At 70.5% G+C, this 57,152-nt stretch carries 51 protein-coding genes and 3 pseudogenes (2 of these 54 running past the window's edge); 20 read left to right on the top strand and 34 right to left on the bottom strand.

Features of this window, described 5'->3' with window-relative positions:
• From argS to QRX60_RS50180, 3 genes and pseudogenes are all read left to right on the top strand, one after another.
• Positions 1 to 1,221 (top strand): annotated as a pseudogene (gene argS / locus QRX60_RS50170) (arginine--tRNA ligase) (it extends 502 nt beyond the left edge of the window).
• Between the two features lie 12 nt (positions 1,222 to 1,233).
• Positions 1,234 to 1,623, top strand: a complete 390-nt coding sequence (locus QRX60_RS50175) for a PPOX class F420-dependent oxidoreductase (RefSeq protein WP_285998511.1) — start codon at positions 1,234 to 1,236, stop codon at positions 1,621 to 1,623.
• Positions 1,620 to 1,904, top strand: coding sequence for a putative quinol monooxygenase (locus QRX60_RS50180; RefSeq protein WP_285998512.1), 285 nt, complete (start codon positions 1,620 to 1,622; stop codon positions 1,902 to 1,904). Before QRX60_RS50175 ends, QRX60_RS50180 begins: the two co-directional genes overlap by 4 nt.
• On the opposite strand, the gene QRX60_RS50185 is transcribed toward QRX60_RS50180, so the two are convergent.
• Positions 1,874 to 2,473, bottom strand: coding sequence for a TetR/AcrR family transcriptional regulator (locus QRX60_RS50185; protein WP_285998513.1), 600 nt, complete (start codon positions 2,471 to 2,473; stop codon positions 1,874 to 1,876). The genes QRX60_RS50180 and QRX60_RS50185 overlap by 31 nt on opposite strands.
• A 61-nt stretch (positions 2,474 to 2,534) precedes the next feature.
• On the opposite strand from QRX60_RS50185, the gene QRX60_RS50190 reads away from it, so the two are divergent.
• Positions 2,535 to 3,248, top strand: a complete 714-nt coding sequence (locus QRX60_RS50190; RefSeq protein WP_285998514.1) for an SDR family NAD(P)-dependent oxidoreductase — start codon at positions 2,535 to 2,537, stop codon at positions 3,246 to 3,248.
• A 162-nt stretch (positions 3,249 to 3,410) separates the two neighbouring features.
• On the opposite strand, the gene proB is transcribed toward QRX60_RS50190, so the two are convergent.
• The 5 genes from proB to QRX60_RS50215 form a co-directional block, all read right to left on the bottom strand.
• A complete protein-coding gene (proB, locus tag QRX60_RS50195) occupies positions 3,411 to 4,520 on the bottom strand; it encodes a glutamate 5-kinase (RefSeq protein ID WP_285998515.1) in 1,110 nt (369 codons plus the stop codon).
• Positions 4,517 to 5,977, bottom strand: a complete 1,461-nt coding sequence (gene obgE / locus QRX60_RS50200) for a GTPase ObgE (RefSeq protein ID WP_285998516.1) — start codon at positions 5,975 to 5,977, stop codon at positions 4,517 to 4,519. The genes proB and obgE overlap by 4 nt, the downstream gene beginning before the upstream one ends.
• Before the next feature lie 107 nt (positions 5,978 to 6,084).
• Positions 6,085 to 6,342, bottom strand: coding sequence for a 50S ribosomal protein L27 (rpmA, locus tag QRX60_RS50205; protein WP_285998517.1), 258 nt, complete (start codon positions 6,340 to 6,342; stop codon positions 6,085 to 6,087).
• A 38-nt stretch (positions 6,343 to 6,380) separates the two neighbouring features.
• Entirely contained in the window at positions 6,381 to 6,695 is a 315-nt protein-coding gene (rplU, locus tag QRX60_RS50210) for a 50S ribosomal protein L21 (protein WP_086678418.1), read from the bottom strand.
• Between the two features lie 164 nt (positions 6,696 to 6,859).
• Positions 6,860 to 9,796 carry a translation initiation factor IF-2 N-terminal domain-containing protein gene (locus QRX60_RS50215; RefSeq protein ID WP_285998518.1) on the bottom strand — a complete coding sequence of 979 codons (2,937 nt, stop codon included), beginning with the start codon at positions 9,794 to 9,796 and terminating at the stop codon, positions 6,860 to 6,862.
• Between the two features lie 535 nt (positions 9,797 to 10,331).
• On the opposite strand from QRX60_RS50215, the gene QRX60_RS50220 reads away from it, so the two are divergent.
• Entirely contained in the window at positions 10,332 to 11,783 is a 1,452-nt protein-coding gene (locus tag QRX60_RS50220; protein WP_285998519.1) for a S8 family peptidase, read from the top strand.
• A 96-nt stretch (positions 11,784 to 11,879) separates the two neighbouring features.
• Here QRX60_RS50220 and QRX60_RS50225 read toward each other — a convergent pair whose 3' ends face one another.
• The 7 genes from QRX60_RS50225 to QRX60_RS50255 all read right to left on the bottom strand — a co-directional run bounded on the left by QRX60_RS50225 (position 11,880) and on the right by QRX60_RS50255 (position 20,930).
• The gene (locus tag QRX60_RS50225) at positions 11,880 to 12,710 is read right to left on the bottom strand and encodes an ABC transporter permease (RefSeq protein WP_285998520.1); all 831 of its coding nucleotides are present in this window, start codon (positions 12,708 to 12,710) and stop codon (positions 11,880 to 11,882) included.
• Entirely contained in the window at positions 12,710 to 13,516 is an 807-nt protein-coding gene (locus tag QRX60_RS50230; protein WP_285998521.1) for an ABC transporter permease, read from the bottom strand. Before QRX60_RS50230 ends, QRX60_RS50225 begins: the two co-directional genes overlap by 1 nt.
• A 73-nt stretch (positions 13,517 to 13,589) precedes the next feature.
• Entirely contained in the window at positions 13,590 to 14,546 is a 957-nt protein-coding gene (locus QRX60_RS50235; RefSeq protein WP_285998522.1) for an ABC transporter ATP-binding protein, read from the bottom strand.
• A 30-nt stretch (positions 14,547 to 14,576) separates the two neighbouring features.
• Entirely contained in the window at positions 14,577 to 17,876 is a 3,300-nt protein-coding gene (locus tag QRX60_RS50240) for a phosphodiester glycosidase family protein (protein ID WP_408630193.1), read from the bottom strand.
• A gap of 105 nt (positions 17,877 to 17,981) precedes the next feature.
• Entirely contained in the window at positions 17,982 to 18,692 is a 711-nt protein-coding gene (locus QRX60_RS50245; protein WP_285998523.1) for a maleylpyruvate isomerase family mycothiol-dependent enzyme, read from the bottom strand.
• A 52-nt stretch (positions 18,693 to 18,744) separates the two neighbouring features.
• Entirely contained in the window at positions 18,745 to 19,155 is a 411-nt protein-coding gene (gene ndk / locus QRX60_RS50250; protein WP_004561228.1) for a nucleoside-diphosphate kinase, read from the bottom strand.
• A 227-nt stretch (positions 19,156 to 19,382) separates the two neighbouring features.
• Positions 19,383 to 20,930: an alkaline phosphatase D family protein gene (locus QRX60_RS50255; protein ID WP_285998524.1), complete on the bottom strand. Its 1,548-nt coding sequence runs from the start codon at positions 20,928 to 20,930 to the stop codon at positions 19,383 to 19,385.
• A gap of 124 nt (positions 20,931 to 21,054) precedes the next feature.
• Between QRX60_RS50255 and QRX60_RS50260 the strand changes: the two genes are divergently transcribed.
• Positions 21,055 to 23,412 (top strand): penicillin acylase family protein, encoded by a 2,358-nt coding sequence (locus QRX60_RS50260; RefSeq protein WP_285998525.1) that lies wholly within the window; start codon positions 21,055 to 21,057, stop codon positions 23,410 to 23,412.
• A gap of 65 nt (positions 23,413 to 23,477) precedes the next feature.
• Here the strand turns inward: QRX60_RS50260 and QRX60_RS50265 are convergent, their stop codons facing one another.
• Entirely contained in the window at positions 23,478 to 23,834 is a 357-nt protein-coding gene (locus QRX60_RS50265; RefSeq protein WP_286003870.1) for a DUF4233 domain-containing protein, read from the bottom strand.
• Positions 23,835 to 23,884: 50 nt separating this feature from the next.
• The gene (folC, locus tag QRX60_RS50270) at positions 23,885 to 25,540 is read right to left on the bottom strand and encodes a bifunctional tetrahydrofolate synthase/dihydrofolate synthase (protein WP_285998526.1); all 1,656 of its coding nucleotides are present in this window, start codon (positions 25,538 to 25,540) and stop codon (positions 23,885 to 23,887) included.
• A gap of 74 nt (positions 25,541 to 25,614) precedes the next feature.
• Here folC and QRX60_RS50275 point away from each other — a divergent pair, with 74 nt between their 5' ends.
• A complete protein-coding gene (locus QRX60_RS50275; RefSeq protein WP_285998527.1) occupies positions 25,615 to 26,250 on the top strand; it encodes a class I SAM-dependent methyltransferase in 636 nt (211 codons plus the stop codon).
• A gap of 70 nt (positions 26,251 to 26,320) precedes the next feature.
• On the top strand, positions 26,321 to 27,193 hold the full coding sequence (locus tag QRX60_RS50280; protein ID WP_285998528.1) for an SGNH/GDSL hydrolase family protein: 873 nt from the start codon (positions 26,321 to 26,323) through the stop codon (positions 27,191 to 27,193).
• 44 nt (positions 27,194 to 27,237) lie between these two features.
• Here the strand turns inward: QRX60_RS50280 and QRX60_RS50285 are convergent, their stop codons facing one another.
• The 5 genes and pseudogenes from QRX60_RS50285 to QRX60_RS50310 all read right to left on the bottom strand — a co-directional run bounded on the left by QRX60_RS50285 (position 27,238) and on the right by QRX60_RS50310 (position 30,381).
• The gene (locus QRX60_RS50285; protein ID WP_285998529.1) at positions 27,238 to 28,026 is read right to left on the bottom strand and encodes an alpha/beta fold hydrolase; all 789 of its coding nucleotides are present in this window, start codon (positions 28,024 to 28,026) and stop codon (positions 27,238 to 27,240) included.
• 11 nt (positions 28,027 to 28,037) lie between these two features.
• Positions 28,038 to 28,358 carry an alpha/beta fold hydrolase gene (locus QRX60_RS50290; RefSeq protein WP_285998530.1) on the bottom strand — a complete coding sequence of 107 codons (321 nt, stop codon included), beginning with the start codon at positions 28,356 to 28,358 and terminating at the stop codon, positions 28,038 to 28,040.
• Positions 28,253 to 28,630, bottom strand: a pseudogene (locus tag QRX60_RS50295) (alpha/beta fold hydrolase); the annotation flags it as partial. The pseudogene QRX60_RS50295 and the gene QRX60_RS50290, both read right to left, overlap by 106 nt.
• On the bottom strand, positions 28,570 to 29,007 hold the full coding sequence (locus QRX60_RS50300; RefSeq protein WP_285998531.1) for a hypothetical protein: 438 nt from the start codon (positions 29,005 to 29,007) through the stop codon (positions 28,570 to 28,572). The gene QRX60_RS50300 and the pseudogene QRX60_RS50295, both read right to left, overlap by 61 nt.
• A gap of 957 nt (positions 29,008 to 29,964) precedes the next feature.
• Positions 29,965 to 30,381 carry a hypothetical protein gene (locus QRX60_RS50310; protein WP_285998533.1) on the bottom strand — a complete coding sequence of 139 codons (417 nt, stop codon included), beginning with the start codon at positions 30,379 to 30,381 and terminating at the stop codon, positions 29,965 to 29,967.
• Here QRX60_RS50310 and QRX60_RS51765 point away from each other — a divergent pair.
• Both QRX60_RS51765 and QRX60_RS50315 read left to right on the top strand, forming a co-directional pair.
• Positions 30,343 to 30,726, top strand: a complete 384-nt coding sequence (locus QRX60_RS51765; protein ID WP_408630301.1) for a helix-turn-helix domain-containing protein — start codon at positions 30,343 to 30,345, stop codon at positions 30,724 to 30,726. The genes QRX60_RS50310 and QRX60_RS51765 overlap by 39 nt on opposite strands.
• A gap of 1 nt (position 30,727) precedes the next feature.
• The gene (locus tag QRX60_RS50315; protein ID WP_285998534.1) at positions 30,728 to 31,042 is read left to right on the top strand and encodes a hypothetical protein; all 315 of its coding nucleotides are present in this window, start codon (positions 30,728 to 30,730) and stop codon (positions 31,040 to 31,042) included.
• A gap of 268 nt (positions 31,043 to 31,310) precedes the next feature.
• Here the strand turns inward: QRX60_RS50315 and QRX60_RS50320 are convergent, their stop codons facing one another.
• Complete coding sequence (locus tag QRX60_RS50320; RefSeq protein WP_285998535.1) at positions 31,311 to 32,234, bottom strand: chymotrypsin family serine protease; 924 nt, start codon at positions 32,232 to 32,234, stop codon at positions 31,311 to 31,313.
• Positions 32,235 to 33,015: 781 nt separating this feature from the next.
• Here QRX60_RS50320 and QRX60_RS50325 point away from each other — a divergent pair.
• Both QRX60_RS50325 and QRX60_RS50330 read left to right on the top strand, forming a co-directional pair.
• Positions 33,016 to 33,924 (top strand): LysR family transcriptional regulator, encoded by a 909-nt coding sequence (locus tag QRX60_RS50325; protein WP_285998536.1) that lies wholly within the window; start codon positions 33,016 to 33,018, stop codon positions 33,922 to 33,924.
• A gap of 43 nt (positions 33,925 to 33,967) precedes the next feature.
• Complete coding sequence (locus QRX60_RS50330; RefSeq protein WP_285998537.1) at positions 33,968 to 34,306, top strand: hypothetical protein; 339 nt, start codon at positions 33,968 to 33,970, stop codon at positions 34,304 to 34,306.
• A 65-nt stretch (positions 34,307 to 34,371) separates the two neighbouring features.
• Here QRX60_RS50330 and QRX60_RS50335 read toward each other — a convergent pair whose 3' ends face one another.
• Complete coding sequence (locus tag QRX60_RS50335; protein WP_285998538.1) at positions 34,372 to 36,993, bottom strand: valine--tRNA ligase; 2,622 nt, start codon at positions 36,991 to 36,993, stop codon at positions 34,372 to 34,374.
• A 57-nt stretch (positions 36,994 to 37,050) separates the two neighbouring features.
• Between QRX60_RS50335 and QRX60_RS50340 the strand changes: the two genes are divergently transcribed.
• The 5 genes and pseudogenes from QRX60_RS50340 (at position 37,051) to QRX60_RS50360 (ending at position 42,627) form a co-directional block, all read left to right on the top strand.
• Positions 37,051 to 37,350, top strand: coding sequence for a hypothetical protein (locus QRX60_RS50340; protein WP_285998539.1), 300 nt, complete (start codon positions 37,051 to 37,053; stop codon positions 37,348 to 37,350).
• A gap of 49 nt (positions 37,351 to 37,399) precedes the next feature.
• Positions 37,400 to 38,401, top strand: coding sequence for a hypothetical protein (locus tag QRX60_RS50345; protein WP_285998540.1), 1,002 nt, complete (start codon positions 37,400 to 37,402; stop codon positions 38,399 to 38,401).
• A 73-nt stretch (positions 38,402 to 38,474) separates the two neighbouring features.
• Positions 38,475 to 38,911, top strand: a pseudogene (locus tag QRX60_RS50350) (MarR family winged helix-turn-helix transcriptional regulator).
• Positions 38,912 to 38,975: 64 nt separating this feature from the next.
• A complete protein-coding gene (locus tag QRX60_RS50355) occupies positions 38,976 to 40,274 on the top strand; it encodes an MFS transporter (protein ID WP_286003871.1) in 1,299 nt (432 codons plus the stop codon).
• Between the two features lie 46 nt (positions 40,275 to 40,320).
• Positions 40,321 to 42,627 (top strand): FdhF/YdeP family oxidoreductase, encoded by a 2,307-nt coding sequence (locus QRX60_RS50360; protein ID WP_285998541.1) that lies wholly within the window; start codon positions 40,321 to 40,323, stop codon positions 42,625 to 42,627.
• 3 nt (positions 42,628 to 42,630) lie between these two features.
• On the opposite strand, the gene QRX60_RS50365 is transcribed toward QRX60_RS50360, so the two are convergent.
• The 4 genes from QRX60_RS50365 to QRX60_RS50380 form a co-directional block, all read right to left on the bottom strand.
• A complete protein-coding gene (locus tag QRX60_RS50365) occupies positions 42,631 to 43,206 on the bottom strand; it encodes a hypothetical protein (protein WP_285998542.1) in 576 nt (191 codons plus the stop codon).
• A 299-nt stretch (positions 43,207 to 43,505) separates the two neighbouring features.
• The gene (locus QRX60_RS50370) at positions 43,506 to 44,912 is read right to left on the bottom strand and encodes an LCP family protein (protein ID WP_285998543.1); all 1,407 of its coding nucleotides are present in this window, start codon (positions 44,910 to 44,912) and stop codon (positions 43,506 to 43,508) included.
• A gap of 64 nt (positions 44,913 to 44,976) precedes the next feature.
• Positions 44,977 to 45,102: an MFS transporter small subunit gene (locus QRX60_RS50375; protein ID WP_284742082.1), complete on the bottom strand. Its 126-nt coding sequence runs from the start codon at positions 45,100 to 45,102 to the stop codon at positions 44,977 to 44,979.
• Positions 45,102 to 46,457 (bottom strand): L-lactate MFS transporter, encoded by a 1,356-nt coding sequence (locus QRX60_RS50380; protein ID WP_285998544.1) that lies wholly within the window; start codon positions 46,455 to 46,457, stop codon positions 45,102 to 45,104. The genes QRX60_RS50375 and QRX60_RS50380 overlap by 1 nt, the downstream gene beginning before the upstream one ends.
• Before the next feature lie 103 nt (positions 46,458 to 46,560).
• Here QRX60_RS50380 and fdhD point away from each other — a divergent pair, with 103 nt between their 5' ends.
• Positions 46,561 to 47,385, top strand: coding sequence for a formate dehydrogenase accessory sulfurtransferase FdhD (gene fdhD, locus QRX60_RS50385; RefSeq protein ID WP_285998545.1), 825 nt, complete (start codon positions 46,561 to 46,563; stop codon positions 47,383 to 47,385).
• Positions 47,386 to 47,470: 85 nt separating this feature from the next.
• Here the strand turns inward: fdhD and QRX60_RS50390 are convergent, their stop codons facing one another.
• Positions 47,471 to 48,910, bottom strand: a complete 1,440-nt coding sequence (locus tag QRX60_RS50390) for a carotenoid oxygenase family protein (protein WP_285998546.1) — start codon at positions 48,908 to 48,910, stop codon at positions 47,471 to 47,473.
• Positions 48,911 to 48,983: 73 nt separating this feature from the next.
• Between QRX60_RS50390 and QRX60_RS50395 the strand changes: the two genes are divergently transcribed.
• Together QRX60_RS50395 and QRX60_RS50400 are read left to right on the top strand one after the other, a co-directional pair.
• Positions 48,984 to 49,691, top strand: coding sequence for a TetR/AcrR family transcriptional regulator (locus QRX60_RS50395; RefSeq protein WP_285998547.1), 708 nt, complete (start codon positions 48,984 to 48,986; stop codon positions 49,689 to 49,691).
• A 77-nt stretch (positions 49,692 to 49,768) separates the two neighbouring features.
• Positions 49,769 to 50,734 carry an alpha/beta hydrolase gene (locus tag QRX60_RS50400; protein ID WP_285998548.1) on the top strand — a complete coding sequence of 322 codons (966 nt, stop codon included), beginning with the start codon at positions 49,769 to 49,771 and terminating at the stop codon, positions 50,732 to 50,734.
• A 24-nt stretch (positions 50,735 to 50,758) separates the two neighbouring features.
• On the opposite strand, the gene QRX60_RS50405 is transcribed toward QRX60_RS50400, so the two are convergent.
• The 7 genes from QRX60_RS50405 to QRX60_RS50435 form a co-directional block, all read right to left on the bottom strand.
• On the bottom strand, positions 50,759 to 51,679 hold the full coding sequence (locus QRX60_RS50405; protein ID WP_285998549.1) for a sensor histidine kinase: 921 nt from the start codon (positions 51,677 to 51,679) through the stop codon (positions 50,759 to 50,761).
• A gap of 53 nt (positions 51,680 to 51,732) precedes the next feature.
• On the bottom strand, positions 51,733 to 52,140 hold the full coding sequence (locus tag QRX60_RS50410) for a hypothetical protein (RefSeq protein WP_285998550.1): 408 nt from the start codon (positions 52,138 to 52,140) through the stop codon (positions 51,733 to 51,735).
• 50 nt (positions 52,141 to 52,190) lie between these two features.
• The gene (gene clpX / locus QRX60_RS50415) at positions 52,191 to 53,486 is read right to left on the bottom strand and encodes an ATP-dependent Clp protease ATP-binding subunit ClpX (protein ID WP_093951347.1); all 1,296 of its coding nucleotides are present in this window, start codon (positions 53,484 to 53,486) and stop codon (positions 52,191 to 52,193) included.
• A 229-nt stretch (positions 53,487 to 53,715) separates the two neighbouring features.
• Positions 53,716 to 54,369, bottom strand: coding sequence for an ATP-dependent Clp protease proteolytic subunit (locus tag QRX60_RS50420; RefSeq protein ID WP_285998551.1), 654 nt, complete (start codon positions 54,367 to 54,369; stop codon positions 53,716 to 53,718).
• A 26-nt stretch (positions 54,370 to 54,395) separates the two neighbouring features.
• The gene (locus QRX60_RS50425) at positions 54,396 to 55,001 is read right to left on the bottom strand and encodes a ClpP family protease (protein ID WP_285998552.1); all 606 of its coding nucleotides are present in this window, start codon (positions 54,999 to 55,001) and stop codon (positions 54,396 to 54,398) included.
• Between the two features lie 138 nt (positions 55,002 to 55,139).
• Complete coding sequence (tig, locus tag QRX60_RS50430) at positions 55,140 to 56,531, bottom strand: trigger factor (protein WP_285998553.1); 1,392 nt, start codon at positions 56,529 to 56,531, stop codon at positions 55,140 to 55,142.
• Between the two features lie 128 nt (positions 56,532 to 56,659).
• Positions 56,660 to 57,152: the 3' portion of a TetR/AcrR family transcriptional regulator gene (locus QRX60_RS50435; protein WP_285998554.1), read on the bottom strand. Its footprint extends 98 nt past the window's final position; only the last 493 of its 591 coding nucleotides appear in the window; its start codon lies off the right edge, out of view; it ends in the stop codon at positions 56,660 to 56,662.

Here is a 57,152-nt window from a genome sequence, read left to right on the forward strand (position 1 = left end):
GGCACGCCGTTCGGCATGCTCATCGAGCACCTCCTCGACGTCCCGGCCGGGGACCGCGCCATCGCCGACCTCGACGCGTTCTACCGCGAAGCGCGCCAGAAGTTCGACGGCGACGAAGCGTTCGCGACCCGGGCACGCAAGCGCGTCGTGCTGCTGCAGAGCGGCGACGAGGAAACCCTGGCCGTCTGGCGGGAGCTCGTCGCCGAATCGACGCGGCACTTCGACGAGGTCTACGCCCTGCTCGGGATCACCTTGACGGACAAGGACATCTACGGCGAGAGCTTCTACAACCCGTACCTCGCCGCGGTGGTCGACGACCTCGAGCAGGCCGGGCTGACCGAGGTCAGCGACGGCGCGGTCTGCGTGTTCCCCGAAGGGTTCCGCAATCGCGAAGGCGACCGGCTGCCGCTGATCGTCCGCAAGCGCGACGGCGGCTACGGGTACGCCGCGACCGACCTGGCCACCGTCCGGTACTGGACGGCCGAACGCGGCGCGACCGACCTCCTCTACGTCGTCGGGACCCCGCAGGCGCAGCACTTCGCGATGGTGTTCGCCGTCTGCCGCACCGCCGGCTGGCTGACCGGGCACGCCGAGCACATCGGTTTCGGCACGGTGCTGGGCGCCGACGGCAAGACCATGCGGACCCGGTCCGGTGACACGGTGAAGCTGGCCGACCTGCTCACCGAAGCCGTGACGCAGGCCGCCACGGTCGTCGCCGAACGCAGTGAGATCGACGCGGCGGGGCAGGCCGAAGTCGCCCGGGCGGTCGGCATCGGCGCGGTCAAGTACGCCGACCTCTCCGGCGACCGCGAACGCGACTACGTCTTCGCCTGGGACCGGATGCTCGCCAAGGAGGGCAACACGTCGGTGTACCTCCAGTACGCGCACGCGCGGACGCAGTCGATCCTGGGGAAGGCGGGCGGAGTGCCCGGCGGTGCGGAGATCCTGCTGGACGCACCGGCCGAACGGGCGCTCGCGCTGAAGCTGCTCAGGTTCGGCGAAGCGCTGAAGGCCGCGACGGACGGCTACGCGCCGCACAAGCTCTGCACGTACCTGTACGAGACCGCGGTCGCGTTTTCCCGCTTCTACGACGATTGTCCGGTCCTCAAGGCGCCGAACCCCGAACTGCGCGCGTCCCGCCTGAGGTTGACTACGCTGACCTCGCAAACGTTTGCGCTCGGGCTCTCCCTGCTCGGCATCGAAGCGCCCGACCAGCTCTAGCGGGAGACCACTGTGGAACTACCCGGCGATCTGCTCGCTCTGCTGCGCGAGCCCAGCCTCTGTTTCCTGTCGACGGTGATGCCCGACGGCTCGCCGCAGCTCACCCAGACCTGGGTGGACACCGACGGCACGCACATCCTCGTCAACACCGTGCTGGGACACCAGAAGCAGCGCAACATCGAGCGTGACCCGCGGGTGGCGCTCAACGTCGCCGACCGCGACCGGCCGTCGCGCTACTACGCGATCCGCGGGCGCGTGCTGGAGATGACCGAGGACGGCGCGGCCGAGCACATCGAGAAGCTGGCGCAGCGCTACCTCGGCGGCCCGTACCCGTGGTGGGGCGGCCGGGACCAGACGCGGCTGCTGCTCACGATCAAGCCGGATCGGATCACCCCGGCGTGATCATCGTGGCCGGCTGGCTCGCGGTCGCGCCCGAGGACCGGGACGCCTACCTCGAGAGTTGCGTCGAGGCCGTCCGTCTCGCGCGGGAAGCCCCCGGCTGCCTGGAGTACGCGCTGGGTGCCAACCTGCTCGACCCCGGCCGGGTGACCGTGTACGAGCGCTGGGAGTCCGATGAGGACCTCGAGCGCTTCCGCGGCGCCGAGCCGTCGGACGAGCAGGCGGCGCGGATCCTCGACGCGTCGGTGGCGCGCTACCGGATCTCGGCGGTCGAGGCGCCGTGATCGGCTAGCAGCGCCACCAGTTCATCGGCCAGGCCGCGGCCGACCGGCTCCCGCGTCGCGAGGAGCCGGTACCAGAGCGTGCCGAACACGACGTCGATCACCGTGCCGGCGTTGACTCCCGCGGGCAGTTCCCCGCGCTCGCGGGCGCGGTCGACGATGACGCCGAGCGCCTCACGGCGGCGGTTGAGGAAGTCTTCGCGGAACCGCTTGCCGAACTCGGGATCGATCTGCGCCTGCGCCATCAGCGCGCGCAACGTGTCCGCGACCTGCGCTTTCTCGCCCAGCTCGAACGTGCTGTCCAGGAACCCGCCGAGGTCGGCGCGGAAGGTCCCCTCGTCGGGGATCGGCACGTACAGGTCCGCCTTCGTCGCGAGCGCGTCGAGCAGGACGTCGGCCTTCGACGGCCACCAGCGGTAGATCGTCTGCTTGCCGACGCCGGAGCGCGCGGCGATGCCCTCGACGGTCAGCGCGCCGTAGCCCGCCTCCGCGACCAGGTCGAGCGTGGCGGCGAGGATCGCCAGCCGGCTCTGTTCGCTGCGCTTGCGGCCGGGACGGGACTGGTCGGTCATGGGATCCGATGGTAGCGTCAATTTCGAAACGAGACGTACCGGTTCGAAATGGGGAACGAGCATGAGCATCGCACTTGTCGCCGGCGGCACCTCGGGCATCGGCCTGGCGACCGCGCGACGGCTGCAGCGCCAGGGTTACGACGTCCACGTCACCGGGCGCGGCAAGGAGCGCCTCGACGACGTCGCGGCGAGCGACCCGCAGCTCACCGGGCACCAGGCCGACGGCGGCGACGCCACGGCGATGGCCGCGCTGGCCGAGACGCTCGGCACGGTCGACGTGCTGGTGGTGAGCCTGTCCGGCGCCGAAGGGATGGGGCCGATCGCGGAGCTGGACCTGGCGATGCTGCGCCGGGCCTTCGACGCGAAGTTCTGGGCGCACCTGACGACGATCCAGGCGGTGCTGCCGCACCTGGCCGAGGCCGGGTCGATCACACTGCTGGGCGCGATCAGCGCGCACGCGGCCATGCCGGGAACGGCGGGCATCGGCGCGCTCAACGCGGCGGTGGAAGCGCTGGTCAAGCCGCTGGCGGTCGAGCTGGCGCCGCGGCGGGTGAACGCGGTTTCGCCGGGGGTCGTCGACACGGCCTGGTGGAGCGGCTTCCCGGCGGAGATGCGCGAGGGATTCTTCGCGCAGACGGCCGCTTCGATCCCGTCGCGCCGCGTGGCGACGGCGGACGACGTGGCCGAGGTGGTGGCACTGGCGGCGACGAACCGCAACCTGAGCGGCACGGTCCTGGAAGCCGACGGCGGCGCTCGCCTGGTCTCGGTCGGCTGACGCGAATCGCGTGATCAGAGAGGCATCACGCGTGTCCGGAAGGGCATCGCGCGTGATTGGGAGGGCATCACGGTGATGCCCGCTCAGTCACGCGAGATGCCCGCCGGATCACGCGAGACGCCTCTCGGATCACGGGTGATGCCCGCTGGATCACGGGCGGGGTCAGCGGCGGAGGGGGACCAGGTCGTCGGCGTGGACCACTTCGCGGCGCTGCTCCTCCGGGAGCTCGTGCGTCGACCGGCCGACCAGCTCCGGCAGCTCGGTCGCGTCGAACGCCACCACTCCGCGGGCCACCGCGCGGTCCTTCGCGTCCACCAGGTCGACCACGTCGCCGGCCTGGAACTCGCCCTCCACGCCCGTGATCCCCGCGGCCAGCAGGGATCGGCGGCGGCGGACCACCGCCGTCACCGCGCCGTCGTCCAGGCGGAGCTTGCCCGTCGTGTCCGCCGCGTAGCCCAGCCAGAACCGGCGGGCCGACAGGCGCGTGTCCGCCGGGGCGAACGCCGTTCCCGGGGACGCCGTCGTCAAGGCCGCGGAGGCTTCCGAAGCCGCCGCCAGCAGGACCGGGATGCCCGCGCCCGCCGCGGTGCGGGCCGCCGCGAGCTTCGACACCATGCCGCCCGTGCCGAGGCCGGAGCTGGACATGCCGACCGAGATTCCGTCCACATCGGACTCCGAGAGGACCTCGGTGAGCTTGCGGGTGGCGCCGTCGCGGGGGTCGCCGTCGTAGAGACCGTCCACATCGGACAGCAGGATCAGCGCGTCCGCGCCGATCAGGTGGGCCACCAAGGCGGCCAGGCGGTCGTTGTCGCCGAACCGGATCTCTTCCGTGGCCACCGTGTCGTTCTCGTTGACCACCGGGACCGCGCCCAGCGCCAGCAGCCGCGAGAACGTCCGCTGCGCGTTGCGGTAGTGCGACCGGCGGACGACGTCGTCGGACGTCAGCAGCACCTGGCCGACCGTCAGCGAAAACCGCCCGAACGACTCCGCGTACGCGTGCGCCAGCGCCAGCTGGCCGACGCTCGCCGCCGCCTGCTGCGTGGCGAGGTCGCGAGGTCGCTTGCCGAGGGACAGCGGGGCCAGCCCGGCCCCGATCGCGCCCGATGAGACGAGCACGATCTGGGTGTCCCGGGCGACGCGGTCCGCGATCGCGTCGACCAGCGCGTCCAGCCGGGCCACGTCGAGCCCGCTGCCCGCGGTGGTCAGCGCCGACGAACCGACCTTGACGACCAGACGGCGGGCGGACGCGATGGCTTTCCGCGTGCCGCTCACGCGTCGAGGTCCAGGTCGTCGCCTTCCGGCTCGTCCGGGCCGTCGCGCCGGATCCGGCGGGCTTCCTTGCGCTCGGCCGCGCCGACCCGGTCGTGGTTCTCGAGGCGGACGTCGGTGCCGCGGCCGGACAGGTGCATCGCGACGCTGGGCGTCGACGGCTCCCACTCGAACTGGACGTCCCCGATCGTGACCGGGCTGCCCGGCCGCGCGCCGAGCTTCGCCAGCTTGTCCTCGACGCCGAGGCGGTTGAGCCGGTCGGCCAGGTAGCCGACGGCCTCGTCGTTGCCGAAGTTGGTCTGGCGGATCCACCGCTCCGGGCGGGCGCCGCGCACGATGAACGCGCCCTCCTCCTCGGGGTCGACCTCGACGGTGAACCCGGTGTCGTCGACGGCGAGCGGCCGCAGGACGATCTTCTCCGGCTCCAGCACCGGCTGCATTTCGCGGTACTGCTCGACCACCTTGGCGAGCGCGAAAGTCAGCTCCCGCAGGCCCTTGCGCGACGCCGTGGAGACCTCGAACACCTGCAGGCCACGGGCTTCGAACTCCGGCCGGACGAACTCGGCGAGCTCGGCGGCCTCCGGGACGTCGATCTTGTTGAGCACGACCACGCGCGGGCGCTCCTCGAGCTTCCCGCCGAGACCCGGCGTGTACTTGGCGAGCTCGGCCTCAAGAGCGTCCACATCGGACACCGGGTCGCGGCCCGGCTCCAGCGTGGCGCAGTCGACGACGTGCACCAGCACCGCGCAGCGCTCGATGTGGCGCAGGAAGTCGAGCCCCAGGCCCTTGCCCTCGGACGCGCCGGGGATCAGGCCGGGCACGTCGGCCATCGTGAACACCGTCTCGCCGCCGGTGATGACGCCGAGGTTCGGCACCAGCGTGGTGAACGGGTAGTCGGCGATCTTCGGCTTGGCCGCGGACAGCACCGAGATCAGCGACGACTTGCCGGCGGACGGGAAGCCGAGCAGGCCGACGTCGGCGACCGAGCGCAGCTCCAGCACGAGGTTGCGGGCCTCACCCGGCTCGCCCAGCAGCGCGAACCCGGGAGCCTTGCGCGCCTTCGACGACAGCGCAGCGTTGCCGAGCCCGCCGCGGCCGCCCTGGGCGGCGACGAACGTGGTGCCCGGGCCGATCAGGTCGGCGACCATCTCGCCGTCCTCGGTGAACACGACGGTGCCGGACGGCACCTTCATCACCAGGGTCTCCCCCGCCGCGCCCGCGCGGTTGCCGCCCTGGCCCATCTTGCCGCTGCCCGCCTTGGCGTGCGGGCGGAAGTGGAAGTCGAGCAGGGTGTGCACGTTCGGGTCGACGACCAGCAGGACGTCGCCGCCGTTGCCGCCGTTGCCGCCGTCCGGGCCGCCGAGCGGCTTGAACTTCTCGCGGTGCACCGAGGCGCAGCCGTTGCCCCCGTCACCGGCGGTCAGGTGGATGACCGCTCGGTCCACGAACCGGGACGCCATGACTTGCCTCACTTCACTCAACGAAAGGGTACGAACAAAACAAACGAGGGGTGGCACCGGATATTCCGGCCCCACCCCTCGTCAGAGGTCTAACGACGACCGAAGGCTCAGGCCTCGGCCGGCACGATGTTGACCGTCTTGCGGCCACGCTTCTCGCCGAACTGGACCGCACCGGTGGCCAGCGCGAACAGCGTGTCGTCGCCGCCACGGCCGACGTTCACGCCGGGGTGGAACTTGGTGCCACGCTGGCGGATGAGGATCTCGCCCGCGTTGACCTGCTGGCCGCCGAAGCGCTTGACGCCGAGGCGCTGCGCGTTCGAGTCACGACCGTTGCGGGAGCTGGACGCACCCTTCTTGTGAGCCATAGCTCAATCCTCTTTCTTGCGAAGATCCGGAGAAGTTCTTACAGGGAGATGGCGGTGACCTCGACGCGGGTCAGCTTCTGCCGGTGACCCTGACGCTTGTGGTAGCCCGTCTTGTTCTTGAACTTGTGGATCCGGATCTTCGGACCCTTGGTCTGCTCGACGACCTTGCCGGTGACCGAGACCTTCGCCAGCGCGTCGGCGTCCGTGGTGACCTCGCCACCGTCGACGTACAAAACGGCGGGGAGGATGTGCTCGGTGCCCGGCTCGCCCTCGAGCTTCTCGACCTCGACGACGTCGCCGACGGCCACCTTGTACTGCTTGCCGCCGGTCTTGACGATCGCGTACGCCGACACGGAAGTCTCCTGCATTACTCGACAATGGGTGGGGGCTTGCGCAACCGGCCCACCTGATGGAACGGGTGGTCCAGGACTCGCGCAGGCGACCTGCTCTGGTGGCAGGCCGTACTACAGGTTACGTGGGGTGCCCCGGTGCGTTACCACCGGGGTCCCCTAGTCGTTCACTGGCTCTGGTCGGACGCGTGCACCGGCGGACCCGCCGGGCGCGACGCGGCCCGGCGCGACCGGCGCCGGGTGGGACGCGCGGCCGGTTCGGGCACGCTGACCTCGGGTTCGGCGACCGGCTCGGCGGCCTCCGAAGATCCGGTGACCGGCTCTTCGGCCGGCTCCGGCGCCGAGGTCCGCTCGACGGCAGGCTCCTCCAGCGGCACCGGGGTTTCGTCCGCCTCGGTGGTCACCGGGACATCCGCGACCTCGGTGGCCGGCTCGGCGACGGCCTCCGAAGACGCCACGGCCTCGGCCGGGTCGGTCACCTCCGGGACGGGCCCGGTGCCGTTCAGCGCGCCGTGGTCCTGGTCCTTGGCCGCCTTCGAGGCGTTGGCCACCGCGGCCACCGCCGACGCGACCGACGCGCGCTGCTCCGGCGGCGGGACCGCGTGGACCTCGGCCTTGGCGGCCTCGGCCTGCTCCTTGGCGGCCTCGTCGCCCTTGCCGCGGCCCCGCGACCGGCGGGAGCTCTTCTCCCCGCCACCGCCGTTGCCGCCACCGCCGGTACCGCCGTTGCCGTTCCCGCCGTGGGAGTGCGCACCGCCGCCCGTGCGCTGCACCTCGGTCGAGACGAGCACGCCCCGGCCCTTGCAGTGCTCGCACGGCGTCGAGAACGCCTCCAGCAGGCCCGTGCCGATCTTCTTGCGGGTCATCTGCACCAGGCCGAGCGAGGTGACCTCGGCGACCTGGTGACGCGTGCGGTCGCGGCCGAGGCACTCGGTCAGGCGGCGCAGCACCAGCTCGCGGTTGGACTCGAGCACCATGTCGATGAAGTCGATCACGATGATGCCGCCGATGTCCCGCAGCCGGAGCTGGCGGACGATCTCCTCCGCCGACTCCAGGTTGTTGCGGGTCACCGTCTCCTCGAGGTTGCCACCCGAACCGGTGAACTTGCCGGTATTGACGTCGATCACCGTCATCGCCTCGGTGCGGTCGATGACCAGGTAACCGCCGGAAGGCAGCCAGACCTTGCGGTCGAGCGCCTTGGTGATCTGCTCGTCGATCCGGTGGTCGGCGAACGCGTCGCCGGTGCCGGTGTAGCGCTTGAGCCGCTCGGTCAGCTCCGGCGCGACGTGCCGGACGTAGTCGTTGATGGTCTCCCAGGAGCGGTTGCCCTGGATCTCCAGCTTGGTGAAGTCCTCGGTGAAGAGGTCACGCACGACCTTGACCAGCAGGTCCGGCTCTTCGTAGAGCATTGTCGGCGCGCCGCCCTTCTTGCCGGAACCGGCGGCGGCCTTCTCCTTGATGACGTCCCACTGGGCCTTCAGGCGGTCGACGTCGCGGCCCAGCTCCTCCTCGCCGATGCCCTCGGAGGCGGTGCGGATGATGACGCCCGCGTCCTCCGGGACGATCCGCTTGAGGATGTCCTTGAGCCGACGGCGCTCGTTCTCCGGCAGCTTGCGGGAGATGCCGGTGGCACCGCCCGCGGGGACGTACACCAGGAAGCGGCCGGGCAGCGAGATCTGCGTGGTCAGCCGGGCGCCCTTGTGCCCGACCGGGTCCTTGGTCACCTGGACCAGCACGGAGTCGCCGGTGGACAGCGCCTGCTCGATCTTGCGGGCCTTGCCCTCGAGGCCGGCGGCGTCCCAGTCGACCTCACCGGCGTAGAGCACGGCGTTGCGGCCGCGGCCGATGTCGATGAACGCGGCCTCCATGCTCGGCAGCACGTTCTGGACGCGGCCGAGGTAGACGTTGCCGACGATCGAGCCGGAGCCCGACTGCGTCACGAAGTGCTCGACCAGCACGCCGTCCTCGAGGACGCCGATCTGCGTCGAGTCGCCCTTCTCGGCGACGACCATCGTGCGCTCGACCGACTCCCGGCGGGCCAGGAACTCGGCCTCGGACAGGATCGGGGCGCGGCGGCGGCCGGCCTCGCGGCCGTCGCGGCGGCGCTGGCGCTTGGCCTCCAGGCGGGTCGACCCGCGGACGCTGCGCACCTCGTCGCGCGCCGGGCGCTCGCGCTCGGCCTGCTCGGCCTTGGCCTGGCGGACGTGGGTGACGGTGTTGGGCGGGTCGTCGGTGGTCTCGGCGTCGTCGCCGTCCGAGCCCTTGCGGCGACGGCGGCGGCGACGGCGCTTGCTGCCGCCTTCCCCCTCGTCGCTGTCGTTGTCCGACTCCGCGGCGGCTTCCTCGGCCTCTTCGGTGTCCGCTTCGGGCTTTTCGTCCCCGTTCCCGGCGCGGCTCTTGCGGCGCGGCTGCTCTTCGGCCTGGACGTCTTCGTTCTCGGCCTCGTCGCCCCCGTCGGCGCCCTTGCCGCGGCCACGGCCGCGACGGCCCCGGCGGCGACGGCGGCGGCTGCCGGCGTCGTCACCCTCGTCGTCCCCGGCGTCGAGGGCCGACGTGGTGTCTTCGGTCTCCTCTTCGACCGCCTCGAGTTCGGGGCGGGATTCGGGGCGGGCCTCCGGACGGGCTGCCGGCTCCGCGAACGGGTCGGCGGGCTTGCGGGCCGGCTTGACGGCCGCGGGCTCCGGCGGCAGGAAAACCGGCGACGGCGCGGCGAACACCGGCAGGTGCGCGCGGGTCTTCTGCCGCGGGCGCGGCTTCTCGGCCTCCGCGGCCGGCACCTCGGGCACCGCGGAGCGGCTCGGGGCCGGCTCGGCAGGCGCCTCGGCGGCGGGCTGCGGGGCCTGCGCGGCGGGCGCGTCGCCGGCGTCGGCCGGGGCGAAGGTCTCCGCCACCTTGAGCGCCACGTCCCTGGTCACGCTCGACTGCGCGCTGCGCACGGTTTCGCCCAGCTCGGCGAGCTTGGCGAGGACGTCCCGGCTGTTCTTCTCGAGCAGCTTGGCCAGCGCGTGCACCCGGATCCGGGCGGGCAGGTCGGCCAGCGGGCCGCTCGTGGGTGTGACGGGATTCCCGCCGGTCTGCTCGGCGGGTGTTTCCGCGTTCGACATGTGTCTCCTCCGCCCCCGGGCGCGTCTGCCGGTGCTCACCGGCAGGGACGCGGCCGCGCAGGGGCCCCTTTCTGTTCGTTCCGCCGTGGTGGTCACCAGCGACGGGAATCCTGGCCCGACGACCGGGCGCCGCGCCACCGCATCCGGCGGCGCGCAACCCGGTCAAAGGTCTGCTCGGAGTTGTGCGTCGGCACTCGCGGCCCCCGGGCCGCCCGCCACGTCGTCCAGCCGCCCGGTTCGCGGGCGGCGACGCGCGTCGTGCTGTTCGTGCACATCACCGGGCCACAACGCCGCAGGCAGCACCTCTCACGTGCGCCCCGCGGCCCAGCGGCCACCCCGAGTATCCCACACCGGGTGACTGCTCCGGTGTACTCGGTACCTCCGCCCACGCCGCCGGGCGCGCCGCGGGCCCACCGGCCGGGGGAACTTGGCCGCAGCGCTTGTCCGCCGGGCACGGGGTGGCTACCGTGCGGCTCGGGGTGACCGGGATCTCGCGCACCGGCACCCGCGGTTCCTGCATCCGGTGGGAGGTCCGGTGTCCCTGCTGGCGCGGCCCCTGCGGGCGGCCGTGTGCACCGTACTGGTGCTTTCGGGATGCGTCACCGCCGGTCCGGCGGCGGCCGACGAGCCCGGCTGCGGTCACGGCCGGAACCTGCGCTACGTCGTCACCTTCGACCGCGGCACGTCCGAGTCCGCCGCCCGCGCGCAGGTCACCGGCGCGTGCGGGGCCACCACCGTCTACTACCCGCAGATCGCCGTCGCCGTCGCCACCTCGGGCGACCCGGACTTCGGCGGGCGGATCGGGCTCGACCGGGCGTTCAGCGCCCAGGCCGAGCGGCTGGCCGCGCAGCGCGCCACCGAGGTCAGGCCGCAGCCCGCGCGGGCGACACTGCCCGCGACCGACCCCGCGAAGGTGCCCACCGCCGACCTGAGCGACCGGCAGTGGGACATGCGGATGATCAACGCGGGCCGCTCTCCGGCAGCCCCGGGCGTCTCCGGCGGCACCGACGTTTCGCACGGCAGCCGGGACGTCGTCGTCGGCGTCCTCGACTCGGGCATCGACCCCGGTCACCCGGACCTGAGCGCCGCCCTCGACCGCGACGACTCCGCCGGCTGCCTGACCGGCGCCCCCGACCGGTCCGAGTCCGCCTGGAAGCCGACGACGTCGGTGCACGGCACGCACGTGGCGGGGATCATCGCGGCGGCCGACGACGGGCACGGCGTGACGGGTGTGGCGCCCGGGGTCAGGGTGGCGTCGGTGAAGGTGATCGACGACCGCGGCTACGCGGACCCGGAGGCCGCGGTGTGCGGGCTGATGTGGGCGGCGTCCCGGCACATGCGGCTGACGAACAGCAGCTTCTTCGTCAACCCGTGGACGCTCTCGTGCATCCGCGGCGACGACCGCGGGGTGGTGCACGAAGCGCTGGCGCGCGCGGTCGAATACAGCACGTCGGCGGGCACGCTGAACGTCGCGGCGGCGACCAACGAGGCCGTCGACCTGACGCCGGCGGCGCGTTCCGGCTCACCCGCGGCGGGTGCGGGGTGCGAGGCGCTGCCGGCCGCGCTGCGGGACGTCGTCGCGGTGTCCGCCGTCGGCTCGGACCGGGTGAAGGCGGGCTACAGCTCGTACGGGCTGGGCGTGATCGATGTCACCGCCCCGGGTGGTGAGACGGGCGAGTGCGTGCTTTCGACGGTGCCCGGCGGGTACGCCCCGCTGTGCGGGACGTCGATGGCCGCGCCGCACGCCACCGGGGTGCTGGCGCTGCTGGCGTCGATGTACCGGGACGCCGGGCCGCGGCAGCTGCGGCGGACGCTGGACGCCCAGGCGATGCCGATGCCGTGCCCGGCCGACTACGACCTCACCGGGGACGGGACCCAGGATGCCTACTGCGCTGGGTACGAGGGGTTCAACGGCTTCTACGGGCACGGGATGGTGGACGCGCTGGCCGCCGTCGCGCCGCGGGGACGGCCCGATCCGGCCCGCTGAGCCGCTCCAGGCCGTGCGGGAAACCAGGACTCGCGTGGTTGCAGCCGGGACTCGCGTGATCGGAGGCGGAACTCGCGTGATTGGCGGGGCATCGCGTCATGTCAGGAGGAGTTTGGCGATGCGGCGGGTCGAGGCCCACAGGCCCACCGCGCCCAGGACCAGCAGGTAGGCCAGGTTGACCAGCATGCTGCCGGACAGCAGGCCCGTCGCGAGGCCGCGCATCAGCTCGATCGCGTGGTACAGCGGGAGGCAGCGGACCACCCACTGCAGCGGCTCCGGGTACACCGACAGCGGGAAGAACGTCGTCGCGAACAGGAACATCGGCATCAGCCCGAGCGCGATGTAGTCGAACTGGGCCGTCGACCGCAGGAACGTCACCAGGGCCATGCCGATCGCCGAGAAGGCCAGCCCCACCAGCAGCGCCGCCGGGACCATCAGCAGCGCCCACCACGACGCCAGCAGCCCCATCGCCGCCGCGATCGCGAGGAACGCCACCGCGTAGATGCCGCCGCGGGTCATCGCCCAGCCGATCTCGCCCAGCGCCACGTCCAGCGGGCCGATCGGCGTCGCCAGCATCGCGTCGTACAGTTTCGCGTAGCGCAGCTTGAAGAACAGGTTGTACGTCGACTCGAACACCGCACCGTTCATCGCCGACGTCGCCAGCAAGGCCGGCGCCACGAACGCGACGTAGCCCATCGGGCGGCCGTCCGGGCCGGCCACCTCGGTGACCAGCTTGCCGAACCCCACCTGGAAAGCCAGCAGGTACAGGAACGGCTCGGCCGCGCCGGACAGGAACATCAGCCAGCCGGCGCGGGCGACGCGCACCGACCGCTCGACGACCATGCCGGCGCGGCCCGCGTACAGCCCGGGCGGCAGGATCCGCAGCAGCAGCCCGGCTCGCGCCGGTGGGGCCTGGACGCTCACCATCAGACCACCAGCCTCCGGTAGAAGGCCCGGTGCGCGACCGCCCACCCGGCCGCGAACACCGCCGCGAGCACCGCGAAGTGCCCGAGCATCGCCCAGCCGCCGACTCCCCCGGCGCTCACGCCGCGGGCCAGCTGCGTGCCGTGCCACAGCGGGGAGAGCCAGGCCAGCCAGCGGATCGCGCCCGGCAGCTGCGAGATCGGGAAGAACGTGCCGGAGAACAACGTCATCGGCATGACGACGAAGCGGAAGATCAGCCCGAAGCGCTGGCCCTCGTCGAACGTCCGCGCCGCGAGTGCGGTGATCGGCGTGGCGCAGGCGAGTCCGGTGACCGTGCCCACGAGGATCACCAGCAGCACGCTGGGCCCGGCCCAGGCGCCGAAGAACAGCGCGACGAACGCGTAGATCGCGCCGGCGAGCGTCAGCCGCAGGGTCGTCCAGATCAGGTGGCCGCCGAGCACCTGGCCCGGCGACACGGGGGTGGCCGTGACGGCCAGGTAGTCCTTCTGCCACTTGAACCCGGACAGCACCGGGTAGCTCGAATCGCCGATGCCCAGCTGCGCGGCGCCGGCGGCGAGCAGCGCCGGGGCGATGTACTGCAGGTACGACAGGCCACCGGTGACCACGCCCGGCCGCACCTGCGAACCGAAGCCGAGGCCCATCGCGGCGAGGAACAGCACCGGCTGGAGGCCGGTGGAGTACAGAGTGGACACCCAGTGGCGGCGGTACCAGGTCCAGTACCCCTCGACGCGCAGCCAGGCACCGTGCCACTTGCCGACGACGCGGCCGGTGGATTCGACGGTGGTCATGGCCGCCTCCGGGACACCCTGACGGGATTCATCGGCGAGTGCTTTCCGCGAGCACGGTTCTTCCCCATCCGAGTCAGTCCACCAGCGTCCGGCCGGTCAGCCGGAGGAACACGTCCTCCAGGGAACTGCGGCGCACCAGGCTCGACAGCGGCCTCAACCCGCGGGAGTGCGCGTGCTCCAGGGTGTCCTCGCCGTCGTCGCTGTAGAGCAGCACCCGGTCGGGCAGCACCTCCACCCGCTCGGCGAGCCCTTCCACCTGCTGGGCCGCCGCGACCTGCCGGCCGGTCGGGAACCGCAGCTCCACGACCTCCCGCGTCGAGTAGCGGCTGATCAGCTCCGAGGGCGAGCCCTCCGCCGCGATCCGGCCGTGGTCCATCACCACGAGCCGGTCGCACAGCTGCTCCGCCTCGTCCATGTAGTGCGTCGTGACGATCAGCGTCGTGCCCTGCTCCTTGAGCCGGAACAGGCGGTCCCACAGCAGGTGGCGGGCCTGCGGGTCGAGGCCCGTCGTCGGCTCGTCGAGCAGCAGCAGCTCCGGGTCGTTGACCAGCGAGCGGGCGATCGTCAGCCGGCGTTTCATGCCGCCCGAGAGCGGGTCGACCTTGTCGGCGGCCCGGTCGCCCAGCTGCGCGAACTCCAGCAGCTCGTCCGCCTTGTGCCGGGCCGCCGCCCGCGAAAGCCCGAAGTACCGGCCGTAGATCAGCAGGTTCTCCCGGACGGTCAGCTCGACGTCCAGGTTGTCCAGCTGCGGCACCACCCCGAGGCGCGCGCGGATCCGCGGGCCGGCGACCTCGGGATCCAGCCCCAGCACGCGAAGGTCGCCGTCGGTGCGCGGGGACACGCACGCGATCATCCGCATCGTCGACGACTTCCCGGCGCCGTTCGGGCCCAGGAAGCCGAACGCCTCCCCGCGCCGCACCTCGACGTCGATCCCGCGCACGGCCTCGAACTCGCCGAAGCGTTTCACCAGTGCCTTGGCCTGCACCAGCGCCGGTTCCCGGTCCTCCGATTCGCCCACGCCTCCGACCATAGGACCGGGCACCGACAAAAACCGAACGGTTTAGGCCCGGACGGTCACGACCAGCGTGCTCGTCACCCCGTTGACCGTCACCGAAAGCCGCGCGACGCCCGGCCGCAGCGCCGTCAGGACCCCCGAAGCGGGGTCGAACGCGACGACCCCCCGGCCGGCCGTCCAGTCCGCGCTCACCGGGTACGACACCGGCACGTCCCGGGTGCCCTGCCGCAGCGTCGCGCGGACGTCGGCACGCTCACCGGGCGCCAGCGAAGCGGGCCCGGTGAGCGTCAGCGAGTCGACGTTCGGCCGCGTCTCGAAGCGCACCGGCTGGGCCCGGTCCGCCGGGTCGACGCGCAGCAGCGTCCAGCCGACGAACCCGCCGTCGCCGGGCGCGGCCGCGGGCGCCTTGCCCGAGTTGCCGTTGACCAGGTACGGCACGCCGTCCACCCGCGACAGCGAGAACACGCCCGCGTGCGAAGCCACCGAAGCGGCCGGTTTGCCGGACGCCTGCTCGAACCCGGTCAGCCACTGGGTCAGCAGGGTGGCTTCCTTCCGGTCGCCGAGCTGGGAGTTCCCGGTCGGGCTCGGGTCCTTCACCGGGTGGTGCATCGCGACGACGACCCCGCGGACGGACCGGTCCGCGGCCGCCGAGTCGAGCGCCGAGCGCAGCATCCGGACCTGGTCGAACCCGCCGGCCCGCAGCGAGCCGCGCGAGGAGTCCAGCAGCACCAGCCGGATGCCGTGCACGTCGACGACCTGGTGCGGCACACCGAAGGCGGCCTGGAAGTTGGCGAGCCCGTTGCCGCCTTCGGCCTCGTGGTTGCCCGGCACGTAGTACCAGGGCGCCTTGCCGTCGAGCTCGTCGGTGATCACCTGACGGGCCAGCGCGAAGTCGGGTGCCGTGCCGCGGTCGACGAAGTCGCCGTTGATCAGCACCAGGTCCGGTTTCGCCGCCACGGCTTCGCGCAGGGCGCGGCGGGCCTGCGCGACCAGCGGTCCGGCCGGGTCGTCCGCGGTGAACTGCGCGTCGCTGACGACCGCGACGCGCAGGCCGCCGGCGAGGGTGCCGTCGGTGACCAGTGCCGGGTCGTGCGGCGCCGGGTCGGCCGGCACGGCCGTCGTCGGCGCCACCTCGAAGGTCAGGTCGTCGAACACCAGGTGACCTTCGTACTGCTGGTCCGGCACGTTCTCGACGGCGTAGAAGCGCGCCAAGCGTTGCCCGGCGGGCAGTCCGGCCGGGACCGCGGCCGTGACGTACCGCCAGCCCGTCCAGTCCACGCTCAGCGACAAGTCCACAATGGACGCGACGTTCGCCGCGTCCCGCAGCTCCGCCCGCAGCCACGCGCCCTTGCCGTCGCCGTTCACCCACAGCCCGATCTTCTGCGTGCCCGCCGGCACGGGCAACGCCGCCGACGGCGTCACGTACGCGGCGCGCGTGGCGGTCGTGCCGGTGAGCCGGTAGTCCAGCGCGAGACCCTGGCCGCCGTCCCGGCCGGGCGCCGCGGACAGCGCCGCGCCGACGACCGCCGGGAACACCGTCGCCGTCCAGCCCGCCGGGCCGTCCAGCGGCGACGCGACCTGCGGCACGGTCCCCACCGAGGCGCCCAGGTGCGTGGTGAGACCCGCCGCCGTCGCGGTGATCGCGCTCGCGCCGGACGCGGTCAGCGCGGTCACCTCGTACCCGTCGCCCGACGGGTCGACCCGCAGCACGGAGTGGTCGTAGTCGAGCTTGACGTCGTCGGGCTCCAGCCAGGTGCCGTAGCCGTCGGCGTCGTAGCCGTAGACCTGGAACGTGCTCTTGGCGCCCGCGGCGGACAGCGCGACCTGCTCGGTGCTCGTGCCGAGCCGGACCGGCTTGCCCAGCACCGAAAGCGCCGTCTTGCCGGACGCGCGTCCGGAGCGCGCGACGACGTCGACGCCGCCCGCGCCCTGGCCGGTGACGACCCCGCGGGTCACCGTCGCCCGCCGGGGGTCGGAGGAGCTCCAGCGCGGATCGGCGGCGACCGCGGCGCCGGTCTCGTCGTGGCCGTCGGCGACCAGGTGCCGGGTCAGGCCGGTCAGCACGCGGTTCGCGTCGCCGGCCGTCACGGCGGGCGCCGGGGAGAACGCCGTGAGCTTGCCGCTGCCCGGCACGGTCGCGAAGCCGATGCCGTTGGGCACCAGGCGTTCCCCGCCGTCGGACGGCGTGTTCCGGACGCTCGGCGCGGGTTCGCCCTCGGTGCGCGCGAGGAGCGTCGACGAGCCGCCGCCGTCGAGGTTGATCGCGTCGTCGGCGCCGAGGCTCTTCATGTGCCGCGCCAGCTCCAGCTCGGTCATGCCGCGGCTGTCGGCCTGGCGTCCGTCCACAGTGGCCAGCCACAGGCGCTTGCCGTCGGCGGAGAAGCCGACCGCCGTCCGCGGGTGCATGGCCACGTTGTCGACGGGCTGCACGACGCCGTCGCGGAGCAGGACTTCGTTGCCGCCCACGGCGACCGCGATCTTCCCGGCGTCCGAGCGCGGCGCGTACGTTACGCCCACCGGGTCGCCCGGCTTGAGCGACGCGAGGGCGTTCGCCCCGGCTTCGCGGGCCAGGAGCAGGGTCGTGCCCGCCGCGATCGGGCCGTCGGCCGGAGCGTCGCGGACCTGCGTGACGACGCCGTCGCGCAGCTCCACCTCGACGACGCGCTGGGCCCCGGCCACCGACGTCCGGCGCCCCGAAGCGCCCCACAACGGCGTGTAGACGCCGATCGCGTCCTGGCCGAGGACCGGGCTGTTGAAGTTGGTGGCCCGCACCGTGCCGCCGGGCAGCGTCACGGTGGCTTCGAGGAAGACCGAAGCCAGCTGCGCCTTGCCCTCGTCGGTGATCGAGGCGGTGTAGTTGTGGCCGGCCGCGGGCGCGGTCTGCAGCAGCCCCTGGTCGATGCCGACGCCGATCGGCGCGCCGGTGGCGTTGATGTCGAAGAAGTCGCCGTTCACGCCGGCGACCGCGCCGGTCCGCGCGAGCTGCTGCGAAAGGGGCGTGCGCGCGGAAACCGTGCCGGGGCTCAGGTACGTGGGCTTCAGGACCTTGCTGCCCAGGTCGACGGCGAGGGTGTCGCCGCGGATCCAGCCCGCCGGGTCGAACCGGTCGAACTGGGTGAGGTTCAGCCCGGGCGCGACCTCGGTGGTCGCGCTGCCGGTGACGAGCCCGTCGTCGGGGTCCGCGGCGGCGAACGTGGCCGGACTTTGGTGGTCCGACGAGGCGGCGGGCGCGGCCTCGACCGGCGGCGTGCCGAGCGGTGCCCGGAGCGGGTCGGCGTGGGCGGGAACGGCGAACGCCGTCGCCACCAGGGCGAGGAACGGCAGCGCAATGCGTGACTTCTTCACCAGGTACCCCAGTATCGAGTGAGAGTGAGCCGGACCAGCACAGCGCAGTGGCACGGCCGGGGGAAGACTTCCCGGTGAACGCCGCCTGAATGGTCTAGAACACCATCAGGGGGTCAGGGGCGCTTCGAGCAGCGCGGCCGCGGCGGCCCCGTCGACGCGCGGGTCCGGGCCGGTGCGCTTCCACAGCCACAGCAGGAGGTCGCGGGCGGGAGCCTCGACGGACGCGCCTCCGGCGGCCGGGCCCAGTGCGGGCGGCTCGCCGGGGTGCACGGTCCAGACGTCACCCGTGTCGGTGGCATGCAGGGTCACCGGGCCGGGCAGCCGCGGCACGGCGTGCCACCGCGTGACGCGCGGCAGGAGCGTGCCGAGGACCTCGTCGACGCCGTCCGCGGCCACGGCCGGGTCGAGCACGTGGTCGCTGCCCGAGTCGGCGAGGTGGACGGCGGTTTCGTGGACCTGGCGGCGGAACCAGAACGCCTTGGTCTTCTCGGTGCCGCCGAAGTGCCAGCACCGGTCTCCGGGGGTGACCTGCTCGAGCGCGTCGAGCAGGATTCCGGCGCTTTCGGCGTACCAAGCGGCCAGGTCGGCGCCCGCGCCGGTGTCGAAGTCCTGCGGCTGCACCTCACCGGTGGTGACGACGGTGGCGGCCCAGCGGTGCACGTTCCCGAGGTGGGTGCCGAGGTCGGCCAGCGTCCAGCCGGCGCAGTCGGGCACCTTCGCGGCCGGGTCGCCGGTGCGCAGGACCTCGGCGAACGCACCGGTCAGCTCCCGCAGCACAGGGAGGTAATCGCGGGCTGGGAACGGCATCGTCGTCACGGGTGCTCCTGGGGAGAACCGGGGCCACGCGCGGGCGTGGCCCCGGTGCCGGTCACAGGTCGGGGAACCAGAGCTTCAGCTCGCGCTCGGCCGACTCCGGCGAGTCCGAGCCGTGGACCAGGTTGTACTGGGTCTCCAGCGCGAAGTCGCCGCGGATGGTGCCCGGGGTGGCCTTCTCGACCGGGTCGGTGCCGCCGGCCAGCTGCCGGAACGCGGCGATGGCGCGCGGGCCCTCGACGGCGAGCGCGACCAGCGGGCCCGACGTGATGAACTCCAGCAGGTCGCCGAAGAACGCACGCTCCTTGTGCTCGGCGTAGTGCTCCTCGGCCAGTGCCTGCGGAACGGTCCGCAGCTCGAGGGCGGCGAGCTTGAGGCCCTTGCGCTCGATCCGCGAGACGACCTCGCCGACGAGGCCGCGCGCGACGCCATCGGGCTTGACGAGGACCAGCGTGCGTTCAGTCACGACGGTGTTTCTCCTTGGTACGGGTGCGTGTCGGTGCGCGTGAGCGTAGCCGACCCTGCTCAGGTGACCGATTCGCCGGTCGGAATGCGGTCGGCGGCCACTCCGCGACGCCGACCCGCGCGTGGTCGCCTGATGCAGTGAATGACCCATTCACTGCATCAGGCGACATGAATGAGTCATTCACTGCGTTCACACCGAGCGTCGGCCCTGGCGGGCCGGAGCGGACCTCAGCGGCCCTGCGGGTGCAGCTTCTTCGACCACAGCGACGTCCCGGTGGCGTCCCTCAGGTCCACCGTCAGGTCCCCGCTCACGCCGTCGATGTTCAGCTCGCCGAAGTGCTGGAAGCCGTCGATCGGGGCTGTGTTCGCGGCCGGCGGGGCGTGGACGAACACCGCCTCCGGGCCGAACGTCGGGTCCAGCGCGTTGGGCCCGAACGCGCCCGCGTTCAGCGGCCCGGACACGAACTCCCAGAACGGGTCGAAGTCCTGGAAGGCCGCCCGGTCCGGCGAATAGTGGTGCGCCGCCGTGTAGTGGACGTCCGCCGTCAGCCAGACCACGTTGCGGACGCGGCGGCGCTGGATCTCCCGCAGCACCCACGCCAGCTCCGTCTCGCGCCCGCCCGGCGCGCCCGGCAGGTTGTTCGCCACCGCTTCGATCGCGGTGCCGTCCGGGACGACCAGGCCCAGCGGCATGTCCGCCTGGACGATCTTCCACGTCGCCGTGCTGCGGCCGAGCGCGTCGGCCAGCCAGCGGGCCTGCCGGTCGCCCAGGATGTAGCCCGGCTTCGTCTGGTCGGCGGTGTTCGCGTTGCGGTAGGTCCGCATGTCCAGCACGAAGATCTCGGCGCGCGCGCCGTAGCGGAAACTGCGGTAGACGCGGCCGTCGACGGCCTGGCGCGAGTCGATCGGGTGCCACTCGTGGAACGCCTGGTACGCCCGCGGCGCCAGCACGTCGACGCGCTTCTCCGTGTAGGCCGGGTTGTCGAGGATCTTGCCCGGGTACCAGTTGTTCAGGACCTCGTGGTCGTCCCACTGGACGTAGGCGGGCACCTGGGACACGAACCGCTTGAAGTTCTCGTCGAGCCGGTTGTAGGCGTGCTGGCCGCGGAACTCGTCGAGGGTCTCGGCGACCTTGGACTTCTCCGCCGTGACGACGTTGCGCCAGGTCCGGCCGCCGGGCAGCGCGACCGTCTCGGTCAGCGGCCCGTCGGAGTACACCGTGTCGCCGCTGTGCAGGAACACGTCCGGGCGGCGGGTGGCCATCGCCGAAAAGATCGTCATGCCGCCCAGCGCGGGGTTGATCCCCCAGTTCTGGCCGACGACGTCGCCCGACCACAGGATCCGCGTGTCGCGGCGGCCCACCGGCGCGGTGGCGAAGCGGCCGGTCAGCGGCTCGCTCGTGGTGCGTCCGTCGAGGGACTCCGCCGTGACGCGGTAGTGGTACTCGGTGCCGGGCGCGAGGCCGGCGACGCGGACCTGCCCGGTCCCGCCGGTCGACGGCCCGGCGAGCGGGCCGGGCACCCGGCGGGCATGCCGGAACGAGGGGTCGCGCGCGATCTCGACGACCAGCCGCGACGGCCGGTCGGCCCGCGACCAGACGATCGCCGAGCCGGGCGTGACGTCGCCGGACTGGACGCCGTGGGTGAGCACCGGCCGGTCGCCGCGCAGCAGCGGGGTCGCGGCGAACGCCGTCGAAGGCAGCACGAGAGTGGCGGCGGCGCCGGTGAGACCGGCCTTGAGCAGCGTGCGGCGGGAGTGGTGGGTCGGTTCGGTCATGCGCGGTTTCTATCCCGCCGCGGCCAACGCCGGTTTGCGCGCGGGTGAACGACATCCCCGGGTTTTCCCCCATGTCGGCGCGCCGTCGCCATCGGTAGCGTGGCGACCACGACAAGGGGGTCAGATGAGACGATTCACGAAATCCCTCGCCGTCCTCACGGCGGCGCTCTCGATCACCACACTGGGAACCGGCCTCGCGGAAGCGGGCCAAGAAGGCACCGCGAAGGCCGTGCTCCGCTACACCGAGCACGGCGTCCCGCACATCGTCGCGAAGGACTTCGCCGGGCTCGGCTACGGGTACGGCTACGCGGCGGCGACCGACAACATCTGCGAGCTCGCGAACATCTACCTCACGGTGAGCGCGCAGCGGTCGAAGTACCTCGGCCCGGACGGGGACGGCTACCCGTCGCTGTCCGAGGCGAAGAACAACCTGCACAGCGACCTGTTCTTCCAGCAGCTCAACGACTCCGGCGTCGTCGACCGGCTCGTCGCGCAACCCGCGCCGCAGGGGCCGCGTCCCGAGGTCCGCGAGATCGTTTCCGGCTACGTCAAGGGTTTCAACGCCTACCTCGCCCGCACCGGCCGCGCCGGCATCTCCGACCCGGCCTGCCGCGGCGCCGGCTGGGTGCGGCCGATCACCGAGCAGGACTTCTACCGGCACTACTACGCCATCGCGATCACCGGTGGCCAGGGCGTGGTCACCGAAAGCCTGTTCACCGCACCACCGGCCGGCGCGACACCGGCGCCGGGCACGGCGGGGCAGCTCTCCGACCAGGTCCGGAAGGCACTCGGCGGCAGCGGGCTGGGCAGCAACGGCATCGCGATCGGCGCGGACTCGACCGCGGCGGGCCAGGGCAGCGTCCTGCTCGGCAACCCGCACTACCCGTGGCAGGCCGGGCGGCGGTTCTGGCAGAGCCAGTTGACCATCCCCGGCCGGTTCGACGCGGCCGGCGCGAGCCTGCTCGGGATGCCGTTCATCCAGATCGGGCACACCGCCGACGCGGCCTGGACGCACACGGTGTCCACGCCCGTCACGTTCGGCCTCTTCGAGGTACCCCTGAAGCCGGGTGACCCGACGACCTACCTCGTCGACGGCAAGCCGGAGAAGATGACGTCCCGCGACGTCACGGTCCAGGTGCGCCAAGCCGATGGCTCGCTGAAGCCGGCCCACCAGACGTTCTGGTCGACGCGGTACGGGCCGGTGATGGGCGACTTCCAGGGCGTTCCGCTGCCGTGGACGGCGAAGTCGGCGTACGCGGTGCGCGACGCCAACGCCACGAACATGCGCGGCCTCAACACGTGGTTCGAGCTCGACCAGGCCCGCAGCACGGCCGACGTCGTCGGTGCCCTGAGCCGCAACCAGGGCGTCCCGTGGGTCAACACCATCGCCACCGACCGCGCGGGCAACGCGCTCTACGCCGACATCCAGGTCGTCCCGCACGTCACCGACGAACTGGCGAAGACGTGCAGCACCCCGTTGGGGCAGGGCACGTTCGAGCAGGTCGGACTGGCCATTTTGGACGGTTCGAAGTCGGCGTGCCGGTGGGGTTCCGACCCCGGCGCGCTCGAACCCGGCATCTTCGCGCCGTCACGGCTGCCGCAGCAGCAGCGCCGTGACTACGAGCTGAACGCCAACGACAGCGCCTGGCTGGCGAACGCCCGCGCGCCCATCACGGGGTACCCGCACATCGTCGGGGACATCGGCACCGAACGCTCGCCGCGCACGCGGGAGGCGCTGCTCACCGCCGAGAAGGGCGGGTTCACGACGGACTCGATGAAGAAGATGCTCTTCGCCGACCACAGCCTGTTCGCCGACCTGACGGCGGCGGACCTGGCGAAGCTGTGCGCGTCGTTCCCGGACGGGCAGGCGCCGTCGTCGTCCGGCCCGGTGCCGGTCGGGCCGGCGTGCTCGGCGCTCGCGAGCTGGGACCACACCTACACGCTCGACACGCGGGGTTCGCTGCTGTTCCAGCGGTTCGCCGCGCGGCTCGGGCCGGTGGACCGCTTCACGGTGCCCTTCGACCCGAAGGCGCCGCTGACCACGCCGAACACGCTCAACACGGCGAACCCCGACGTCCGGAAGGCCTTCGGCGACGCGCTGGTGGAGCTGCGCGCGGCCGGTCTGCCGCCGGACGCGCGGCTGCGCGACGGCCAGGCGGTGACGCGCAACGGCGAGCGCATCCCGATCCACGGCGCGCAGGGCTTCCTGGGCGTGCTCAACGTGATGACGCCGGTGTGGGACCCGGCCCGCGGCAACGTCGAGGTCCAGCACGGGTCCAGCTACATCCAGGTGGTCGGCTTCCGCGGGCGCGCGTGCCCGGACTCGTCGACGTTGCTGACGTACTCGCAGTCGGCGAACCCGAGGTCGCCGTACTTCAGCGACCAGACGAAGCTCTACAGCCGGGGTGAGTGGGTGAAGGACCGCTTCTGCGAAGCCGACATCCTGCGCTCCCCCGCGCTGCGGGTCGTCGTGCTGCGCTGAGCCGGTGCAGTGAATGACTCATTCCTGTCGTCCGGCGACAGGAATGAGTCATTCACGGCGTCAGGTCAGGGCTGGGGCTGCTGGCTCGCGAGGGTGCCGGCCGCCATGCGGCGGGCGACGTCCTTGCGCAGCCACAGCAGCCACAGCCAGATCGCCAGGAACACCACGCCCAGCACCGCGATGGCGGGCAGCCAGAACACCAGCGCGATCAGCACCACCTGCAGGCCGAGGACGACCGGCACGGCCCACGCCTTCTTGACGAACCCGCACAGCACGACCAGCACCAGGGCGACCGCCAGCACCGTCCAGCCGGTGCCCGTGCTGATCCCGCCGCCGAGCTTGTTCACCACCGGGAGCGCCAGGGCGACCGTGATCGCCTCCATGATCAGCGTTCCCGACATCACGCCGCGAAAGCCCTTCATCGGGTCCTTCGGCTTGGGCGCTTCCGAGGCCTGGGGGGTCTCCGGAGTGCTCACGCCGGCTCCTTCCCGAACAGCGTGCGCGTCTCACCGGCGGTGACCACCGAGCCGGTGACGAGCACGCCACCGCCCGCGAGGGGCTCTTCGGGGTCGTCGCTGGTCTCCACGAGCGCGATCGCCGTCTCGATCGCCGTCTCCAGGTCGGTCTCGGCCACCACCCGGTCCTCGCCGAACACCGAGATGGCCAGCTGGTTCAGCTCCTCCAGCGGCATCGAGCGCGGCGACGAGTTGCGCGTCACGACGATGTCGGACACCACCGGCTCCAGCGCGTCCAGGATGCCGTGGGCGTCCTTCTCGGCCATCACTCCGACCACCGCGACCAGGCGGCGGAAGGCGAACTCCTCCGCCACGGTCGCCGCCAGCGCGCGGGCACCGTGCGGGTTGTGCGCCGCGTCGATCATCACCGCGGGGGCCGCGCGGACCCGCTCCAGCCGGCCCGGCGTCTCGACCTCCGCGAACGCCTCGCGCACGGCCTCGACGACCAGCTGCTTGTCCTTGCCCGCCCCGAAGAACGCCTCGACCGCGGCCAGCGCGAGCGCGGCGTTCGCGGCCTGGTGGGCGCCGTGCAGCGGCAGGAAGATCTGCTCGTACACCCCGCCGAGGCCCTGCAGCTTCAGCATCTGCCCGCCGACGGCGATCTCGCGCTCCAGCACGCCGAACTCGCTGCCCGCGCGGGCGACCGCCGCGTCGACCTCGACGGCGCGTTCCAGCAGCACCTTCTGCACCTCGGGGTCCTGCTCGCCGATCACCGCGACCGAGCCGGCCTTGATGATGCCCGCCTTTTCGCGCGCCGCGCCGAGGATGTCCGGGCCGAGGTACTCGACGTGGTCGATGCCGATCGGCGTGATGACCGCGACGTCGGCGTCCGCGACGTTCGTGGCGTCCCAGGCACCGCCCAGGCCCGCCTCCAGCACCGCGGCCTCCACCGGCGCGTCGGCGAAGGCGGCGAACGCCATCCCGGTGAGGATCTCGAACTTGCTCATCGCGACGCCGTCCGCGGCGGCACCGTCCACCATGGCCACATACGGGGCGATGTCGTGCCACAGCTCGGCGTAACGCGCGGCGGAGATCGGCCGTCCGTCGAGCGCGATCCGCTCGGTGACCAGCTGCAGGTGCGGGCTGGTGTAGCGGCCGACGCGCAGGCCCATCCGGGTCAGCAGCGAGTCGATCATCCGGGCCGTCGAGCCCTTGCCGTTCGTGCCCGCGATGTGCAGCACGGGGTAGCCGTGGTTCGGCTCGCCCAGCAGCTGCGTCAGCGCGGAGATGCGGGTCAGCGACGGCTGGATCTTCGTCTCCGGCCAGCGCTGGTTCAGCTCGGCCTCGACGGCCATCAGCTCCCGGCGGGCCTCGGGCCCGTCCGGGCTGCCGTACGCCTCGGGTTCGCCCTGGTCGTCGAGCTCGTGCAGCTCGGCGTCCTCGGGCACGCTCAGGTCGGGCACCGGGCCGGTGGCGAGGTTGTCGCCCAGCTGGCCGACCCCGCCGATGCCGCCGCGCGAGCCGCCGCCCACGTCGAACGCGGTGTCCCGCGCGTCCAGCTCCGGGTCGTGGTCGTCCGAGTCCTCGTACCCCTGGGCACCCAGCTCGTCGACACCCGCGAAACTGTCCAGATCCGACAGGTCCGGCTTTCGACCTGTCTCATCCTGCGGCACTGAATCTCCTCCGGCCTGGGGTTTCGCACTTGCCTTCCGAGTCTACGTGCGTGAGGAGGTGGCACTCTCGACGCATGCCGTTCAACCACAACGACCACTACCACCCGCTGCTGCTGGACCTGCTGCCGCCCGGGCCGGGGATCGCGCTCGACGTCGGGTGCGGCACCGGCCGGTTCGCGCGGCGGCTGGCCGCGACCGGCATGGCGGTGGAGGCGGTCGACGTCTCGGCCGCGATGGTCGAGGCGGCGGCGGGCCTCGGCTCGCCGGGGCCGGGCGAGATCGTCTACCGGCAGGCCGACGTCACCACCGACCCCCTGCCCGAGGCGCACTACGACTTCATCTCGTGCCTCGCCTCCCTGCACCACATGCCGTTCGAGACGGTCACCAAGCTGCGCCGCGCGCTGGTGCCCGGCGGCGTGCTCGTGGTGCTCGGCCTGGCCCACCCGAGCACGCCCGCGGACTGGGCACAGGCGATCGCGGCGGTCCCGGTCAACGCGCTCGCGAAGCTCGTCGTCTACGCCGGCGAGCGGCTCAACGGCGGCGGGGAGGACGGCCCGAAGGCCCCGGTCGCCGACGACTACCCGACCCTGGCCGAGGTGCGCCGGGAGGCGGCCCGGCTGCTGCCCGGGAGCACCGTCCGGCCGTTGCTGTTCTGGCGCACGCTGATCACTTACCGTGAGCACGGCGACGGTGACCCGACAGGCGGGTGAAGTCCGCCCCCGAGCGGTCCGGCGCTCGCTAGATGTGGAGGGAGCGTTTCCGGAACAGAACGGGGTCTTCATGCGCAACACCCGGCTGCTCGTCGCCGTCGTCTCGGCAGCCACTCTGCTCGTCACCACCGCGGCCGCCGCCTCGGCGGCACCACGGTTCCACCACTACGTCGCCCTCGGTGACTCCTACACCTCCGGGCCCTTCATCCCGGTGCAGCGGCTCGACCCGCTCGGCTGCGGCCGGTCGACGGCGAACTACCCGTCGGTCGTGGCGGACGGGCTGCACGCCGGCGAGTTCACCGACGTCAGCTGCGCCGGCGCCGACACGGGTTCCATGACCCGGCCCCAGCAGGTGCCCTTCAACGGCACCAACGCGCCCCAGCTGGGCGCCCTGCGCATCGACACCGACCTGGTCACCCTCGGCATCGGCGGCAACGACTTCGACGTCTTCGGCCGGCTCGTCTCGACGTGCCCGGGGCTGCGGGCGGGCGACCCCACCGGCAACCCGTGCGAAGAGCACTTCACGAGCAACGGCGTCGACACGGTGAAGACGGCCATCGCGAACATCGAGCCGCGCGTCGAGGCCGTGCTGGCCGCCGTCCACCAGCGTTCGCCCGGCGCGCGGGTGCTCGTCGTCGGCTACCCGCGGATCGCGCCGGAGCGGGGCTACTGCCCCGATGTCCTGCCGTTCGCCGACGGCGACTACGCGTGGCTGAGCCGGGTCGAGAGCGACCTGAACCAGGCTCTCGCGGACGCGGCCTCGAACGGCGACGCGGAGTTCGTCGACACCTTCGGGCCGTCGCGCGGCCACGACGCGTGCGCGCGCGGCGGCTCGGCGTGGATCAACGGCAAGGACCAGAACGTCTTCGAGGCGGCCGCCTACCACCCGCTCAAGGCGGGGATGGCGGGCGTGGCCGCGGTCGTGCTCAAGTCCCTGCGCTGACCCGCGCCGCGCCGAAGGCCCTCGATGGCCGTCGGCGCGGCCGGTCAGGCGTGTTCGCCGACGAAGTCCAGCACCAGCCGGGCGAACTCGTCCGGCAGCTCGGCCGGGGCGCCGTGCCCCGCGTCGATCGTGGCGGCGCGCGCCCCCGGGATCGCGGCGGCCAGCTGCCGCTGCTGCTCCGCCGTGACCAGCCGGTCGTGCGCGCTGCCGAGCACGAGGACGGGCGCGGCGATCTTGCCGAGCACGGGCCGCAGGTCGACGGTCCGGTCGGTTTCGGTCTGCCGGTCCGCGCCGGGTTCGATCACCGACTCGAGGGTCTTGACCAGCTGTTCGTTGCTCTCGGCGGTGGCCTGCTCCCAGTAGCGCGGGCCGAAGGCCATCAGCGGGAGCATGCGGGCGAAGGTCCCGGTTGCGAGCAGGTCGAGCCAGTGGCGGAACTCGGCGTCCTGCCGGACGTCGGTGACCGGCCACGCGGCGTGCAGGACCGCCGAGCGCACGCGGTCCGGGCGGGTGCCCGCCAGGTGGGCCGCCACGATCCCGCCCAGCGAATGGCCGACGACGTGGGCCGCTTCGACTCCGGCGTGGTCCAGGACGGCTTCGGCTTCCACGGCGAGGTCCTCGACGCTGACCGGGCCGCCGTGGTCGGTGGTCCGCCCGGAACCGGAGAAGTCCATCGCCAGGACGGTGTAGCGCTGCGCTTGCGCCGCCAGCGGCTCCCACTGCTCGCGGGAGGCGGCGGTGCCATGCAGCAGGAGCAGGGCGGGGCCGTCGCCGGTCCGGTCGTAGTGGACGACGGCGTCGCCGTTCTCGAGCGTCACTCGTACGTTCGGCATCGGCGTCCCCTTCAGGCCGCGATCGCGCGGAGGGCGGCGGTGAACGCGCGCGGGTCCTCCTGGTGCGGGAGGTGGCCGCAGCCGGCGATGACGTGCACCCGGGCGCCCGGGGTCGCGGCGGCGCAGGTCCGCGGGACTTCCAGGGGGATCTCGGGGTCGAGCTCGCCGTGCAGGTAGGTGATCGGGACCGCGAGCTGCGGCAGGCGCGGCCGCGGGTCGTAGGTCGTCACCTCGGTGAACAGCGCGTCGATGTAGGTGCTCGAGTCGACCAGCTGCCGCACGGTCCAGTCGACCAGCGCGGGCGCGACGCCCGGCGCGAACCAGTTCGGCACCCACCCCACGAGCGTGCCGAGCGATCGCCGGCCATCTGTTCCCGCAGGTCGAGGACCTTTTCCCGCATCGCGGCCGCGGGCCAGTACCCCGGTCCGTCGACGGCCACCACGCCGGCGACGAGCTCGGGCCGGGCCAGAGCCAGCTCGGTGGCGAAGACCGCGCCGAACGACGAGCCGACGACGACGGCCTTGCCGATTTCGAGTGCCTCGATCACCGCGGCGATGTCGGCGGTGTTGCCGGCGATCGTGTTGCCGGTCGCGGGGCGGTCCGAGCGGCCGCAGCCACGCCAGTCGAGTGTGACGACGCGGTGGCCGCGGACGACGTGCGGAGCAGAGTCCGAAACTCTCCGTCGTCCTCAGCGGAGCTGCGGCGCTCCCGAGGCGAGGAAAGCAGCTCGTCGATACTGACGCCGAAAATGCGCTCAAGCAGTCTCACCGTGGCTTGCTGGGGCCGCCCGAGCGGTTTGCCGCCATCGCCACGACCTGACGCCAGCCGCTTGAGGTGCCGACTGCTGAGCGTGCCGGGCTCGCCGCAGTCTCTGGCGAAGTTCGTCGCGAACCGTGCGAATTCCTCGAACGTCTCTCGCCGCTCCCGGATGAGCTGTTCGAGCACAGTGCGCGAGGGGTGCGGCTCCTGCTCATCGCTCATGCTGCGCTCCTCAGTTCTCCGATGGCCCCGCCAGGGCACTGCCGTGGCCCTTCCAAGACCTTTCGACGAAATCATTCTATCCGCCACGCTGATCTCAGCGTTACCGGCCATTGCGGCTGGTCAGAGCAACGGGCGAGCGGAGTGGACGATGAGCAAGTCGGGCAGGACGGAGCTGGCCGGCGACTTGTATGTGACGTGGAGTCGATGCCTTACCGACGAGCACGATCACGCGGTCACGGATGAGGAGTTTGCACGCGGAGTTCGGCAGCAATGCGGGCAGTTTGCCGCCTTGTGCGGGCACCGGTTGCTGATCGCTTCAAGCCTCATGCCGCCCGGTCCGCCGTGCGTCCGGTGCCGCGCATACCTGGCAGCGCGCGCCACTTTGCGAGACGCGAACGAACGCCTGGGGACACCGAGGCGCAAAACACGAGGCTTGCGGAGTCGGTTCTTCCGGCACGCACGATCGTCCGCTACCACGTCCCCTCAACGTGACGGCGGACCCGAGAGTTCGGCGGGGACGGGCTGCGCCCCGATCGCGCCCGTTCCCGCCGAACGCCACGCGCGGCGAGGCGCACAATGACGGTTCGCCTGTTGCTCGGCCGCCCACGCCCCGGCGTCGTGGGCGAGACGCGTCGCGTCGTCCACGTATTCGAGGCGCCATCGCAGAACACCCCGCCGGACCGGTTGACCGCCTTTTGCTCGGCATCGTTCGGTCCCGGCGAACTTGAATTGCTTGATCGTCCACTAGGGATGCCTTGCGAGTCATGTCTTCGGCTGACTCCGACCCCCGAGCCCCAACTTCCGCTTCCCAACGGTTCATCAGAGACTTGACATGACAGATGACATTTCGGTTGCCCCGGCAGAGGATCAGGACTTCGAGCGGCTGGCACGAGAACTGAAGCCCGGCGAGTCAATGACCGACGACGACTGGGCAGCAGCTAGTCGCATCGTGAATACCTACTGGCCACGATTCCGTCCACCTCGTCCACTGCCGGAGAGATGGCTTTGACGCAGCAGAATGAACTGCAACACAGCTGGCCAAATTGCACCCTTGATCGTCAGCTGCTCGCGCCCGTTCGCCTGTTCATCGTAACTTTTCTTGTCGACATGAGGTGGCGCGAATTCCAGTTCGTTTGCGAGTCCATCGAAGTCAAGCGAAGCAGCTTTGAATACCACGTGGATGTTCTCCGCCGCGAGCGGATCTTGCAGACTCGCCGGGAACGAGGTCGCCGGATGTGGGTACGCCTCTCTTCGGACGGGTCTCGACGACTGGTGGACCACCTGGAAGCCACTCAAGCAATCGTCACACAGGCAAGAGAAATACTTGCCGCAAGCGTGAATCAGGCGCAAGTCGGCCCTCCGCGAGCGCTGCACGACACTCCTATCGAGCGCTCCGTCTTGACCCCAGAAGCAGTAGTCCACCTGGTTGATCGGTACGAATCCGGAGCCGCAATCGAGGCAATCGCGAAAGAGGCAGGATACAGCTACCGCCGCACACGAACATCGCTGATAGAAGCAGGAGTAAAACTGCGACCTCCGAGGATTCAGGTTCCACCTTGCCCGCCGGGATTTGTCAACTTGTATCAGAACGGCGCGTCGATCCGAGTGGTGTCTACTCGATACGGCGTCAGTTACAACCAAGCACGCAATATGTTGCTTCACGCTGGCGTGACATTGCGGCCCCCCGGACAGCCCAGCAAACAAAGGCGGCGTCGATAGCTTGGAATCGATTCCCAGGGGACCCTCACTGCTCGCCGATCAGCGATTGCAGCGCAACGCCCTACTATTGAGTGCTTGGAGCTCCGGCAAGACGATTGTGGAGCTATCACGCGAGTTTGGTCTTTCACCGAACTGGACCGGAGCATTGCTGCGCAAGCTTGGCGCCGACGTGCCGGAAACTGGGCGCGGCATAAAGTGCCACTTGGACGAGAACGAGGTCGTCGATCAATATGAGAGCGGCCTTACGATCCGCGAGGTTGCCGTGCAGAGCGACCGACCTCACGTGAACGTGAGAATCGCCTATTTAGACGTCTGATTATTTAGTCGCAGTAGGAGTCACTTGGACAAGCGATTTAATCGTCCCAGTTACCGGGGGAACCAGAGTAGCGTGCGGCGGCTGGGATTTATCGATTAAATAGAAAACGACCCCGATCGCAACTATGATAACGAGGACACTCCCTGCCAGCAAGCCATACCGTCTTGAGCTATTCACTTCTCAGCCTTATCCGAGTCGATATAGTGGGGGGTGAGTCATTGTCACGACCCACCCCCCCACTATATCACAGTTCAGGCTACCCGACTACTTAGATGCGACTGGCTTCAGATGTGAAGACGTCGAGGCCAAAGCGGTCTTCTGCGACTATTACGCCTCCTACCTGAGCCCCAGCGGAAAGGGATCCAGTCAGAATAGGGCCGCCACTGTCGCCGGACTGCACGATCGAGCCGCCATCACCAGATGTTGCGCGGTCAATGCCGCAGACTAGGTCTGCTGCGTCGGTGTCTATGCAAATATCTACGGCATTGACCGTCGCACCGCGACACACGTACCCTGTGAATGACCCGTTTGTGCAAACGCTCTGACCGACCGCAAACTTGATCGAATCGCTAGTCTCGGTTGTGGCGACGTATTCTTCGAGATTAACGACATCGGAGGTGTACTGCTGGTCGGAAAGCGCGACGGATGCCTTAATATTCGCGAAATCAGGGTTGCCATTTCCGTCAATACTCAAGCTGACGGTACCGAGAATGTCGGTGTAGTAGGCGATACTGGCAGCTTGGTCGTAGTATCCCTGATAAAATGTGGCGCCTGTCGGTCCACAATGCCCTGCGGTGACCACTTCGGTCAACGACTTCCGGTGCATCGCGGTAGTGCACTGATAAATAGTGTTACCGTTGGGGTCAAGCGTGAAAATGCGAACCGCGGAGTTGTATGCCGCGAAATCTAGGAGTCGGCTCGGAGATTTTGCTTGCTCAAGCATTGCAATCGAGCTTTTACTCACTTTCTGAAGTTTTATCGGCTTCTCCGAGGTTGTCACTTTCCTTGCCGTTATCGGCCGACTACCAGAAATAACCCTAACAAGTCCCGATCCGTAGCGATCGCGTAATGCCAGAACGTCTTTGTCGGATGGATCGGCAATCTCGATTACGACCTGATTGGTATCTTCGTCAATGTGCCAGGCAGCTACTCGACCGTCAGCGATATTCTTGTTCTTGACGTCGGCTGCCACTTGCGACATGACAGATTTGAGAATGTTTCGGCTCGTGCTTTGCTTTGTGACCTCCACTCGAATCGAGGAGTCCGCGACCGAACTCGTCCTATTTACAGTGTTACCGTGAAAAAGTTGATTTAGGTTCTTGGTAGCGGCGTCAACGTCAACTGCACCGAGAATGTAAGTATGTCTCACTGCGTCGAAACGTAGACTTGAATACAAGGTCGAGTTTCCGTAAGCCGCGCTTACTAATGCCTGCAATTCGTTTGCGGGAATATCAACGAGATTCGAGCTTGCAACTGTCGTTGCTGAAGCCAACGAAGCCCCGGAGACTAAAGAACAAAAGGTCGCAAGGAGAAGTGAAATAGTCCTCTTGTTGCGCTTACGCATTACACCCCTCGTATTAATTTGACACGCGTCGTTGAGATATAACGACAGATAAGCTTATTTGCTAACCCTAACCGTTGACATCTGCCAGGCGGGTGATCTATTCACATAGTGCATCTATAGCAGGGGTAAAAATTGCTTTACGATCCGCTAATTGACCTAAAGTGCTACGTCGTTCGGCGCAGCGGTCATACACTCATGCCGCGTTGATACACCTGTACTCACGTGGACTGCCAGAGTTGAGCCGCCCGACGCTGTAGACACAGCATCGGGCGGCTCCTTCTACGTCCGGGCCTGGAACAGGGCGGTTCGTGGCGGAGCACGGCAGGATGGACGGGACGGGAGTACCTGCCCGTTCTGGTGATCGTTTTTGCCAGCGCGGGGAGACCACATCGGGGTCTGGAGTGACAAAGTGGATAACCGCAGGTCAGCACTTGATCTAGAGCGCATTAGAAGATTCGTGGTTGTGGCCGAGGAGCTGCACTTCGGGCGGGCGGCGGAGCGGCTGCACATCGTCCAGCCGGCGGTGAGCCAGCAGGTGCGGCGGCTGGAGCGGGAGCTGGGGGTGTCGTTGCTGGCGCGGACCACGCGGGCGGTGTCCCTGACGGAGGCGGGCCAGCGGTTCCTGCCGCACGCGCGAGCCGTCCTGGCGGCGGCCGACCGGGCCGCGGACTCGGTGGCGGAGTTCCGTTCTTCCGGGCCCCTGGTCCGCTTGGGCACGAGCGAAGGCCTGGGCGATCGGCTGGACGTCCTGCTGAGTGCGTTCGCCCGGCTCGCGCCTTCGGCGTCTTTGGAGCTGGTCCACGCACCGACCGCGCAGCGGCTCCAGCGGGTCCGCGACGGTTCGCTGGACGCGACGATCGTGCGAGGCTCGTGGCCTTCCCCGGATCTCGACTTCACTCCTTTGTGGACGGACGAGGTGTGGGTGGCGTTGCCCGCCTCTCACCCCTTGGCTTCCGCTTCGGAGGTTTCCTTCGCTTCACTGGCTTCGCTGCCGGCGCGATTGAGTCCTCCCTCACGAAACCAGCCGTTGTACGACCTGGTGGTTTCGTGCTGCCGCGAAGCGGGGTTCGAGCCGGTGCTGGGCAAGGAGTTCACGACGGCGCAGGACACGTTGGGGACGCTGGGTTTCGGGCGTCCGCAGTGGACGGTGTTCTACCGGGCGCACGCCAACCTGCTGCCGATCCCGGGAGTGGCTTTCCGGCCGTTGGTGGAGCCGTCGCCGCGGATGCAGACGTACTTGGCGACACCGTCGGACCGGCGGTTGACCCCGGAACTGGTGGCGTTGATCGAAGCGGCGCGCTCCATCGAGCCCGGCTGAGTGAGTGTGTAACAGCCGAGGCGGCGCGAGCGACCCCCACCGCGTGCCGGAAACCTTTGAGATGGACCGCGTGGACCGCATCGCCGACATCCTGTACGGCGTTGCGTCGGGCGGAGGGGTGATCGAGTACGTCCCGCTCGGCAGGCGCGTCGGCGTGCAGCCAAACCACCTCGGCCACTTCCTCGAGCAGGTCTCCGCCCGTGCGGCCGACCGCGACGAACCGTTGTGGAGCGCGCTCGTCGTGTCGAAAGACAGCCGGCTGCCGAGCAGCGGGTTCTACGTCCTCGCCCGGCGGCTGCGCGCCGAGTACGTGAACCTCGATGACCAGGAGTTGTGGAAGAGGGAAAAGGAGCGGTGCTACGCCGCCGTCCTCCGCCCGTGACCGCCGGATCCCCCGACTGAGCCCGGCACCTCGGGTGGAGGAGGTACCGGGCTTGGTCAACAACCTCAGGAAGCGGGAAGCGCCGCCAAGCGGGCCGTGATGCGGTCGATGTCCGCCGCCGCCGTCTCCTTGCGGACTTTGATCTTCTCGATGACCGGGGCCGGGGCCTTGGCGATGAACGCCTCGTTGCCCAGCTTCCCCTCCGTCTGGGTCAGCTCCTTCCGGGCCGCCGCGAGGTCCTTCTCCAGCCGCTTGCGCTCCGCGGCCACGTCGACCGTGCCCGAGAGGTCCAGCTCCACCGTCACCACGCCGTCCGCCAGGGCCACCTCCAGGGACGCGCTGGCCGCGAACTCCGGGGACGGCGCCGTCAGGCGCACCAGGGACCGGACCGCCTCTTCGTGGCCGCCCTCGTAGCCCGCCAGCCGGGCCGCCACCTTCTGGCCCGGCTTCAACCCCTGGTCCGCGCGGAAGCGGCGGATCTCCGTCACCAGCTTCTGGACGTCCGCGATCCGGGCGTCGGCCACGGTGTCCGCGTAACCGGTGGCGGGAGACGGCCAAGCAGCGACCACCAGCGACTCGCCGCCGGTCAGCGCCGTCCAGAGCTTCTCCGTGATGAACGGGACGAACGGGTGCAGCAGCCGCAGCACCGTGTCCAGCACGTGCCCGAGCACCGACCGCGTGGCCGCGACGCGCGGCTCGTCCCCTTGGTACAGCTGGACCTTCGCCAGCTCCAGGTACCAGTCGCACAGCTCGTTCCAGGTGAACTGGTAGAGCGCGCCCGCCACCTTCGCGAACTGGAAGTCCTCGAACAGGCCGTCCACTTCGGACACCAGTGCGCTCAGGCGGCCCAGGATCCAGCGGTCGGCTTCCGTGAGAGAAGCGGAAGCGGGCAGCGGAGCGGCGACCGAAGCGCCGTTCATCATCGCGAACTTCGTGGCGTTCCACAGCTTCGTGCAGAAGTTGCGGGAGCCGGCCGCCCACTCGTCGGCCAGTGCCATGTCCGCGCCCGGGTTCGCGCCGCGGGCCAGGGTGAACCGGGTGGCGTCCGCGCCGTACGCGTCCATCCACTCCAGCGGGTCGATCACGTTGCCCCGCGACTTGGACATCTTCTTGCCCTGCGCGTCGCGGATGAGACCGTGCAGGTAGACGTGGTCGAACGGCTGCTTGCCGTCCATCTGGTGCACGCCGAACATCATCATCCGGACGACCCAGAAGAACAGGATGTCGTAGCCGGTCGACAGCACGCTGGTCGGATAGAACTTGGCCAGATCTTCCGAAGCAGAAGGCCAGCCCAGCGTCGACATCGGCCACAGGCCCGAGGAGAACCAGGTGTCGAGGACGTCCGGGTCCTGCGTCCAACCTTCGCCCGACGGCGGCTGCTCGTCCGGGCCGACGCACACCACTTCACCGCCGGGGCCGTAGAAGACCGGGATGCGGTGACCCCACCACAGCTGGCGCGAGATCGTCCAGTCGTGCATGTTGTCGACCCAGTCGAAGTACCGCTTGCCCAGCTCCGGCGGGTGGATCTTCGTGCGGCCGTCGCGGACCGCGTCGCCGGCCAGCTTGGCCAGCTCCTCGACCTTGACCCACCACTGCAGGGACAGCCGTGGCTCGACGACCGTGTCGCAGCGCGAGCAGTGGCCGACCGCGTGCACGTACGGGCGCTTCTCGGCCACGATCCGGCCGGCCTCCCGCAGCGCGGCGACGACCGCCGGGCGCGCCTCGAACCGGTCGAGCCCCTCGAACGGTCCCGGCGCGGTGATCTCGGCGCGCTCGTTCATGATCGTCAGCATCGGCAGGTCGTGCCGGCGGCCGATCTCGAAGTCGTTCGGGTCGTGCGCCGGGGTCACCTTGACCGCACCGGTGCCGAACTCGGGGTCGACGTGCTTGTCGGCCACGATCGGGATGCGGCGGCCGGTCAGCGGCAGCTCGACCTCGGTGCCGACCAGGTGCGCGTACCGCTCGTCGTCCGGGTGGACGGCGACCGCGGTGTCGCCGAGCATCGTCTCCGCGCGGGTGGTGGCCACCACGATCGCGTTGTCGCCGTCGCCGTAGCGGATCGAGACGAGCTCGCCGTCGTCGTCGTTGTGGTCGACCTCGATGTCCGAGAGCGCGGTCTGGCAGCGCGGGCACCAGTTGATGATCCGCTCGGCGCGGTAGATCAGGCCCTCGTCGAAGAAGTTCTTGAACACCGTCTGGACGGCCTTCGACAGGTTCTCGTCCATGGTGAAGCGCTCGCGCGACCAGTCGACGCTGTCGCCGAGGCGCTTCATCTGGCCGAGGATCTTGCCGCCGTACTCGGCCTTCCACTCCCAGACGCGCTCGACGAACTTCTCCCGGCCCAGGTCGTGGCGGGACAGGCCTTCGCCGGCCAGCTGGCGCTCGACGACGTTCTGCGTCGCGATGCCCGCGTGGTCCATGCCCGGCAGCCACAGCACCTCGTAGCCCTGCATGCGACGGCGGCGGCTCATCGCGTCCATCAGGGTGTGGTTGAGGGCGTGGCCCATGTGCAGCGAACCGGTCACGTTCGGCGGCGGCAGTACGATCGAGAACGGCGGCTTCCCCGACGAGGCGTCGGCCGTGAAGTACCCGGCCGCTACCCAGCGGTCGTACATCGGTGCTTCCTCGGCGGCCGGGTCCCAGGCACCCGGAAGGTCGGTGGTCTGCTGCGGAGCGTTCTCGGTCACAATGGACAAGTCTACGAACCCGTCACGGCGGGTCACCCAGGGGGAAGGCACTCTCCGATGGCACAGCCTCAGCAGCCGCAGGATCCGGACGACCGGCGCCTGGAGACGCACCCCGACCTGATGAACCCGGACTGGCAGAAGTACGCCGAGCGGGACGCCTGGCTGGGCGCGAAGAAGGACCTCAGGAAGCGCCGCAAACGCGAGCGCCGCACCGGCGGTCACCAGCCGGGGCACAGCCGCTGGCCGGGCGTGCTCGCGCTGCTGCTGGTCGTCGTCCTCGTCGTGGCGGCGATCGTCGTGCACCAGATCCAGGGCGTCGGCGTCAACGAGGACCCGTTCCTGTTCTTCGGCTCGTAACGCCCGTCCCCCGCTGCCGATGATCAGGCATCGACGCTGGGGGAAGCACATGGACGACGACAACCTGCTCGACTCGCACCCGGACCTGATGGACCCGGAGTGGCGCAAGCACGCGCAGACGGACGCCTGGCTGGGCGCCAAGAAGGACCGCAAGCAGTTCCGCAAGCAGCAGAAACGCAGCTCCCGGAAGCCGCACCGCCGCTGGTGGGTACTCGGCGTGCTGGTGGCGATCCTCGCCGTGACCACCACGGCGATCGTGCTGGTCGGCCGCCGGTCGCCGGCGCGTGAAGCGATCCCGGAGACGCCGAACCCGACGCAGGTGGCGCAGTACGCCCACGTCGACCTGGCCCAGCCCTACGCGAACACCCCCGCCCAGAACTGGACCAAGGGCATCGGCGGCATCACCTCGCCCACCGCGGCCGCCATCGGCCCGTTCAAGGCCGACGCGGTCGCGAACGCCTACGCGCAGGCCCGGCAGGCCATCACCGCGGCCCACCTGGACCCCGCCGTGCTCCAGGCGCACGACCCGAAGGCCTACCTCGCGCTCTTCGCCCCGGACCAGCGCGAGCAGCTGGCGCCGAGGCTCACCGAGAAGCCGGCCAAGGACAAGGCCGGCTTCGACTCCTACCTGACCGAGATCGCCGACGGCTACCACCTGCTCGACGCGGGCCCCCGCACGTTCGGCACGCTCACCGCGCACGCCGGCGAGAAGCCCGGTGAACTGGCCGTCGACGCGAAGTACGTCATCGCCTACGCCTTCGACAACGTCCACCCCGATTCGCTGACCAGCCCGAACGAGATCGTCAGCTTCCTGCGCGCGGACGAGACCTACGTCGTGGCCACCGGCTCCGGCGTCGCGAAGTCCAGCCGGGGGCTGTGGATCGACGGCGGTCAGAGCGCGACTTCGTCGGTCGGCTGCGCCGCCGCCCGGGAGGGCTTCCTGGCGCCGGGCTACGCGAACCCGCAGACCGGTCCGGCCGCCGGCGACCAGGACGCGCCCGGCTACTACGACCCCAAGTACCCGGTGCCGACCCTCGACGACTGCCACTGATCCCTCCCGCGCTCCCACCAGGAGTGCGTCACATCCAGATGCACAGTCTGGACTGTACAGTTAAACTGTGTGCATGGGCGAAGTACCCGCACACGTGGCCGAGAGCGCCGGCTGGATCCGCGCGGTCGTCGCGCAGCTGCACCGCCGGCTGCGCCAGGTCGACAACGCCGGCATCCTGACGCCGTCGCAGTCCGCCGTGCTCAACCGGCTCCACCGCGAAGGCCCCGCCACCCAGGGCGAGCTCGCGGCCGCCGAGCACGTCCGGCAGCAGTCGATGGCCGCCACCCTCGGCGTCCTCGACGAGCTCGGCTACCTCGCCCGCACCCCCGACCCGGCCGACCGGCGCCGCGTGGTGATCAGCCTTTCCGAGGCCGGCTCCGGCACCGTGCGCGGCATCCTGCAGCACCGCGACGAGTGGCTGGCCCAGGCGCTCACCGACGCGCTCTCCCCGCCGAGCTCGACGCCGTCACCCGCGCGCTGCCGCTGCTGCAGCGCGTCGCCCAACACTGAGGGAGTTCTCACGAGCACCGTCACCGCCCCCGCGAAGTTCGGCGCCCGCCTGGTCACCCCGTTGGTGGCCGGCGCGGTGCTCAACCCGATCAACTCCACCCTCATCGCCGTCGCGCTCGTGCCCATCGGCCAGAGCTTCGGCGCCGGCCCCGGCCAGACGGCCTGGCTGATCTCGGCGCTCTACCTGGCCACCGCGGTCGGGCAGCCGGTGGTCGGCCTGCTGGTCGACCGCTACGGCGCCCGCCGCGTCCTGCTCGGCGGCGCGACCTTGGTGATCATCGCGGGGGTCGCGGGCATGATCCCGCTCTCCGTCGGCTGGCTGACCGGCGTGCGGGTCGTACTGGGCCTGGGCACGTGCGCCGGGTTCCCGGCCGCGATGGCCGTGCTGCGCCACCACGCCGAGGCGACCGGCCAGGGCGTGCCCGCCCGCGTGCTGTCGGTGCTGTCGATGTCCGCGCAGACGGTGATGGTGATCGGCCCGACGCTCGGCGGGGTGCTGATCGGCCTGTTCGGCTGGCCCGCGATCTTCGCCGTGAACATCCCGCTCGCCGGGCTGTCGCTGGTGCTGGCCCTGCTGTGGGTGCCGAAGGACGACCGCGGCGCGCGCACCGCGACCCCGATCGACGTCCTGGGCATCGCGTTGTTCTCCGCGACCCTGCTGGCGCTGCTGTTCTTCCTGATGAACCCCGGCGCGGACCTGTGGCTGCTGGCCGTCGTCGCGGCGTTCGCGGCCGCGTTCACGCTGGTCGAGCTGCGCCGCGGCACCCCGTTCCTCGACCTGCGGATGCTGGCGGCCAACGGCGCGATCCTGCGGACGTACCTGCGTCAGGCCCTCAGCTTCATGGCCATCTACGCGATCATGTTCGGCTACGTTCAATGGCTCGAGACCGCGCGGCGCCTCAGCGAGGAGGCCGCCGGGCTGATGCTGCTCCCGATGTCGGGCACGGCGGTGTGCGCCGCCGCGTTCTCCGGCCGCGGGTCCGGCATCAAGGCCCGGCTGGTGACGGTCGCGGTGGCCCTGGCCGGCGGCTCGGCCCTGCTGCTGTTCGTGCACGACGGCACGTGGATCGGCGCGCTGCTGGCCCTGGCCGCGCTGTTCGGCCTAGCGCAGGGCCTGACCAGCGTCGCGAACCAGACGACGCTGTACCGGGAAGCGCCGGCCGAGCAGATGGGCACGGCGAGCGGCCTCTTCCGCACGGCCCAGTACCTCGGCGCGATCGTGGCCTCGACGCTGATCGCCCTGTGCTACGGCCCGCACGCGGACTCGGCGGGGTTGCACCGGCTGGCGATCGCGCTGATCGTCATCAGCGCGGCGCTGCTGGCGGTCACCGTGCCCGACCGCGGGCTGCGCGTGCGGGTGTGACCACCCCCTGGTCGCGTCCTCGATCATCGGGGCGCACCATGAACACATGACCCGTGAAGCGCCGGCGCAGGATGTGGACGAGGCCCAGCTCGAAGTGCACCAGCCGAAGAGCTGGGCGGCCGGGATACCCGGCGTCGCCGTGTCGCTCGCGCGCAGTGTCGAGCAGATGGGCACCGGCCGGACCGTCAAGGCACTGCGGCTGCTGAACCAGCGCGAAGGCTTCGACTGCCCCGGCTGCGCGTGGCCGGAGCCCCGCGAGGCCGACGGCGAGAAGCGCAAGCTGGCCGAGTTCTGCGAGAACGGCGCCAAGGCCGTCGCCGAGGAAGCGACGAAACGCCGGGTCGGGCGCGAGTTCTTCGCCGCGCACCCGATCGAGGACCTCCGGGGCAAGACCGACTACTGGCTCGGCCAGCAGGGCCGCGTCACCGAGCCGTTCGTCCTCCGCGAAGGCGCGACGCACTACGAACCGATCACCTGGGACGACGCGTTCGAGCTCGTCGCCGGTGAGCTGAAGGCGCTGACCGACCCGAACGAGGCGATCTTCTACACCTCGGGCCGCACCAGCAACGAGGCCGCGTTCCTCTACCAGCTGCTCGTGCGCTCGTTCGGCACCAACAACCTGCCGGACTGCTCCAACATGTGCCACGAGTCCTCCGGCGCGGCGCTGGCGGCGACGACCGGCATCGGCAAGGGCTCGGTGAGCCTGGCCGACATCCACCGGGCCGACCTGATCGTCGTCGTCGGGCAGAACCCGGGCACCAACCACCCGCGGATGCTCTCGGCGCTCGAGGAGGCCAAGGGCAACGGCGCGAAGATCATCGCCGTGAACCCGCTGCCCGAGGCCGGGCTGATGCGGTTCAAGAACCCGCAGAACGTCCGCGGCGTCGTCGGCAAGGGCACGCCGCTGGCCGACGAGTTCGCCCAGATCCGCCTCGGCGGTGACCTCGCGCTGTTCCAGGCCGTCGGCCACCTGCTGCTGGCCTGGGACGAGGAGGCGCCCGGCGCGATCGTCGACCGCGACTTCGTCGAGCGGGTCACCGACGGCTTCGACGACTACGCGAAGCACCTGCGGGAGATCGACTGGCCCGAGGTCGAGCGCGCCACCGGGCTGCCGCGCGAGCAGATCGAGCGCGTCGCGCGGATGATCGCCTCCTCCGAGCGCACGATCTACTGCTGGGCGATGGGCCTGACCCAGCACAAGCACGCCGTGCCGACGATCTCGGAGATCGCGAACCTGGCGCTGATGCGCGGGATGATCGGCAAGCCGGGCGCGGGGCTGTGCCCGGTGCGCGGGCACTCGAACGTCCAGGGCGACCGGACGATGGGCATCTGGGAGAAGATGCCGCAGTCGTTCATGGACGCCCTGGCCGGCGAGTTCGGCATCGAGGTCCCGCGCGAGCACGGCTTCGACACCGTCGACGCGATCCGGGCGATGCGCGACGGGCGCGGCAAGGTCTTCTTCGCCGTCGGCGGCAACTTCGCCTCCGCCACCCCGGACACCGAGGCGACCGAGAAGGCGCTCGAGTCGTGCTCGCTGACCGTGCACGTCTCGACGAAGCTGAACCGCTCCCACGTCGTGCACGGTCGCACCGCCCTGATCCTGCCGACGCTCGGCCGGACCGAGCGCGACGTCCAGGCCAGCGGCGAGCAGTTCGTCACGGTCGAGGACTCGATGTCCCAGGTGCACGCCTCGCGCGGGCGCCTCAAGCCGGCGAGCGAGCACCTGCTCTCGGAGGTCGCCATCGTCTGCCGGCTGGCCGAAAAGCTGTTCGGCGCCGGGCACGCCGTGCCGTGGCGGACGTTCGAGACCGACTACGACCTGGTCCGCGACCGCATCTCCCGGGTCGTGCCGGGCTGCCAGGACTACAACCGCCGCGTCCGCGAGCCGGACGGGTTCGTGCTGCCGCACGCACCGCGCGACTCCCGCGAGTTCACCGGCACCGCCAACGGCAAGGCCAACTTCACGGTGTCCGAACTGGAGTACCCGAGCGTGCCCGAGGGCCGGCTGCTGCTGCAGACGATGCGCAGCCACGACCAGTACAACACCACGATCTACGGGCTTTCCGACCGCTACCGCGGGATCGAGAACGCCCGCCGGGTGGTGTTGGTGAACCCGGACGACGTCGCGGCACTCGGCTTGGCCGACGGCTCGATGGTGGACCTGGTCTCGGAGTGGAGCGACGGCGACCGCCGCGCGCCGTCCTTCCGGGTGGTGGCCTACCCCACGGCCCGCGGCTGCGCGGCGGCGTACTTCCCGGAGGCCAACGCCCTGGTGCCGCTGGACTCCGTCGCGGAGAAGTCGAACACGCCCGTGTCGAAGGCAATCGTGGTGCGGCTCGAACCCCGGCCCTGAAGCTCAGCCCCGGTAGTCGCGCTGGAGCGTGTTGGTCATGTCGGTGACCACGGCCTGGACGTTGTCGAGGGTCGCCGGCGGGATCAGCGCGGCCTCCGTGCCGCCGTCGGCGATGGCCAGGCCGAGCACGACGTTCCCGGTGCGCACGGCGGCCCACTGCTCGGAGAACCCGGACTCGTCACCGACGCCGGTGGCGAGCCGGACCCCCGAGTGGTCGGCGAGCGCGTCGGTCATCAGCCGGCTGGCCTTGGTCGCCCCTTCGTCCGCGTCGGAGTCGGTGAACCGCACGACGGCGATGGTGACGAGCCGGTAGTCCTGCATGTTGGGCTTCCCGCCGCCGAGGTCGCGGGCGAACAGGCGCTTGCAGGTGGTGAGCTCGTTGCCCTCGGCGGAGCGGTCCTGGGGGACGACCTTGGCTTCGGCGGTCTTCGCCGAGTCCGGCGGGACCTCGACGGTGCCGGCGGCCAGCTGGGAACGCGCGTTCGGCCCCGGCAGCTTGCAGGCGTCGATCGGTTCGGGGTAGTGCGCCGAAGCCGAGGCCGACTGGCACCCCGCGCACAGGACGGCGGAAGCGAGCACCGGAAGAAGCCACCCTCCGCGGGCAACGCTGCTACGCATAGGTTCGGGACTTTCCGTATTTCCTGAAATTGACTTTCCGGGTTGCCGCCGATCCGGTGATCTTTCCCGGCCCGCCGCGCGGCCCGGCCGCCGACGGTCACCGCACACTGCCTCACCAGGAAGGCAGCGTCAAGACCACTCACCCTGGTGGTCCGCCGTGGTCCGGTCGACGGAAAACGACCTTGCGGCGCGATGCGGAAATTATTCGCGCAATTTCGCGGAACCCGAGGAAAAGCCGGACATCCGATTGCCGCGCGCGATCAATTCACGCAGACGACCCCGTCCGAGGTGATCGGCGCGTCACCGGCGGCCGGGGCGCTCCCGCCACCGGTCGTCCCGGGGCCGGAGTACACCGACCCGAGCACCACCTCGATGTGGCCCGCCGGCACGGCCGCGGACTCCTGCGTAGCCAGCCCGCCCAGCAGCTTCGCGACCTCCGCACCCCGCTGGGCGAGATCGGCGCCGAAGCGGACCAGGGACGTCCGCCGCGAGGCGGTGTTGCCGGTCGTGCCCCTGGCGAACCCGTGGTCGGCCAGGAACCCGGCCACGCGGGTGGCGAGCCCCTCCTTCGGGCCCGCGTTGGAGACGTCGACGGTGACCGGGGCGGCGGCCGGTGCCGCGGGTGCCGCGGTCCCGACCATGGCCGCCGCGAAGGCCTTCACCGCGGCCGGGTCCACCTGCACGGCCGTGGCCCGCGGGTCCTGCGGGTCGTACCGGTAGTCGCGGTTGACGACGGGGATCGTGTCGAACTGGATCCCGCCGCCGCTGACGCCCCGCATCTGCGCGACGAAGTCGAGCAGCTTCCACGAGTCGTCGAGCACTACCGAGCGCTTGACGGCGTCGATCAGGTCCGAGAGCTTCCCCGGGTCGGTCAGCGTCCCCGCCGACAGCACCTGCCGCGCCAGCCCGGCGAGGAAGACCTGCTGGCGCCGGACGCGGTCGAAGTCGCCGCCGACGAGGTGATCGCGCTGCCGGACGAAGGCCAGCGCGTCCGCGCCCGCGATCCGCTGCGGCCCGGCCGGGAAGTCCGCCCCCGAGTTCTTGTCCTTCGTGGCCTGCTTCAGGCAGACGTCGACGCCGCCGACGGCCTTGCTGATCTCGTAGAAGCTGAGCAGGTTGACCTCGGCGAAGTGGTCGATCTTGACGCCGGTGAGGTCCTCGACCGCCTGCCGCGTCGCGCGCCGCCCGGCGGTGAGGGCGGCCTGGTCGATCTTCGCCTTGTCGGTCTCCCCCGCGTCGCGCCGGCGCTTCGCCTCGGCGGCCTTCGCCCGGCCGAACGCGGCGTTGATCTTCCCCCTGCCCCCGGGCATCGACACGTAGCTGTCGCGCGGGATGGAGAACGCTTTCACGTCCTTCGTGCCGTTCGGGATCCGCATCACGATGAGCGTGTCGGTGAGGTCGTCGCCGTTGGCGCCGACGCGCAGCTCGCGCAGGACGGCCGGGGGAAGCGGTTTCCCCTGCTGGTCGGCGCGGGAGTCCCGGCCGACGAGCAGGATGTCGAGCGAGCCGTCGGCCGGCTGCTCGCCCGGCGAGGTGCCGCCGTCGGCGTCGATGACGCTGTCGCGCGTGACGTCGTCGAGGGCGTGGAGGTTCGTGTAGCCGTAAGCGGTACCGCCCAGGACGGCGAAGGCGAGCCCGGCGACGGCGATCTTCCCCAGTAGGTGCACGTCCTACCGACGCCGCCGGGCCCCCTCCCGCTGCACGGGTGACTCAGGTCACACCAGCCCGCGATCAGCCGAAGAGCTGCACCAGCTTCAGGAACAGCTGGTACACGCCGTAGGCGAAGGGCAGCACGACCCACGCCCAGGCCAGCACGATCAGCGGCACGCGGTTCGGTTTCGTCGCCGGTTCCGTCATCACGCCTCACTCCTCGCGGCCGCGCCCGAGGTGACGGGCTCGTGGAACTTCTCCTTCACCGGCCGCACCAGTTCGTTGGCCACGAAGCCGACCACGAGCAGGCCGATCATGATGTAGAACGACGTCGTGTACAGGTCAGGGCCGGACTTGCCCGCCGACTTCTCGCTGTCGGCGATCCGGTTGACGATCAGCGGGCCGAGCACGCCGGCCACCGACCACGCCGTGAGCAGCCTGCCGTGGATCGCACCGACCTGGAAGGTGCCGAAGAGGTCCTTCAGGTACGCCGGGATCGTCGCGAACCCGCCGCCGTAGAAGGAAAGGATCACCATCGCGCACAGGATGAACACGAGCTTCGACGAGTTCTGCGTCAGCGCGATCACCAGGTACAGCGCCGCGCCGACGCCGAGGTAGGTGCGGTAGATGTTCTTGCGCCCCACCAGGTCCGAAGTGGACGACCAGACGAACCGGCCGAGCATGTTGCACAGCGACAGCAGCGCCACGAACCCGGCCGCCGCTGCCGTGCCGACCGGGGTCGACGTGTTCTTGAAGAAGTCCACGATCATCGGGGACGCCTTCTCCAGGATGCCGATGCCCGCGGTGACGTTGAAGCAGAGCACGACCCACAGGCACCAGAACTGCGGCGTCTTGATCGCGTTGGCGGCCGAGACGTTCGCGGTGCTGATCATCGCCTTGCCGTGGTCGGTCTTCGGCGCCCACCCGGCCGGCTTCCAGTCGCCGGCCGGGACGCGCACGAGCAGCCAGCCCATCGACATGAACACCGCGTAGACGACGCCGTGCACCAGGAGCGCCGTCGCGATCGTGCCGGTGGTCGGCGAGGTGCCGAGCATCGACGACGACCACGGCGAGGCGATCAGTGCGCCGCCGCCGAAGCCCATGATCGCGATGCCGGTGGCCATGCCCGGCCGGTCCGGGAACCACTTGATGAGCGTGGACACCGGCGAGATGTAGCCGATGCCGAGCCCGATGCCGCCGATCCCGCCGTAGCCGAGGACGACCAGCCAGAACTGGCCGGTCGCCACGCCGAGCGCGGAGACGAGGAAGCCGCTGGCGAAGCAGCACATCGACACGAACATCGCCCAGCGCGGGCCGTTGCGCTCGACGAGCGTGCCGCCGAACGCCGCGGACAGCCCGAGCATGACGATGCCGAGCTGGAACGGCAGCGAGCTCTGCGTCCCGTTCAGGTGCATCGTCTTCTCGAGCGGAGTCTTGAACACGCTCCACGCATAGGCCTGCCCGATCGACAGGTGTACCGAAAGGGCCGCCGGCGGCACCAGCCAGCGCGTCCAGCCTGGGGGTGCCACGATCCGGGAACGGTCCAGGAAGCCGAGAGCCATCGGATCCCTCCGTAGAGTGGGGATGATGGAGGGAATGTATTACTAAATACCCGGTGTTGCACCATGCGAGTGTCAAACTTTCCGGCGGAGAAGGGTGTGGGTCATGGGCAGGGTGACCGTGCGCAGGCCGGTGCGGAAGATCTCCGCGGCCGGCGACCGCCGCCGCCCCGACGCACTGGCCGCCGAAGAGCCCCTGGAGCTGCGGGTCGGCGGCAAGGCGCTGGCGGTGACCATGCGCACGCCGGGGCACGACGTCGAACTGGCCCACGGCTTCCTGCTGTCCGAAGGGGTGATCGGCGGCCGCGAGGACATCGCCGTCGCCCGCTACTGCGACGGCGTCGACGACCAGGGCCGCAACACCTACAACGTGCTGGACATCGCGCTGGCACCCGGCGTGCCGCCGCCGGACACCGGGGTGGAGCGCAACTTCTACACCACGTCTTCCTGCGGGGTCTGCGGCAAGGCCGCGCTCGACGCGGTCAAGCTCAAGACCCGCTTCCCGCCGGCCGAAGCGGCGTTCGCGGTGAAGAGCGAGACCCTGTCCGCACTGCCGGACGCCCTGCGCGCCCGGCAGAAGGTGTTCGCCAGCACCGGCGGCCTGCACGCGGCGGGCCTGTTCACCCCGGACGGCGAGCTCGCCGTCGTCCGCGAAGACGTCGGCCGGCACAACGCGGTCGACAAGGTGCTCGGCTGGGCCGTGGTGGAGAACCGGATCCCCGCGCCGGGGCTCGGCCTGCTGGTGTCCGGGCGCGCGTCGTTCGAACTGGTGCAGAAGGCCGCGATGGCCGGGATCGGGCTGCTGGCCGCGGTGTCCGCGCCGTCGTCGCTGGCGGTCGAGCTGGCCGAGGAGAACGGCATGACGCTGATCGGCTTCCTGCGCGGCGACTCGATGAACCTCTACACCGGCGACCACCGCTTGCTGACCTAGCGCCCCAATGTGGCCTTGGTTGCGTCTGACGCACCGAAGGCCGCCTTGGGTGCGTCAGACGCACCGAAGGCCACATTGGGGCGGGTTACGCGGTCTCGACCCAGTTGCCGTGGAAGCCGTTGGGCACGCGGTCGGGCAGGTGGATCGCGGCGACCGTCTCCAGCGTTCCCGCGTCGAGCAGCGTGAGATCGCTGCGCTGCGACGCCGGGTCGAAGACGAAGCCCATCAGGACGCCGTCGTCCTCCGCCGCGTCCGCGTGGGACGGCACGAAGACGAACTCGCCGGGCTGCCGTCCCGCACCGAACGCGCGCTCCTGGCGCGAGCCCGTGTGGAAGTCGTGCTTGAACAGCGAGCCGCCCGGGTTCGCGCCGCCGTCGGCCGACATCGCGTAGCCGTAGCGGTGGCGGCGGCCGACGAGCCGCTCGTCCACCCGCGGGAACTCCTGGCCGCGGTCGTCGAGCCGCTCCTCGATGACCTTGCCCGCGGCGAGGTCGACGGTCCAGCGGTCCAGCGTCGGGCCGCCCTCGTCCGGGCCGTGCAGCTCGCGGTCGAACATCTTCGGGTGGCGGACGACGTCGAGCACGATGCCATCGCCGTCGTCGTAGGCGTTGAGCGGGTGGAAGACGTAGCACGGCTCGACCTCGAACCACCGGACGTCGCCGTTGCCGCCGTCGCGCGGCATGACGCCGATCCGCGCCGGGTACTTCGGGTTCCAGCGGTACGGCAGGCCGCCGTTCGCGCCGATCTTGCCGGCCATCATCGCGGTCACCGGGTCGGGCACGCGGACCTTGCCGACCATGGCCGAGAGCACGAGCTTCGCCGGCGTCCGCAGCGCTCCCGGCACGTTGGCGGCGACCGCCGTCCCGGCGTCGAACGTCACCGGCAGGTCGTAGAACACGACGTGCTCTTCGGTCAGCGAGAAGTCGTGCATCATCGGCGACCCGGTGACCTCGACGTCGACCGTGCGGCGCACGCGGCCGCCGGCGTCGATCACCGAGTACTGGACCTTGTTGCCCATGCCGAAGAAGTACGACACGGCGTGCAGCTCGCCGGTGCGCGGGTCGCGCTTGGGGTGGGCGGTGTAGCCGCCGGGCAGCGTGCCATCGAAGTCGCAGCGGCCGACGGTGTCGAGCTCGTCGGTCAGCTCGTAGATCGGTGCCCCGGCCTCCACCAGCGCGAGGGTCTTGCCGGCGTGGCCGATGACGTTGGTGTTGGCGCCGAGCGCGTCCAGCCCGCAGAAGCGGCTCGCGTCCTCACCGCCGAGCACCGCCGCCACGGCCGGGTTGCGCACCCACCGGTTGCGGTACCACTCGGCCTTGCCGTCGCGCAGGCGCACGCCGTGGACCATGCCGTCACCCATGAACCAGTGGTAGGCCGCCGGGTCCACCTCGGACAGCGGGTTGGGCCCGTTGCGCAGGTAGCGGCCGTCGAGGAAGCCGGGGATGCGCCCCGTGACGGCCAGCTCGGTGATCGTGTGCTCCCGGCTGACCGGGGCGAAGTTGCCCTCGAGGAACTTGTTGCCCATGCCTGACCCCTCCGAAGCTGCCATAACTCGGTTATGACACCATTTATAACAGGGTTATGAGATACTGGCAAGCATGAGCCCGAAACCCCGCGCGAACGACGTCAAGGAGCGGCTCGTCGAGGCCGCCATCCGGCTGCTCGACGAAGGCGGCCCCGAAGCCCTGCAGGCCCGCAAGCTGGCCGCGGAGATCGGCGTCTCGACGATGGCGGTGTACACGCACTTCGGGGGCATGGCCGCGCTGGTCGACGAGGTGGCGCGCACGGGGTTCGTGAGGCTCAGCTCGTGGCTGGCCGGGGTCGGCGAGACCGAAGACCCGGTCGCGGACATCTTCAGCCTCGCCCGGACCTACCGGCAGGCGGTCGCCGAGCAGCCGCAGCTGTTCGCGGTGACGTTCGGCCAGTCCGCGCCGGGCGGCAAGCGGGCGACGCTGTCCGACCTGACCACCGAGGAGGGCCGCGAAGCCGCTCAGGAGGGCCTGGAGGCGTTCGAGCACATCGTCCGGGCGACCGAGCGGGCCATCGAGGCGGGCCGGTTCCGGCCCGCCGACAAGTACCAGGCCGCCGCCCAGCTGTGGAGCGCGCTGCACGGCTTCGTCACGCTCGAGGCCTCCGGCCACTTCGGCGCCGGCGAGCAGGGAATCGACCACATATTGATACCCCTGGGGATCACCCTGGCAGTGGGTCTCGGGGACACTGTTGAGCGGGCGGAACGCTCGACCGAGGCCGCGAAGGCGGCTTGGCGAGCGAAAACCCGAAACGCCGGGCAGGGTGGGAACGACTAACCCGGCGACAGGGGCGCGAGGGGAACGCGGAGTGGGTGCGCGGCGTCCTAGGAGCAGCAGGCGGGGGACGGAGACAGGTGAACGACGAAAACGGGGAGCGCGGCGAGGCCGAGCCCCAGATCCCGGCGGGGGCGGCGGCCGTCCGGGACGCCCGGCGGTGGCTCAGCCGCCGCTCGGTGCTGATCGCGGGGGCATCCGGGCTGGCCGTGGGCGGCCTGGCCGTCGGCACCGCGACCGGCAAGCTGCCGTTCAGCCAGGCTCTGCAGCGCACGTCGGGCGTGACGTCGTCGAACCCGACGACCCAGCTGGGCAGCACCCGCGTCGAGCGCGTCTACTCCCAGGCCCGAGGCCGGATGGTCGACCTCGTGTTCATCCTGCCGTCGAAGACCCCGCCGAAGGGGCTGCCGATGTCGCTCATGCTGCACGGCCTGCACGGCAACGCCCGCAGCGCGGCTCCCACCGGCACGCTCAAGCAGCTCTCCAGCGACGTCGCGCGCAAGGCGGTCCCGGCGTTCGGCTTCGTCGCCGTCGACGGTGGTGACAACTACTGGCACGAGGTGCACCCGGGCGACGACCCGATGGCGATGCTGCTGGAAGAGGTCCCGCAGTGGCTGCGGGCCCGCGGGTTCGCCGGGGACACCGGGCAGCCGTTCGCCTGCACGGGCGTCTCGATGGGCGGGTTCGGCGCCCTGGTGTACACCCGCCGCCGGGTGGAACGCCGCCAGCCGCCGGCCGCGGTCGCGACCCTGGCCCCCGCGCTGATCCTGTCCTGGCAGGAGATGGCCAAGCGGCACATCTTCACCGGCCTGAACGACTGGACGGCGCTGGACCCGCTGCGGCACGTCGACGAGACGAAGAGCGTGGCCAACGGCATCTGGTGCGGCACGGAGGACCCGTTCATCACCGGCGTCCGCCGCTACATCGACGCGGCCCGCCCGGCGGTGGCCCACACCGCCCACGGCAAGCACGGCGACCCCTTCAACCGGACCGTGGTGCCGAGCTTGATCAGCTTCCTGGGCAAGCACATCCCCCGCAAGGACTGACCGCGAAGGCCGGGGTGCGCGGGATCAGCAGCTGAAGTGGACCCGGGTCGTCGTGCGGCCCGGGACCCAGTACGTCCGGACCAGGTCCGCCAGCCGGTTCACCAGCAGCAGGCCACGGCCGCCCAGCGCCGCCGCGGCCGGCGGGATCCGGCCCGCCAGGGGCTCGGTGATCGTGCCCGTGTCGGTGACCTCGCCGACCACCTGGCGTTCCTCCGCCCACAGCCGGAGCACGCCCGCGCCGCCGCCGTAGAGGATGCTGTTCGTCGTCAGCTCCGCGAGCGCCAGGGTGAAGTCGTCACGCCGGGGGCGGCGCAGGCCGTGGCGGGCGGCCCAGCGCTCCGCGAACCCGCGCAGCGAGGCCAGCTGCCCGATGTCGAACTTCCGCTCGACCGCCGACGCCGGCTGTTCCAGGGGCCGCATGAAGTCCGCGCGGGCTCCGTCCGGGTCGAACCGGGGGCTGACGAACGGCCCGGCCGGCCCCCACACCTCCGGGTGGGTGCGCTCGGCGTCGGCCAGCGCGTCCGGCGGCAGCGCCGCGGTGTCGTAGGGGCAGAGCACCGCCAGGTCACGCCCCGCGAGAGCGTGGTTGAGGAGCGCCTCGTGCAGGACGCACGCCGGGTACTCGGCTCCGGAGCGGTCGCCCCACATCGGCTCGGCCACGATCCGCACCGGGCCCGCGTGCTCGCCGGCGAAGGCGAGCAGGACCGTCGGCAGGATCGCACCGGGGTTGCGGCCCACCCGGCACATGTCGGTCAGCCGCACTTCGCGGGCCCGGTCCGCCAGGGCCTCCTCGATGAGCTGCAGGTTCCGCGCGGGGACGGCGACGGCCACGGGTTCACCCCGGTCCAGACCGTCGAGCAGGAACGGAACGACGCCGCCGAGGTACTCACTGTCACCGCCGTAGAACAGTGCCGGATGCCGGAACGGGATCAGGGCACCTACCACGGGAGCTTGCTACCCGGAGACGACAGGGCGCAAACGCTTCGAACGGAGGAAGTTCACTCCACCCAACGGCCGACGACCGAGATCAGCCAGAAACCGACCACGGTCGCGACGGCGAACAACAGCACCCAGTTGACCAGCGGACGCCGCTCGGTCACCCCACGGGCTCGCCAGAGCGCGTAACCCGCCACGACGAAGAGCGGCAGCGGGATCAACGGCAGCGGCGACAGGCGGGCCACCACGGCCACGACACAAGTGCCGGCGCACACGGCCAGCACGCCCATCAGCACCCGGTGCAGCCACGGGTACCGGTCGAACGCGGACGCGATGACGCGTTCGCTCAGCTCGCGGAACCCGAGGACCGGGCCGGCGGGCACCGGCGCCGGTTCGGGTGGCGGCGGTGCCTGCACGCCACCGGCGGGAGCGGCGCCCCCGCCGGTGACCGGCATAGAATCAGCAGTCATTCAGCTTTCCTGTCGGGTCTCCGGGCCGCGTGGCCCGGAGACGCCCGGCCTCAGGCCGACTTCTCGCCGCGCTCGCTGCGCGCGCGCCGCGTCGGCTGCCGGGCGACGATCGTCGGGTTCACGTTCTCCCGGACGGTCTGCTCGGTGATCACGACCTTCGCCACGTCGTCGCGGCTCGGGATGTCGTACATGACCGGCTGGAGCACTTCCTCCATGATGGCCCGCAGCCCGCGGGCACCGGTCCCGCGCAGGACCGCCTGGTCGGCGATGGCCTCGAGCGCGGTCTTGGTGAACTCGAGCTCGACGTTGTCCATCTCGAAGAGCTTCTTGTACTGCTTCACCAGGGCGTTGCGCGGCTGGGTGAGGATGCTGACCAGCGATTCCTTGTCCAGGTGGTTGACCGTCGCCACGACCGGGAGCCGGCCGATGAACTCCGGGATCAGCCCGAACTTGATCAGGTCCTCGGGCATGGTGTCGGAGAAGACGTCACTCTCTTCGATCTCGGACTTCGTGCGGATCTCCGCGCCGAAGCCGAGGCCACGCTTGCCGACCCGCTCGTTGATGATCTTCTCCAGCCCGGCGAACGCGCCGGCCACGATGAACAGCACGTTCGTCGTGTCGATCTGGATGAACTCCTGGTGCGGGTGCTTGCGGCCGCCCTGCGGCGGCACCGAGGCGGTGGTGCCCTCGAGGATCTTCAGCAGCGCCTGCTGGACACCCTCGCCCGACACGTCCCGCGTGATCGAGGGGTTTTCGCTCTTCCGGGCGATCTTGTCGACCTCGTCGATGTAGATGATCCCGGTCTCGGCCCGCTTGACGTCGTAGTCCGCCGCCTGGATGAGCTTGAGCAGGATGTTCTCGACGTCTTCGCCGACGTACCCGGCCTCGGTCAGCGCCGTGGCGTCCGCGATCGCGAACGGCACGTTGAGCAGCTTCGCCAGCGTCTGCGCGAGGTAGGTCTTGCCGCACCCGGTGGGGCCGAGCATCAGGATGTTCGACTTGGCGAGCTCGACCGACTCCTCCTTGGAGTCCTTCGGCCCGGCCTTGTCGTCCGCCTGGATCCGCTTGTAGTGGTTGTAGACCGCTACCGCGAGGGTCCGCTTGGCGTCCTCCTGGCCGATGATGTACTGCTCGAGGAACTCGTGGATGTCGGCGGGCTTGGGCAGCTCGTCGAGCTTGACGTCGCCGGCCTCGGCCAGCTCCTCCTCGATGATCTCGTTGCAGAGGTCGATGCACTCATCGCAGATGTAGACCCCGGGGCCGGCAATGAGCTTCTTCACCTGCTTCTGGCTCTTCCCACAGAAAGAACACTTCAGCAGGTCTCCGCCGTCACCGATCCGTGCCATGGCCGTTGACCTCGTCCCCTCCGGCGCGGGTTTCCGCGCCTGACGTGTGTTGCGACGGTGCGACCCCCGGTCACGGACGACCGAGCGGAGCCTCACGCATTGCCACTGACGGTACCCGTCCGATGCCGTGGGCGGGAACACCCACAGGCGCCGGGAGCACGTCAGAGGACGACCCTAAACCAGAGTGCCGGTGTATGTCGTCTTCTCGACACACACCGGCCTGGCGGATCTACAGAGCCGACGCCTTCCGGTACGGCAGCACCTCGTCGATGATGCCGTACGCCTTGGCCTCCTCGGCGGTCAGGATCTTGTCCCGCTCGATGTCGTTCCGGATCTGGTCCGGGTCCTTGTTCGTGTGCTTCGCCAGGATGACCTCCATCTGGCGCCGCACCCGCTGGATCTCGTTCGCCTGGATCTCCAGGTCGGAGACCTGGCCGTAGGTGCCCTCGGTGGCCGGCTGGTGGATCAGCACCCGCGAGTTGGGCAGCGCGTAGCGCTTGCCCGGGGTGCCGGCCGCCAGCAGCACCGCGGCCGCGGAGGCGGCCTGGCCGAGGCAGTACGTCTGGATGTCCGGGCGGACGAACTGCATGGTGTCGTAGATCGCCATCAGCGAGGTGAACGAGCCACCCGGCGAGTTGATGTAGAGCAGGATGTCGCGGTCCGGGTCCTCGTGCTCGAGGTGCAGCAGCTGGGCCATCACGTCGTTGGCCGACGCGTCGTCCACCTGCACGCCGAGGAAGATGACCCGCTCTTCGTACAGCTTGTTGTACGGGTTCGACTCCTTGACGCCGTAGCTGGTGCGCTCGACGTACGACGGCAGGATGTACCGCGACTGGGGAGTGTTCGGAGCCCGGAAGTCACCCGGGAGCCTGAAGTTGCTCATGATCGAGTCTCCTGTGTGCTTCGCGCTCAGTTCGAGCCCGGACGGGCGATGTCGGCGGTGAGGACGTGGTCCACGAACCCGTAGTCCTTCGCCTCCTGCGCGGTGAACCAGCGGTCGCGGTCCCCGTCCTTGATGATCTGCTCGACCGTCTGACCGGTCTGGTCGGCCGTGATCTTGGCCAGCTCCTGCTTCCACTTGTTGAAGAGGTCGGCCTGGATCGCGATGTCCGACGCCGTGCCGCCGACACCGGCCGAGGGCTGGTGCATCAGGATCCGGGCGTGCGGGAGCGCGTAGCGCTTGCCCGGCGTGCCCGAGGAGAGCAGGAACTGCCCCATCGAGGCCGCCATGCCCATCGCGTAGGTCGCGACGTCCGGGCGGATCAGCTGCATGGTGTCGTAGATGGCGAACCCGGCGGTGACCGAACCGCCCGGCGAGTTGATGTAGAAGCGGATGTCGGACTCGGCGTCGTCGGCGTCGAGCAGCAACAGCTGCGCGGTGATCCGGTTGGCGATCTCGTCGTTGACCTCGGAACCGAGGACGACGATGCGCTCCTGGAGCAACCGCTCGAACACCGAGTCGGTGAGGGTGAGCCCTGCGGTTCCGGTCCGCGCCTCGGGCGTGTGCTGCGTCACGTCTGCCTGCCTTTTCGCCCGCGGCGGCCCGGTGCTGACGGCCGCCGCTGTCGTTTCAGATGCTTGAGATCTTGTATCCGACCCTAACGAACTCGGGCGGTGCAGAATGCCTGACACCGCCCAAGTTCGCTCACAGCTTCACTCCGCCGGAGTCTTCGCCGCCTCGTCGGTGACCTGCGTCTCCTGGGTTGCCTCGTCGACGGCCGGCTCGTCGCTGCCGAACAGCTCCGAAAGGTCGACCTCGGAACCCGAGCCGTCGGTGACGGTCGCCTTGCGGACCACGGAGGCGAGCGCCTTGCCGCGGCGGACGTCGGCGTAGATCGCGGTCAGCTGGCCGGACTGCTGGGCACGCTGGACGTACTCGTCCGGGCTGATCCCGAAGCGCTGGGCCTGGTAGATGATCCGCTCGGTCAGCTCGCCGTCGTTGACCGAGACCTCTTCCTTGTCGGCGATGGTGTCCAGCAGCAGCTGCGTGCGGACGGCCTTCTCCGACTCGGTGCGGGTCTCCGCGTCGAACTCCTCCAGCGTGCGGCCTTCGGCCTCGAGAGCCTGCGCGAACTGGGCCTCGTCGTGGTCGAACGGGTGGATCGCGTCGTGCTTGCGGTTCTCGATCTCGGAGTCGAGGACCTTCTCCGGGATCGGCACCTCGGTGCGCTCGAGGAGCTCCTCGAGCACCTTGTCGCGGGCCTGGACGCCCTGCTGCATCTTCTTGACGCGGCCGAGGCGCTCACGCAGGTCGCCCTTGAGCTCCTCGATCGTGTCGAACTCGCTCGCCATCTGGGCGAACTCGTCGTCGGCCTCGGGCAGCTCGCGCTGCTTGACGGACTGGACGGTCACGGTCACCTCGGCGTCCTTGCCGGCGTGGTCGCCGGCGACGAGCTGGGTGGTGAACGTCTTGGTCTCGCCGGCGTTCGCGCCGACGATGGCCTCGTCGATGCCGTCCACGAGCTGGCCGGAGCCGATCTCGTAGGACAGCCCGGTGGTGGCGGCCTCCTCGACGGCCTCGCCGTCGACGGTCGCGGCCAGGTCGATCGAGACGAAGTCGCCGGTCTCGGCCGGGCGCTCGACGCCGGTCAGCGTGCCGAAGCGGGCGCGCAGCTCGTCGAGCTGCTCGTCGACCTCCGCGTCGGTCAGCTCGACGTCGTCGACGGTGATCGCGAAGCCTTCGAGGTCGGGCAGCTCGATCTCCGGGCGCACGTCGACCTCGGCGGTGAACTCGAGGACGTCACGGTCTTCGAGCTTGGTCACGTCGAACTCGGGGTTGCCGAGCGTGCGGACCTCGTTCTCGCGAACGGCCTCGATGTACTTGGCCGGGATGGCCTCGTTGACGACCTCGTCGAGCACCGGGCCACGCCCGATCCGGCTTTCCAGGACGCGAGCGGGCGCCTTGCCGGGCCGGAAGCCCGGGATGCGCACCTGCTGGGCGATCTTGCGGTAGGCGCGGTCGAAGTTCGGCTTGAGCTCGTCGAACGGCACCTCGACATTGATCTTGACTCGCGTCGGGCTCAGCTGCTCGACGGTGCTCTTCAAGGTCTTCTCCTCGAGCGGTAACGATTGTGGTGGACAATCCTGCGGAAATGGCCCCGGTCACCTGCAGACCGGGACGTCCGAGTCTAGGCCAGGGGCCATCGCCGCCGGGGCGGGGGCCACCTGCGGCGTCACGACCCGAGCATCCGGCCGATCACCCAGCGCATCTGGCCGCTCGCGTGCTCGGCCGACCCGCTGGGCTGCACCAGGTGGGAAAGCAGCAGCCGTATGAACGCCTCCACCGCCACCGCCCACTCCGACGCCGTCAGCGAGACCTCGGGGTAGCTGCGCGCGAACACCGCCGCGACGGCGTCGACGGCCCGGCCGAGCACCGCATCGGACCGGGAGGTCAGCAGCGGGAGGAAGTCGTCGCGGCCGCCCTGCGGGCCGCCGAGGGCGATCTGCAGCAGCGGGTTGGCGCGGGCGGCTTCGAGGCTGTGCCGGAACGCCGCGGTGACGCCGTCGACCGGACGGCCCGGGTGCGCGGCGGCGTCCGCGGTCACCCGCTCGACGAAGCGGTCGGTCTCGCGCAGCATCAGGGCCTTGGCGAGCTCGGCCTTGGACCCCAGTTCGTTGTAGACGGTCTGCCTGCTGACGCCGACCTGCGCGGCCAGCTTGCCCATC

The organism is Amycolatopsis mongoliensis (assembly GCF_030285665.1).
In the GTDB taxonomy this organism is placed as follows: Bacteria; Actinomycetota; Actinomycetes; order Mycobacteriales; family Pseudonocardiaceae; genus Amycolatopsis; species Amycolatopsis mongoliensis.

What these genes read in the sequence shown, in the direction of transcription:
- QRX60_RS50185 (WP_285998513.1), bottom strand. Translation starts at nt 2,473, where the DNA reads ATGACCGACCAGTCCCGTCCCGGCCGCAAGCGCAGCGAACAGAGCCGG.
- QRX60_RS50190 (WP_285998514.1), top strand. Translation starts at nt 2,535, where the DNA reads ATGAGCATCGCACTTGTCGCCGGCGGCACCTCGGGCATCGGCCTGGCG.
- obgE (WP_285998516.1), bottom strand. Translation starts at nt 5,977, where the DNA reads ATGGCGTCCCGGTTCGTGGACCGAGCGGTCATCCACCTGACCGCCGGT.
- rpmA (WP_285998517.1), bottom strand. Translation starts at nt 6,342, where the DNA reads ATGGCTCACAAGAAGGGTGCGTCCAGCTCCCGCAACGGTCGTGACTCG.
- QRX60_RS50215 (WP_285998518.1), bottom strand. Translation starts at nt 9,796, where the DNA reads ATGTCGAACGCGGAAACACCCGCCGAGCAGACCGGCGGGAATCCCGTC.
- QRX60_RS50225 (WP_285998520.1), bottom strand. Translation starts at nt 12,710, where the DNA reads ATGGTGAGCGTCCAGGCCCCACCGGCGCGAGCCGGGCTGCTGCTGCGG.
- QRX60_RS50230 (WP_285998521.1), bottom strand. Translation starts at nt 13,516, where the DNA reads ATGACCACCGTCGAATCCACCGGCCGCGTCGTCGGCAAGTGGCACGGT.
- QRX60_RS50235 (WP_285998522.1), bottom strand. Translation starts at nt 14,546, where the DNA reads ATGGTCGGAGGCGTGGGCGAATCGGAGGACCGGGAACCGGCGCTGGTG.
- QRX60_RS50255 (WP_285998524.1), bottom strand. Translation starts at nt 20,930, where the DNA reads ATGACCGAACCGACCCACCACTCCCGCCGCACGCTGCTCAAGGCCGGT.
- QRX60_RS50260 (WP_285998525.1), top strand. Translation starts at nt 21,055, where the DNA reads ATGAGACGATTCACGAAATCCCTCGCCGTCCTCACGGCGGCGCTCTCG.
- QRX60_RS50265 (WP_286003870.1), bottom strand. Translation starts at nt 23,834, where the DNA reads ATGAAGGGCTTTCGCGGCGTGATGTCGGGAACGCTGATCATGGAGGCG.
- QRX60_RS50275 (WP_285998527.1), top strand. Translation starts at nt 25,615, where the DNA reads ATGCCGTTCAACCACAACGACCACTACCACCCGCTGCTGCTGGACCTG.
- QRX60_RS50280 (WP_285998528.1), top strand. Translation starts at nt 26,321, where the DNA reads ATGCGCAACACCCGGCTGCTCGTCGCCGTCGTCTCGGCAGCCACTCTG.
- QRX60_RS50285 (WP_285998529.1), bottom strand. Translation starts at nt 28,026, where the DNA reads ATGCCGAACGTACGAGTGACGCTCGAGAACGGCGACGCCGTCGTCCAC.
- QRX60_RS50300 (WP_285998531.1), bottom strand. Translation starts at nt 29,007, where the DNA reads ATGAGCGATGAGCAGGAGCCGCACCCCTCGCGCACTGTGCTCGAACAG.
- QRX60_RS50340 (WP_285998539.1), top strand. Translation starts at nt 37,051, where the DNA reads ATGGCACAGCCTCAGCAGCCGCAGGATCCGGACGACCGGCGCCTGGAG.
- QRX60_RS50345 (WP_285998540.1), top strand. Translation starts at nt 37,400, where the DNA reads ATGGACGACGACAACCTGCTCGACTCGCACCCGGACCTGATGGACCCG.
- QRX60_RS50360 (WP_285998541.1), top strand. Translation starts at nt 40,321, where the DNA reads ATGACCCGTGAAGCGCCGGCGCAGGATGTGGACGAGGCCCAGCTCGAA.
- QRX60_RS50375 (WP_284742082.1), bottom strand. Translation starts at nt 45,102, where the DNA reads ATGACGGAACCGGCGACGAAACCGAACCGCGTGCCGCTGATCGTGCTG.
- QRX60_RS50380 (WP_285998544.1), bottom strand. Translation starts at nt 46,457, where the DNA reads ATGGCTCTCGGCTTCCTGGACCGTTCCCGGATCGTGGCACCCCCAGGC.
- fdhD (WP_285998545.1), top strand. Translation starts at nt 46,561, where the DNA reads ATGGGCAGGGTGACCGTGCGCAGGCCGGTGCGGAAGATCTCCGCGGCC.
- QRX60_RS50390 (WP_285998546.1), bottom strand. Translation starts at nt 48,910, where the DNA reads ATGGGCAACAAGTTCCTCGAGGGCAACTTCGCCCCGGTCAGCCGGGAG.
- QRX60_RS50395 (WP_285998547.1), top strand. Translation starts at nt 48,984, where the DNA reads ATGAGCCCGAAACCCCGCGCGAACGACGTCAAGGAGCGGCTCGTCGAG.
- QRX60_RS50410 (WP_285998550.1), bottom strand. Translation starts at nt 52,140, where the DNA reads ATGACTGCTGATTCTATGCCGGTCACCGGCGGGGGCGCCGCTCCCGCC.
- clpX (WP_093951347.1), bottom strand. Translation starts at nt 53,486, where the DNA reads ATGGCACGGATCGGTGACGGCGGAGACCTGCTGAAGTGTTCTTTCTGT.
- QRX60_RS50420 (WP_285998551.1), bottom strand. Translation starts at nt 54,369, where the DNA reads ATGAGCAACTTCAGGCTCCCGGGTGACTTCCGGGCTCCGAACACTCCC.